56 protein-coding genes (1 of these 56 cut by a window edge) are annotated in these 55390 nt (G+C 70.4%); 25 read left to right on the forward strand and 31 right to left on the reverse strand.

All coding sequences use genetic code 11. The features are described 5' to 3' along the window. Positions 1 to 360: 360 nt before the first annotated feature. On the reverse strand, positions 361 to 1002 hold the full coding sequence (locus ACWD3I_RS17220) for a DNA-3-methyladenine glycosylase (RefSeq protein ID WP_365400672.1): 642 nt from the start codon (positions 1000 to 1002) through the stop codon (positions 361 to 363). 156 nt (positions 1003 to 1158) lie between these two features. Here ACWD3I_RS17220 and ACWD3I_RS17225 point away from each other — a divergent pair, with 156 nt between their 5' ends. From ACWD3I_RS17225 to ACWD3I_RS17235, 3 genes are all read left to right on the forward strand, one after another. Beyond that, on the forward strand, positions 1159 to 1941 hold the full coding sequence (locus tag ACWD3I_RS17225) for a sporulation protein (protein ID WP_046257773.1): 783 nt from the start codon (positions 1159 to 1161) through the stop codon (positions 1939 to 1941). 43 nt (positions 1942 to 1984) lie between these two features. Continuing rightward, positions 1985 to 2524, forward strand: a complete 540-nt coding sequence (locus tag ACWD3I_RS17230) for a YbhB/YbcL family Raf kinase inhibitor-like protein (protein ID WP_365400668.1) — start codon at positions 1985 to 1987, stop codon at positions 2522 to 2524. 157 nt (positions 2525 to 2681) lie between these two features. Further along, entirely contained in the window at positions 2682 to 3188 is a 507-nt protein-coding gene (locus tag ACWD3I_RS17235; RefSeq protein WP_365400665.1) for an HNH endonuclease, read from the forward strand. 141 nt (positions 3189 to 3329) lie between these two features. Here ACWD3I_RS17235 and ACWD3I_RS17240 read toward each other — a convergent pair whose 3' ends face one another. The 3 genes from ACWD3I_RS17240 to ACWD3I_RS17250 all read right to left on the reverse strand — a co-directional run bounded on the left by ACWD3I_RS17240 (position 3330) and on the right by ACWD3I_RS17250 (position 5744). Beyond that, the gene (locus ACWD3I_RS17240; protein WP_046257770.1) at positions 3330 to 4277 is read right to left on the reverse strand and encodes an SPFH domain-containing protein; all 948 of its coding nucleotides are present in this window, start codon (positions 4275 to 4277) and stop codon (positions 3330 to 3332) included. A 132-nt stretch (positions 4278 to 4409) separates the two neighbouring features. Next, complete coding sequence (locus ACWD3I_RS17245) at positions 4410 to 4844, reverse strand: NfeD family protein (protein WP_266894337.1); 435 nt, start codon at positions 4842 to 4844, stop codon at positions 4410 to 4412. A gap of 102 nt (positions 4845 to 4946) precedes the next feature. Further along, positions 4947 to 5744: an ABC transporter ATP-binding protein gene (locus ACWD3I_RS17250; protein WP_266894335.1), complete on the reverse strand. Its 798-nt coding sequence runs from the start codon at positions 5742 to 5744 to the stop codon at positions 4947 to 4949. A gap of 138 nt (positions 5745 to 5882) precedes the next feature. Between ACWD3I_RS17250 and ACWD3I_RS17255 the strand changes: the two genes are divergently transcribed. Then, entirely contained in the window at positions 5883 to 6671 is a 789-nt protein-coding gene (locus tag ACWD3I_RS17255) for a hypothetical protein (RefSeq protein WP_365400660.1), read from the forward strand. A gap of 125 nt (positions 6672 to 6796) precedes the next feature. Here ACWD3I_RS17255 and ACWD3I_RS17260 read toward each other — a convergent pair whose 3' ends face one another. From ACWD3I_RS17260 to ACWD3I_RS17275, 4 genes are all read right to left on the reverse strand, one after another. Beyond that, the gene (locus ACWD3I_RS17260; RefSeq protein ID WP_266894331.1) at positions 6797 to 7036 is read right to left on the reverse strand and encodes a chaplin; all 240 of its coding nucleotides are present in this window, start codon (positions 7034 to 7036) and stop codon (positions 6797 to 6799) included. Positions 7037 to 7228: 192 nt separating this feature from the next. Beyond that, positions 7229 to 7474 carry a chaplin ChpE gene (chpE, locus tag ACWD3I_RS17265; protein WP_307032609.1) on the reverse strand — a complete coding sequence of 82 codons (246 nt, stop codon included), beginning with the start codon at positions 7472 to 7474 and terminating at the stop codon, positions 7229 to 7231. Positions 7475 to 7631: 157 nt separating this feature from the next. After that, on the reverse strand, positions 7632 to 8273 hold the full coding sequence (locus tag ACWD3I_RS17270; protein WP_365400656.1) for a response regulator transcription factor: 642 nt from the start codon (positions 8271 to 8273) through the stop codon (positions 7632 to 7634). After that, the gene (locus ACWD3I_RS17275; protein WP_361487600.1) at positions 8266 to 9411 is read right to left on the reverse strand and encodes a GAF domain-containing sensor histidine kinase; all 1146 of its coding nucleotides are present in this window, start codon (positions 9409 to 9411) and stop codon (positions 8266 to 8268) included. The genes ACWD3I_RS17270 and ACWD3I_RS17275 overlap by 8 nt, the downstream gene beginning before the upstream one ends. A 188-nt stretch (positions 9412 to 9599) precedes the next feature. Between ACWD3I_RS17275 and ACWD3I_RS17280 the strand changes: the two genes are divergently transcribed. The 3 genes from ACWD3I_RS17280 (at position 9600) to ACWD3I_RS17290 (ending at position 12390) form a co-directional block, all read left to right on the forward strand. Beyond that, on the forward strand, positions 9600 to 10295 hold the full coding sequence (locus ACWD3I_RS17280; RefSeq protein WP_365400652.1) for an SDR family NAD(P)-dependent oxidoreductase: 696 nt from the start codon (positions 9600 to 9602) through the stop codon (positions 10293 to 10295). Beyond that, on the forward strand, positions 10292 to 11389 hold the full coding sequence (locus ACWD3I_RS17285; protein WP_365400649.1) for an S-adenosylmethionine:tRNA ribosyltransferase-isomerase: 1098 nt from the start codon (positions 10292 to 10294) through the stop codon (positions 11387 to 11389). Before ACWD3I_RS17280 ends, ACWD3I_RS17285 begins: the two co-directional genes overlap by 4 nt. A 269-nt stretch (positions 11390 to 11658) precedes the next feature. Further along, a complete protein-coding gene (locus ACWD3I_RS17290; RefSeq protein WP_365400646.1) occupies positions 11659 to 12390 on the forward strand; it encodes a transglycosylase SLT domain-containing protein in 732 nt (243 codons plus the stop codon). Positions 12391 to 12486: 96 nt separating this feature from the next. Here the strand turns inward: ACWD3I_RS17290 and ACWD3I_RS17295 are convergent, their stop codons facing one another. Next, complete coding sequence (locus tag ACWD3I_RS17295) at positions 12487 to 15033, reverse strand: ABC transporter ATP-binding protein/permease (protein WP_365400675.1); 2547 nt, start codon at positions 15031 to 15033, stop codon at positions 12487 to 12489. 237 nt (positions 15034 to 15270) lie between these two features. On the opposite strand from ACWD3I_RS17295, the gene ACWD3I_RS17300 reads away from it, so the two are divergent. Both ACWD3I_RS17300 and serB read left to right on the forward strand, forming a co-directional pair. Next, a complete protein-coding gene (locus tag ACWD3I_RS17300) occupies positions 15271 to 17772 on the forward strand; it encodes a streptophobe family protein (RefSeq protein ID WP_365400643.1) in 2502 nt (833 codons plus the stop codon). 278 nt (positions 17773 to 18050) lie between these two features. Beyond that, positions 18051 to 19262 carry a phosphoserine phosphatase SerB gene (serB, locus tag ACWD3I_RS17305; RefSeq protein WP_365400640.1) on the forward strand — a complete coding sequence of 404 codons (1212 nt, stop codon included), beginning with the start codon at positions 18051 to 18053 and terminating at the stop codon, positions 19260 to 19262. Positions 19263 to 19355: 93 nt separating this feature from the next. Here serB and ACWD3I_RS17310 read toward each other — a convergent pair whose 3' ends face one another. The 4 genes from ACWD3I_RS17310 to ACWD3I_RS17325 all read right to left on the reverse strand — a co-directional run bounded on the left by ACWD3I_RS17310 (position 19356) and on the right by ACWD3I_RS17325 (position 21789). Next, the gene (locus tag ACWD3I_RS17310) at positions 19356 to 19874 is read right to left on the reverse strand and encodes a SixA phosphatase family protein (RefSeq protein WP_365400637.1); all 519 of its coding nucleotides are present in this window, start codon (positions 19872 to 19874) and stop codon (positions 19356 to 19358) included. 100 nt (positions 19875 to 19974) lie between these two features. Next, the gene (locus tag ACWD3I_RS17315) at positions 19975 to 20181 is read right to left on the reverse strand and encodes a hypothetical protein (protein WP_365400634.1); all 207 of its coding nucleotides are present in this window, start codon (positions 20179 to 20181) and stop codon (positions 19975 to 19977) included. Positions 20182 to 20340: 159 nt separating this feature from the next. Then, positions 20341 to 20457, reverse strand: a complete 117-nt coding sequence (locus ACWD3I_RS17320) for an SGM_5486 family transporter-associated protein (protein WP_266829118.1) — start codon at positions 20455 to 20457, stop codon at positions 20341 to 20343. A gap of 48 nt (positions 20458 to 20505) precedes the next feature. After that, positions 20506 to 21789 carry a CynX/NimT family MFS transporter gene (locus ACWD3I_RS17325; RefSeq protein WP_365400630.1) on the reverse strand — a complete coding sequence of 428 codons (1284 nt, stop codon included), beginning with the start codon at positions 21787 to 21789 and terminating at the stop codon, positions 20506 to 20508. A gap of 70 nt (positions 21790 to 21859) precedes the next feature. Between ACWD3I_RS17325 and ACWD3I_RS17330 the strand changes: the two genes are divergently transcribed. Next, on the forward strand, positions 21860 to 22549 hold the full coding sequence (locus ACWD3I_RS17330; RefSeq protein WP_365400627.1) for a FadR/GntR family transcriptional regulator: 690 nt from the start codon (positions 21860 to 21862) through the stop codon (positions 22547 to 22549). On the opposite strand, the gene ACWD3I_RS17335 is transcribed toward ACWD3I_RS17330, so the two are convergent. The 3 genes from ACWD3I_RS17335 to fabG form a co-directional block, all read right to left on the reverse strand. Beyond that, positions 22530 to 22877, reverse strand: coding sequence for a hypothetical protein (locus tag ACWD3I_RS17335; protein WP_365400624.1), 348 nt, complete (start codon positions 22875 to 22877; stop codon positions 22530 to 22532). The two genes, ACWD3I_RS17330 and ACWD3I_RS17335, sit on opposite strands and share 20 nt — an antisense overlap. Before the next feature lie 187 nt (positions 22878 to 23064). After that, positions 23065 to 23841 (reverse strand): enoyl-ACP reductase FabI, encoded by a 777-nt coding sequence (gene fabI, locus ACWD3I_RS17340; protein WP_365400621.1) that lies wholly within the window; start codon positions 23839 to 23841, stop codon positions 23065 to 23067. 5 nt (positions 23842 to 23846) lie between these two features. Then, entirely contained in the window at positions 23847 to 24566 is a 720-nt protein-coding gene (fabG, locus tag ACWD3I_RS17345) for a 3-oxoacyl-[acyl-carrier-protein] reductase (protein WP_266894307.1), read from the reverse strand. Positions 24567 to 24808: 242 nt separating this feature from the next. Between fabG and ACWD3I_RS17350 the strand changes: the two genes are divergently transcribed. The 3 genes from ACWD3I_RS17350 to tyrS are packed head-to-tail and all read left to right on the forward strand — an operon-like array spanning position 24809 to position 29056. Continuing rightward, a complete protein-coding gene (locus ACWD3I_RS17350) occupies positions 24809 to 26332 on the forward strand; it encodes a TldD/PmbA family protein (protein ID WP_365400617.1) in 1524 nt (507 codons plus the stop codon). Further along, positions 26329 to 27732: a metallopeptidase TldD-related protein gene (locus ACWD3I_RS17355; RefSeq protein WP_365400614.1), complete on the forward strand. Its 1404-nt coding sequence runs from the start codon at positions 26329 to 26331 to the stop codon at positions 27730 to 27732. The genes ACWD3I_RS17350 and ACWD3I_RS17355 overlap by 4 nt, the downstream gene beginning before the upstream one ends. A 55-nt stretch (positions 27733 to 27787) precedes the next feature. Continuing rightward, positions 27788 to 29056, forward strand: coding sequence for a tyrosine--tRNA ligase (gene tyrS / locus ACWD3I_RS17360; protein WP_365400610.1), 1269 nt, complete (start codon positions 27788 to 27790; stop codon positions 29054 to 29056). A gap of 60 nt (positions 29057 to 29116) precedes the next feature. On the opposite strand, the gene ACWD3I_RS17365 is transcribed toward tyrS, so the two are convergent. Next, on the reverse strand, positions 29117 to 29395 hold the full coding sequence (locus ACWD3I_RS17365; protein ID WP_266894299.1) for a GlsB/YeaQ/YmgE family stress response membrane protein: 279 nt from the start codon (positions 29393 to 29395) through the stop codon (positions 29117 to 29119). 244 nt (positions 29396 to 29639) lie between these two features. Here ACWD3I_RS17365 and ACWD3I_RS17370 point away from each other — a divergent pair, with 244 nt between their 5' ends. Next, the gene (locus ACWD3I_RS17370) at positions 29640 to 30038 is read left to right on the forward strand and encodes a DUF3099 domain-containing protein (RefSeq protein ID WP_365400606.1); all 399 of its coding nucleotides are present in this window, start codon (positions 29640 to 29642) and stop codon (positions 30036 to 30038) included. A 214-nt stretch (positions 30039 to 30252) separates the two neighbouring features. Continuing rightward, positions 30253 to 30477 (forward strand): hypothetical protein, encoded by a 225-nt coding sequence (locus ACWD3I_RS17375; protein WP_266829096.1) that lies wholly within the window; start codon positions 30253 to 30255, stop codon positions 30475 to 30477. On the opposite strand, the gene moaA is transcribed toward ACWD3I_RS17375, so the two are convergent. From moaA to ACWD3I_RS17390, 3 genes are all read right to left on the reverse strand, one after another. Further along, positions 30474 to 31463: a GTP 3',8-cyclase MoaA gene (gene moaA / locus ACWD3I_RS17380; protein ID WP_365400603.1), complete on the reverse strand. Its 990-nt coding sequence runs from the start codon at positions 31461 to 31463 to the stop codon at positions 30474 to 30476. The two genes, ACWD3I_RS17375 and moaA, sit on opposite strands and share 4 nt — an antisense overlap. A gap of 179 nt (positions 31464 to 31642) precedes the next feature. Continuing rightward, positions 31643 to 33268 carry a solute symporter family protein gene (locus tag ACWD3I_RS17385; protein WP_365400600.1) on the reverse strand — a complete coding sequence of 542 codons (1626 nt, stop codon included), beginning with the start codon at positions 33266 to 33268 and terminating at the stop codon, positions 31643 to 31645. After that, the gene (locus ACWD3I_RS17390) at positions 33265 to 33621 is read right to left on the reverse strand and encodes a DUF485 domain-containing protein (RefSeq protein ID WP_351687418.1); all 357 of its coding nucleotides are present in this window, start codon (positions 33619 to 33621) and stop codon (positions 33265 to 33267) included. Before ACWD3I_RS17390 ends, ACWD3I_RS17385 begins: the two co-directional genes overlap by 4 nt. A gap of 327 nt (positions 33622 to 33948) precedes the next feature. Here ACWD3I_RS17390 and ACWD3I_RS17395 point away from each other — a divergent pair, with 327 nt between their 5' ends. The 5 genes from ACWD3I_RS17395 (at position 33949) to ACWD3I_RS17415 (ending at position 40123) form a co-directional block, all read left to right on the forward strand. Next, positions 33949 to 35478 (forward strand): S8 family peptidase, encoded by a 1530-nt coding sequence (locus tag ACWD3I_RS17395; protein WP_365400596.1) that lies wholly within the window; start codon positions 33949 to 33951, stop codon positions 35476 to 35478. Between the two features lie 53 nt (positions 35479 to 35531). Then, positions 35532 to 37043 carry a S8 family peptidase gene (locus ACWD3I_RS17400; RefSeq protein WP_365400593.1) on the forward strand — a complete coding sequence of 504 codons (1512 nt, stop codon included), beginning with the start codon at positions 35532 to 35534 and terminating at the stop codon, positions 37041 to 37043. Between the two features lie 84 nt (positions 37044 to 37127). Beyond that, entirely contained in the window at positions 37128 to 37667 is a 540-nt protein-coding gene (locus tag ACWD3I_RS17405; protein ID WP_365400590.1) for a hypothetical protein, read from the forward strand. A 52-nt stretch (positions 37668 to 37719) separates the two neighbouring features. Beyond that, positions 37720 to 39015, forward strand: a complete 1296-nt coding sequence (locus ACWD3I_RS17410) for a CoA transferase (RefSeq protein ID WP_365400587.1) — start codon at positions 37720 to 37722, stop codon at positions 39013 to 39015. A 100-nt stretch (positions 39016 to 39115) separates the two neighbouring features. Then, the gene (locus ACWD3I_RS17415; protein WP_365400584.1) at positions 39116 to 40123 is read left to right on the forward strand and encodes a CopD family protein; all 1008 of its coding nucleotides are present in this window, start codon (positions 39116 to 39118) and stop codon (positions 40121 to 40123) included. Positions 40124 to 40138: 15 nt separating this feature from the next. Here ACWD3I_RS17415 and ACWD3I_RS17420 read toward each other — a convergent pair whose 3' ends face one another. The 8 genes from ACWD3I_RS17420 to ACWD3I_RS17455 form a co-directional block, all read right to left on the reverse strand. Beyond that, a complete protein-coding gene (locus tag ACWD3I_RS17420) occupies positions 40139 to 41182 on the reverse strand; it encodes a zinc-dependent alcohol dehydrogenase family protein (protein WP_266894279.1) in 1044 nt (347 codons plus the stop codon). Between the two features lie 36 nt (positions 41183 to 41218). Further along, on the reverse strand, positions 41219 to 41878 hold the full coding sequence (locus tag ACWD3I_RS17425; RefSeq protein ID WP_365400581.1) for a lysoplasmalogenase: 660 nt from the start codon (positions 41876 to 41878) through the stop codon (positions 41219 to 41221). Then, positions 41875 to 42741 (reverse strand): sterol desaturase family protein, encoded by an 867-nt coding sequence (locus ACWD3I_RS17430; protein WP_365400578.1) that lies wholly within the window; start codon positions 42739 to 42741, stop codon positions 41875 to 41877. The genes ACWD3I_RS17425 and ACWD3I_RS17430 overlap by 4 nt, the downstream gene beginning before the upstream one ends. 113 nt (positions 42742 to 42854) lie before the next feature. Then, positions 42855 to 43565, reverse strand: coding sequence for a VIT1/CCC1 transporter family protein (locus ACWD3I_RS17435; protein ID WP_365400575.1), 711 nt, complete (start codon positions 43563 to 43565; stop codon positions 42855 to 42857). Positions 43566 to 43611: 46 nt separating this feature from the next. Next, positions 43612 to 44838, reverse strand: a complete 1227-nt coding sequence (locus ACWD3I_RS17440; RefSeq protein WP_365400572.1) for an amidohydrolase family protein — start codon at positions 44836 to 44838, stop codon at positions 43612 to 43614. Continuing rightward, entirely contained in the window at positions 44835 to 46121 is a 1287-nt protein-coding gene (locus ACWD3I_RS17445) for an amidohydrolase family protein (RefSeq protein ID WP_365400569.1), read from the reverse strand. The genes ACWD3I_RS17440 and ACWD3I_RS17445 overlap by 4 nt, the downstream gene beginning before the upstream one ends. 63 nt (positions 46122 to 46184) lie before the next feature. Continuing rightward, positions 46185 to 47069, reverse strand: a complete 885-nt coding sequence (locus tag ACWD3I_RS17450; RefSeq protein WP_365400566.1) for an SDR family NAD(P)-dependent oxidoreductase — start codon at positions 47067 to 47069, stop codon at positions 46185 to 46187. Next, the gene (locus tag ACWD3I_RS17455) at positions 47069 to 47866 is read right to left on the reverse strand and encodes an acetoacetate decarboxylase family protein (protein WP_365400563.1); all 798 of its coding nucleotides are present in this window, start codon (positions 47864 to 47866) and stop codon (positions 47069 to 47071) included. The genes ACWD3I_RS17450 and ACWD3I_RS17455 overlap by 1 nt, the downstream gene beginning before the upstream one ends. A 100-nt stretch (positions 47867 to 47966) precedes the next feature. Between ACWD3I_RS17455 and ACWD3I_RS17460 the strand changes: the two genes are divergently transcribed. The 5 genes from ACWD3I_RS17460 to ACWD3I_RS17480 all read left to right on the forward strand — a co-directional run bounded on the left by ACWD3I_RS17460 (position 47967) and on the right by ACWD3I_RS17480 (position 53634). Further along, on the forward strand, positions 47967 to 48572 hold the full coding sequence (locus ACWD3I_RS17460; RefSeq protein ID WP_365400560.1) for a TetR/AcrR family transcriptional regulator: 606 nt from the start codon (positions 47967 to 47969) through the stop codon (positions 48570 to 48572). 147 nt (positions 48573 to 48719) lie between these two features. Continuing rightward, complete coding sequence (locus ACWD3I_RS17465; protein WP_365400557.1) at positions 48720 to 51314, forward strand: MXAN_6230/SCO0854 family RING domain-containing protein; 2595 nt, start codon at positions 48720 to 48722, stop codon at positions 51312 to 51314. A gap of 180 nt (positions 51315 to 51494) precedes the next feature. Next, a complete protein-coding gene (locus ACWD3I_RS17470) occupies positions 51495 to 52481 on the forward strand; it encodes a DEDDh family exonuclease (RefSeq protein ID WP_365400554.1) in 987 nt (328 codons plus the stop codon). Between the two features lie 79 nt (positions 52482 to 52560). Next, a complete protein-coding gene (locus tag ACWD3I_RS17475; RefSeq protein ID WP_079083468.1) occupies positions 52561 to 52794 on the forward strand; it encodes a hypothetical protein in 234 nt (77 codons plus the stop codon). Between the two features lie 48 nt (positions 52795 to 52842). Next, a complete protein-coding gene (locus tag ACWD3I_RS17480; protein WP_365400551.1) occupies positions 52843 to 53634 on the forward strand; it encodes an SURF1 family cytochrome oxidase biogenesis protein in 792 nt (263 codons plus the stop codon). A gap of 22 nt (positions 53635 to 53656) precedes the next feature. On the opposite strand, the gene ACWD3I_RS17485 is transcribed toward ACWD3I_RS17480, so the two are convergent. The 3 genes from ACWD3I_RS17485 to ACWD3I_RS17495 all read right to left on the reverse strand — a co-directional run. Continuing rightward, positions 53657 to 54595 carry a hypothetical protein gene (locus tag ACWD3I_RS17485; RefSeq protein ID WP_365400548.1) on the reverse strand — a complete coding sequence of 313 codons (939 nt, stop codon included), beginning with the start codon at positions 54593 to 54595 and terminating at the stop codon, positions 53657 to 53659. Between the two features lie 72 nt (positions 54596 to 54667). After that, positions 54668 to 54856, reverse strand: a complete 189-nt coding sequence (locus ACWD3I_RS17490) for a YbdD/YjiX family protein (protein WP_365400545.1) — start codon at positions 54854 to 54856, stop codon at positions 54668 to 54670. Continuing rightward, positions 54853 to 55390, reverse strand: partial view of a carbon starvation CstA family protein gene (locus ACWD3I_RS17495; RefSeq protein WP_451084114.1) — the 3' end only. 1565 nt of this gene lie beyond the right edge of the window; 538 of the gene's 2103 nt are visible here — the last part of the coding sequence; its start codon lies beyond the right edge, outside the window; its stop codon occupies positions 54853 to 54855. The genes ACWD3I_RS17490 and ACWD3I_RS17495 overlap by 4 nt, the downstream gene beginning before the upstream one ends.

Here is a 55390-nt window from a genome sequence, read left to right on the forward strand (position 1 = left end):
AGTTCTCAAGGAACGGACGCTTCCTTTGTACTCACCCTCTCGGGCTTTCCTCCGGGCTTTTCCCTTCGGTCTTGCGTTTCCGACTCTATCAGACCCTTTCGGCGCCCGATTCCCTGTCAGTTGGGATTGTCTAAGGTTTTGGGCTTTCGCCTGTCGGCCTTTCGACATTCACTACGTTAGCCCATCCGCTCGGCAACTCATAATCGAGTTCCGCGAGTTCGAATTCAGGCATGCAGGCACGCCGAATTGACCCTCGCTGAGAGGAAGTCGTAGGTAGTGGTTTGGCCGCCTCCGGCTGCTGACGATCGCAGTACCCGGTTCAAGCGGCTCGGGCTACATTACGCACCCCGCAAGGGCGCGTCAACTTGAGCGACGCCTGGGCGTATGGGCCCGATAAGGGCTCACCGTCGGGTCGTTGGCGACCCAGAAGCGCCAGGGGTGGACGCCCCCGTCGCCGGACACCCCGGTGCGGGGACCGTTACGTACCTGGTCGGAGGCGATCGGGGTACCGGCAAGGACCCTCAGCGGTGTGTCGCCCGGGGCGCACGCGTCCGTGCCGTCCAGCGGGCGGGCCACATCCAGTGCCGTGGCCAGGCGCGCGGGGCCTTTGGCCAGTTCCTTGTCATTTCGGGCCGAGAGTCGACGTTTACGGGTGAGCTCGGCGCCCTCGACGATCTCACCGGCGCGGAGCAGGACCGCGCTCGCCTTGCCTTCCGGACCGCACACCAGGTTCATGCAGTGCCACATGCCGTAGGTGAAGTAGACGTACACATGCCCGGGCGGACCGAACATCACGCCATTGCGGGGCGTGCGGCCGCGATAGGCGTGGGAGCCGGGGTCGTTCTGACCGTCGTAGGCCTCTACCTCTGTAAGGCGGAGCGCGATCGGACCGTCCGGGGTGGTGCGTACGAGGACGCGGCCGAGGAGGTCGGGGGCGACTTCCAGTACGGGCCGGTCGAAGAACTCACGTAGGAGGGGCGTACGGTCGGGGGTCGCGATCATGCCGTCCGAGGGTAGTGCAGACGGGTGGCTGCAACGGGGTGGTCAGGGGGCGTTCGCCTTGCAAGGGTGAGGGCGCGGAACCGGCCACGGCCGGATCGCGTTTGTATGGATCAAGGATCCACGCACAAGAAGCAGGACGACGTAAGAGGGAGAGTCATGGCGTTCAAGAAGCTGCTCGCGAGCCTGGGGGCCGGCGGGGCTTCGGTCGAGACGGTGCTGACCGAGGGCAATGTCGTTCCGGGTGGTGTCGTCCAGGGCGAGGTGCGGATCCAGGGTGGGTCCGTGGACCAGCAGATCGAGGGGCTGTCGGTCGGGCTGCAGGCCAAGGTCGAGGTCGAGAGCGGCGACCAGGAGTACAAGCAGGACATCGAGTTCACCAAGCAGCGGCTCGGCGGTGCCTTCGAGCTGAAGGCGAACGCCGTGCACGCGGTGCAGTTCGGGCTCGAGATCCCGTGGGAGACGCCGATCACGACGATCGACGGTCAGCCGCTGCGCGGCATGCACATCGGTGTGACCACGGAGCTGGAGATCGCGCGTGCGGTGGACTCCGGTGACCTGGACCCGGTCAACGTGCACCCGCTGCCCGCGCAGAAGGCGATCCTCGACGCCTTCATCCAGCTGGGCTTCCGGTTCAAGAACGCGGACATGGAGCGCGGTCACATCCGGGGTACGCGGCAGAAGCTGCCGTTCTACCAGGAGATCGAGTTCTTCCCGCCGCAGCAGTACCGCGGTATCAACCAGGTCGAGCTGAGCTTCGTGGCCGATCAGAACGCGATGGACGTCGTGCTCGAGATGGACAAGAAGCCGGGGCTCTTCAGCGAGGGCAGCGACACCTTCCGTTCCTTCCAGGTGGGTCTGCACGACTACCAGGGCACCGACTGGGCGGCCTACCTCAACCAGTGGCTGTCCGAAGTCGGCAGCAAGCGCAACTGGTTCTAGGCTCGGTACTGCTGATTCCGTTGATCGATCAGGAGGTACCGAGGTGACCGAGCTGAAGCGGCGGCCTCTCCCCCATGACTTCCACCCGCCCGTCCCGTCGTTCACGGTGACGAGCGAGGACATCGAGGAAGGGGCGGCGCTCAAGGACGCTCAGGTGTACGCGGCCGGCAACACCTCGCCGCAACTGCGGTGGGAGGGGTTCCCACCGGAGACCAAGAGTTTCGCCGTGACCTGCTACGACCCCGACGCCCCGACAGGCAGTGGGTTCTGGCACTGGGTGCTGTTCGACATTCCGGCCTCGGTGACCGAGCTGCCGGTGGGTGCGGGCAGCGGCAAGTTCGAAGGGCTGCCCGAGGGTGCCGTACAGGCACGTAACGACTACGGCAGCAGGGACTTCGGTGGGGCCGCGCCGCCTCCTGGGGACGGATCGCATCGGTACGTCTTCACGGTGTACGCGGTCGATCAGGAGAAGCTCGGGCCGGATACCGACGCCTCTCCCGCCTACGTGGGCTTCAATCTGAGGTTCCACGCGATCGCGCGTGCACAGCTGATCGGGGAGTACGAGAACCCCGAACAGAGCTGAACAAGCCCAACGTTCATGGAACGTTTGCCCGCCCCTGGTCTTGGAAGTGATCAGGGGCGGGCACTTTTTATTTCGTTGTCCATCTCGGCGTGCCCGGCCAGAGTTGATCCCAGCCCGCCAAGGGGGTGGGCCGGTGCACACAGGAGGTGGGCTGGTAATGCGGGACACGCTGGTACTGAACGCGAGCTTCGAGCCGCTGTCGACGGTGACGTTGAACCGAGCCGTCGTTCTGGTGCTTCAGGACAAGGCCGTCGTCGAGCAGTCCCACCCCGAACTGCGTATGCGCGGAGCCGCGGTCGACATACCGGCGCCCCGGGTGATCAGACTCTGCAGGTACGTGAGAGTGCCGTTCCGAAGACAAGCACCGTGGTCCAGGCGGGGTGTGCTGATCAGGGACCGGCACCGGTGCGCGTACTGCGGGCGCAGGGCGACGACTGTGGACCACGTGGTGCCGCGGGCGCAGGGTGGTCAGGACTCTTGGCTGAACACGGTGGCTTCCTGCGCGGAGGACAACCACCATAAGGCTGACCGGACGCCGGAGCAGGCGGGTATGCCGTTGCTGCGGGCGCCGTTCGAGCCGAGTCCTGCGGATGCGATGTTGCTGTCGCTGGGGACCGAGGAGTTTCAGGCGCTGCCTGACTGGTTGGCCCGGGATGCCGCGTAGCGCCTAGTGGGGGGCCGGGATCTGTTTGATTGCGGCTGCGGGTTCGTTGTGGCTCGTCGCGCAGTTCCCCGCGTCCCTGAACGACCTGGGGCTCGCCCTCATGATGAAGGCGAGCCCCATTGACGTAGCCGAAACTTTGCGTCAGTCGATCGACGGCTTCTCTCGGCGTTCCGATCCGCCGTTGCCTTGGCCGCCGCCTCCTGAACCGCCGCCCAGGTTGCCGAAGTTGCCCATGGCGCCGGAAAGGCCCTTGAGGGCGTCGCCGATCTCGCTGGGGACGATCCAGAGCTTGTTGGCGTCGCCTTCGGCGATCTTGGGAAGCATCTGGAGGTACTGGTAGGAGAGGAGCTTCTGGTCGGGGTCGCCGGCGTGGATGGCCTCGAAGACCGTGCGGACGGCCTGGGCTTCACCCTCTGCGCGCAGGGCCGCGGCCTTGGCCTCGCCTTCCGCGCGGAGGATCTGGGACTGCTTCTCGCCCTCGGCGGTGAGGATGGCCGCCTGGCGCGTGCCTTCCGCCGTGAGGATCGCGGCGCGCTTGTCCCGGTCGGCGCGCATCTGCTTCTCCATCGAGTCCTGGATGGAGGTCGGGGGCTCGATGGCCTTCAGCTCCACGCGGTTGACCCGGATGCCCCACTTGCCCGTCGCCTCGTCGAGGACGCCGCGCAGGGCCGCGTTGATCTCCTCGCGGGAGGTCAGGGTGCGCTCGAGGTCCATGCCGCCGATGATGTTGCGGAGCGTGGTGACCGTCAGCTGCTCAATTGCCTGGATGTAGCTGGCGACTTCGTAGGTCGCGGCCCTCGCGTCGGTCACCTGGTAGTAGATGACCGTGTCGATGTTGACGACCAGGTTGTCCTGGGTGATCACCGGCTGCGGCGGGAACGGGACGACCTGTTCACGCAGGTCGATGCGGTTGCGGATGGTGTCGATGAACGGGACGACGATGTTGAGGCCCGCGTTGAGTGTCCGCGTGTAGCGGCCAAAGCGCTCGACGATCGCGGCGCTGGCCTGTGGGATGACTTGGATGGTCTTGATCAAGGCGATGAAGACCAACACCACCAGAATGATCAAAACGATGATGACCGGTTCCATCGTCGCTTCCCCGTACCTCTCTCCGCCTCGGCGCTTTCGGAAGATCTTATGGTTGTTGAAGATCTTGCTGGTCGAGTCTGACAGACCGTCGTGTGCCTCGTGGGGTGTTCGCGCCACTTGCATCGTGCGAGGTCACATGATGATCGCCGTGGCCCCCTCGATGTCCACGACGTCCACTTCCTGACCTACTTCGTAGGCGCGGTCGGTGTCGAGAGCGCGGGCTGACCAGACCTCTCCGGAGAGCTTGATCCGGCCGCCGCCGGTGCCGTCGACGCGCTCCAGCACCACGGCCTGTTTCCCCTTCAACGCCTCGATACCTGTGGCGAGTTGGGGCCGCTGTGCGCGATGCCTCGCCGCGACCGGTCGTACGACGGCGATGAGGGCCACCGAGACGACGGCGAAGACGAGGACCTGGACCACCATGTCGAAGCCGAGTCCGGCCATGATCGCGGCCGCGACGGCGCCCACGGCGAGCATTCCGAACTCCGGCATGGCCGTGACCACGAGCGGGATGCCGAGGCCTGCCGCGCCGATGAGCCACCACACCCATGCGTCGATGTCGTTCACGTGGTCATGGTAGTTCCGCAGGTCCCGCCGCGGACAGGGCGCAGTTCGGGTCTGCACGGGGTTCTTACCCGTGAACTCCCTTGCCGTGACGGTGAGAAGGGCTCAGGACATCGGCAGGCCCTGTGCCGTCCAGCGCTCGCCGACCTGCTCGACGACGAGCGGGAGGCCGAAGCAGAGGGAGAGGTTGCGGGAGGTGAGTTCGAGCTCCAGCGGCCCCGCGGCGAGGACCTGGCCCTGGCGGATCATGAGGACGTGGGTGAAGCCGGGGGCGATCTCCTCGACGTGATGGGTGACCATCAGCATCGAGGGGGCGATCGGGTCGCGGGCGAGGCGGCCGAGTCGGCGTACGAGGTCCTCGCGGCCGCCGAGGTCGAGACCGGCGGCGGGCTCGTCGAGGAGCAGCAGCTCGGGGTCGGTCATCAGGGCGCGGGCGATGAGGGTGCGCTTGCGCTCGCCCTCGGAGAGCGTGCCGAACTTGCGCTCCAGGTAGTCGCTCATGCCGAGACGGTCGAGGAAGGCGCGGGCGCGCTGCTCGTCGATCTCGTCGTAGTCCTCCTGCCAGGTGGCCGTCATGCCGTACGCGGCCGTCAGCACGGTCTCCAGGACGGTCTGGCGCTTGGGGAGCTTGTCGGCCATGGCGATGCCGGCCACGCCGATGCGCGGGCGGAGCTCGAAGACGTCGGTGCCGGGCTTGCCGAGGGTCTCGCCGAGGATCGTCGCGGTGCCCTTGCTGGGGTAGACGTAGCTGGAGGCGACGTTCAGGAGGGTGGTCTTGCCGGCGCCGTTGGGGCCGAGGATGACCCAGCGTTCGCCCTCCTTGACCGACCAGGAGACCTGGTCCACCAGAGCCCGGCCCTCACGGACCACGGATACGTCCTCAAGCTCCAGAACATCGCTCATGAGCGCGTTGTCTCCCCTTGCAGTCTGACCGGTCTCGGCGTCTCGGCTGTCGCGTGCGCGTTTGAGCGCAGCCCTCGACGAAATCTACGCCACCGGTCGGCCGGTCCATTCCATCGGTCCGGTCCTTAGGGTGGGGTCATGCTCTCGGAACCACGCTCTGGACGTCTTGCCGCTTGGGGAAATGGCCTTCTTGCCGGACTTGTCTCACCTGACGACGCCGTGCTCGCGATGGTGGGTGAGGACGCCGTGCACCGGGTGGAAGGGCTGCCGGGCGAGTCGGCGCCCGTCGGACTCACACTCGCGCTCGGGCGGTTGCGGGCGCTCGGGGTGACGGGGTTGCGCATCGCGCTGCCCGCGCCCGGGCATCCGCTCGGGCTGAGTGGGCCGCCGGAGTTCAATGCGCGGGCGTTGGAGGCCGAGGAGGCGGTGATCTGCCACGGGGCCGCGCTCGGGTTGGTGCCGGAGGTGTACGAGGCCGGGCCGTCCGGTGATGTGCATGTCGAGGTGATGTGGCAGGTGCTTCCGGTGCGGGAGGCGCCGCCCGCGGATGTGCCGTCCCTGGGCGAGGCCGAGCGGGAGCTGGCGGAGGCGTTGCGGGAGGCGACGGATGTGCTGACGCGGCTCGATGTGGCCGGGTCGGGGCCGGTGGCCGCGGCGGCGATCGATGCGTATCGGGCTCGGTCCGAGCGGGGGCGGGAGGTGCTTGCGCCGGGGTATCCGCCTCGGGCGGTGCGGGTGCTGGAGCTTGCGCAGCGGGTGGGGTTGTTGATCTCCGTGGCTTACGAGAACGGGCACGGGGGTGCGGTGAGCGCCGGCGAGATGGCGGCGCGCTCCGAGGCGTTGCGGCCTGTCGAGCGGACGGCTCGGCGGGCACAGGTCGCCGCGTACAACGCGTATGTGGAGGAGCGGGAGCGAGGCGTGCGGTAGCCGGTGCGGCGGGGTGGGTGCACGACTGATCGCGGGCTGCGCCGGGCAACCTGGGCGCACACACGACAAAGGACCCCGCGAATCGTCCTTGACTCGCGGGGCCCCTCGTCGGTCAGGACCCGACGTCAGTCGTTCACGCCCTGGTTGCCGAAGGCGGGGTTGAGCAGGCCGATGACGTCGACCGCGTTGCCGACGACGTTGACGGGGACGTGGACGGGAACCTGGACCAGGTTGCCCGAGGCGACGCCCGGCGACTTCACGGCCGTGCCGTCGGCACCCGCGTCGGCGACAGCGGCACCGGCAGCGGCACCCGTGGCGATACCGGCGACGGTGAGGGCCACGGCAGCCTTCTTGGCGATGTTCATGAGAAGCGTTCCTCCTGCGTATGCGTATCCGACCCGGCCGCGGGTCGTGCGCTGATCAACGCGGGAGCGTGCGGGAACGGTACGGAAAGTGCACCGCGACTGCCCGTTCGGATCATTGGGACGACAAACTGACCGGCCCCCCAGGAGTGAGTGCCTGGGAGGCCGGAGGTCACTGCCGCTCCGTGGCGGAGGTCAGCGGTTGATGCCCAGGTTGCCGAACGCCGGGTTCAGCACACCGATGACGTTCACGCTGTTGCCGACCGCGTTCACCGGAACGTGCACCGGGGCCTGGACGAGGTTGCCCGAGATGACGCCGGGCGAGCCCACGGCCTTGCCGTCGGCGTGCGAGCCGTCGGTGGCGGAGGCCATACCGGCACCGGCGGCGACCAGCCCGCCGGCCACCATCGTCACGGCCGCTACCTTCTTCAGGTTCTTCACTTCTGAGCCCCTCCTAGCGATTGCCGCGGCAGTCGCCGCAGCACGCACTGGAGAACGGTGGAGATCCACGAAGGATGCGCCATCCGGGGGACATTCCCACGACGGTATGAATCTCAGTCCGGAGCGGAACCCTCCGAATTGCCGTGCGCCCCCTGGATCAACCGGCCACTCCATGACGTACCGCCCACAGGGCGGCCTGTGTACGGTCCGCCAGGTCGAGTTTCATCAGGATGTTCGAGACATGGGTCTTGACGGTCTTCTCGGACAGGACGAGGGCGCGGGCGATCTCGCGGTTCGAGCGGCCGTCCGCTATCAGGCCGAGGACCTCGCGCTCGCGTTCCGTGAGCGAGCCGCCTCTTCCCTGACCGTTGTTGGCCTCCTCCTGGGAGAGCAGCGCGCCCGCGACCTCCGGCTGGAGCAGGATGTGTCCGGCGTGGACGGAGCGGATGGCGCCGGCGAGGGCGTCGGGGTCGATGTCCTTGTAGACGTACCCCGCGGCGCCCGCGCGCAGCGCCGGGACCACCGTGCGCTGTTCGGTGAAGCTGGTGACGATCAGCACGCGCGCGGGGTTGTTCAGTTCGCGGAGCTTGCGCAGCGCGTCGACGCCGTCCATGCCCGGCATCTTGACGTCCATGAGGACGACGTCGGGTTTGAGTTCCTCGGCGCGGGCGACTCCTTCGGCGCCGTCGGCGGCCTCGCCGACGACCTCGATGTCGTCCTGTACTTCGAGGAAGGTGCGCAGTCCGCGGCGGACCACCTGGTGGTCGTCGACGAGCAGCACCTTGATTGCGTCAGCCACCAGGGACCTCCATCTCGATCGTGGTGCCCTTGCCGGGCGCCGATTCCACGGTCAGCGCGCCGCCGACCCCGCCGGCCCGGTCCCGCATGGAAACCAGTCCGAGGTGACGGCCCGCGCGGCGGGTCTGCTGCGGGTCGAAGCCGCTGCCGTCGTCGGTGACCCGCAGCACGACTCCGCCGTCGCGCCGGGCCAGGGTCACGTCGACCTGTTCGGCTCCGGAGTGCCGCAGGGCGTTGTGCAGGGCTTCCTGGGCGACACGCAGGACGGCCTCCTCCTGGGAGGCGGGCAGGGCGCGGACGCCACAGCTGTCGAAGGTCACGTGCGCGGTGTGGGCGCGGTCGAGGACGTGGACCTGGGTGCGGAGGGTGGCGATGAGGCCGTCCTCGTCGAGGGCCGCGGGGCGGAGCTCGACGACGGCGGCGCGCAGTTCGTCGGCGGCCTCGGCGGCGAGCGCGGCGACCTGTTGCAGCTCGCCCTTGGCGCGTGAGGGGTCGCGGTCGACGAGGGCGGCGGCGGCCTGTGCGGTGAGGCGCAGGGAGAAGAGTTTCTGGGCGACCGCGTCGTGCAGTTCGTGCGCCAGGCGGGAGCGTTCCTCGGCGATGGTCAGTTCGCGGCTGCGCTCGTACAGCCGGGCGTTGGTCAGGGCGATCGCGGCGTGCTGGGCGAGGATGGAGAGCAGTTCCTCGTCCTCCGCGGTGAAGCCGCAGCTTCCGTCCGGTTTCGGGCAGTTCTTGTTGGCCAGGAAGAGGGCACCGATGACCTCGTCGCCGTCGCGGATGGGCAGGCCCAGGAAGTCGGACATGTCGGGGTGGGCCGAGGGCCAGCCCTCGAAGCGGGGGTCCTTGCGCACGTCGGCGAGGCGTTCGACCTTCGCCTCCTGCAGCATCGCGGCGAGGATGCCGTGCTGGCGCGGGAGCGGGCCGATGGCCTTCCACTGCTGGTCGCTGACGCCGTCGACCACGAACTGGGCGAAGCCTCCGTGGTCGTCCGGGACACCGAGCGCCGCGTACTGCGCGTCGAGCAGCTCGCGGGCCGAGGCGACGATCGTCTTGAGGACGTCGCGCACCTCGAGATGCCTGCTCATGGCCAGCAGCGCGGAGCTCACCGCCGCGAGGCCGGACCTGGGTCCTTGACTCATGTCCTCACGGTACCGGCGGGGTGTGACAGTCCGTATCGGACCTGTGGCGGCGGTCGCCTAGGGCGGTGGGCCTAGGGCAAAGGGCCCCGCCGTCTCGCGACCCGCGTCCGACGCGGCTGGGGCGGTCCGGTTCCTACGTTGGGATCACGCCGATCGGAAGGCGTCGAGAACGACGAGGGGACGTGGTCATGTCGGTAGCGATCATCACGGGGGCCTCGAAGGGGCTGGGGCGGGCGCTCGCCGAGGCGCTGGCCGCGCGCGGCTGGGATCTGGTGCTCGACGCCAGAGGCGCGGGGGCCCTTCGGGAGGTGGCCGAGGGGCTGGAGAAGTACGGCGCGCGCGTGACGGCACTGCCGGGGGATGTCACGGACGCCGGGCACCGGGCCGGGCTGGTGGCGGCCGCGTGCCGGTTCGGCGGGGTCGATCTGGTGGTGAGCAATGCCAGCGCGCTGGGCGCCGAGCCGCTGGTCCGGCTGGACGGGTTGCCCCTGGAGGGGCTGCGGCGGGCGCTGGAAGTGAACGTCGTGGCCGCGCTGGGCCTGGTCCAGGAGGCGCTGCCGCTGCTGCGGGCGTCGGGGGTCGGGTCGGTGATCGCGGTCAGCTCGGACGCGGCCGCGGAGGCCTACGAGACCTGGGGTGGCTACGGGGCGTCGAAGGCGGCCCTGGACCACCTCGTGGCGGTGCTGGGCGAGGAGGAGCCCGGGCTGCGGGTCTGGGCGGTCGACCCCGGGGACATGGCCACGGAGCTGTACGCGGCGGCCGTACCGGACGACGACGACCCGCGGCCCGACCCGGCCGACGTGGTCCCCGGCTTCCTGCGGCTGCTGGACGAGCGGCCGGCGAGCGGCCGGTACACCGCGCCCGCGTTGGTGGAGGAGCGATGACGACGGCCCTGCGCGTCCCGGCGGAGCTGTCCGCCCGGATTCCGGTCGAGCAGCGTGGGCCGGGGCTGGACCGGGACGCCGTACGGCTGCTGGTGTCGCGCGGTACCGAGGTGTCGCACCGTGCCTTCGCGGAGCTGCCGCGGCTGCTGCGGGCCGGGGACCTGCTCGTCGTCAACACGTCGCCGACGCTGGCCGCGGCCGTGGGCGGACGGGTCGGGCACGCACGCGTGGTGGTGCACTTCTCCACGCGCGGGGACGACGGACGGTGGGCGGTCGAGCTGCGGGATCCCGACGAGCGGGGCACCACGCGTGCGCGTGCGGGCGGCCCCGCGGGTACGGAGGTGCGGTTGCCCGGAGGTGTGCGGCTGCGGCTGGAGGAGCCGCTGAGCGCGGCGAGCGGGCGGCTGTGGTGGGCGCGGATGTCGGGGACCGGGGGCGGAGCCCGGATCGTCGGGCTGTTGCGGGAGTACGGGCGGCCGATCCGTTACTCCTACACCGAGCGCGACCAGCCCCTCTCCGTCTATCAGACGGTGTTCGCGCTGCCCTCCCCCGACGGGACCGGCAGTGCGGAGATGCCGAGTGCCGCCCGGCCCTTCACGGCGCGGCTGGTGGCGGAGCTGGTGAGTCGGGGGGTGCAGTTCGCGCCGGTCACGCTGCATACCGGGGTGGCGTCGGCGGAGGCGCACGAGGCGCCGTACCCGGAGCGGTTCGCGGTGCCGGAGGCGTCGGCGCGGCTGATCAACGCCGTGAGGGCGGGGGACGGCCGGGTGATCGCCGTCGGGACGACCGCCGTACGGGCCGTGGAGTCGGCGGCCGGCGCCGACGGGGCCGTACGCGCGCGTGAAGGGTGGACGGATCTCGTGGTGACCCCGGAGCGCGGGGTGCGCGTGGTGGACGGGCTGCTGACCGGGCTGCACGAGCCGGAGGCCTCGCATCTGCTGATGCTGGAGGCGGTGGCCGGGCGGGCGGCGATCGACCGCGCCTACTCGGAGGCGCTGCGCGGGCTGTACCTGTGGCACGAGTTCGGGGACGTGCATCTCCTCCTCCCGGAGGAGGGTCCTCACACAGAGCATTGCTGCCGCAACTACTGGTGACACTGTTACGCCTCCGATGTGAGCCCGCACATAGGGCGCACATCACGTACGAAGGTGAATAGGAGATAAACCGGTCCCCGGTGAGCGGGGAAGACGTTCCTGTCTGTCCTGTTTTGCCCTTCCCCGGTCAACTACCTGGGATCGTACGTCACACCTTTGCCACATAATTTTGCGGCCGCTAAGAATGGCAGCCGTCGCTCACCGCCGCGGGTTCCGCCCGCGGCTTTTGCACGAAGAGCGACCTCCGCGCTATTCGAAGAGGTCCCCGCATGTCCAAGAAGAGCCACAGTCGCGCGCTGACCAAGCGCCACAAGGTCGCCATCGCCGGTATCGCCACGCTCGGCGCCGCCGCCCTCGCGTTCTCCGCGGTTCCCAGCAACGCGGAGACGACCACGAGCGAGGCCGCCTCGGCCAAGGTCGCGTACAGCTCCGAGCAGCTCAAGGGTCTCCAGTCGGACGTGACCGAGCAGCTCGCCGACACCAGCCTGCAGACCCAGGCCGCCGAGGCCGCGGCCGCGAAGAAGGCCGCCGCCAAGGCCGCCTCCGAGGCCGCCGCGAAGAAGAAGGCGGCCGCCGAGGCCGCGGCCAAGAAGAAGGCCGAGCAGGAGCGCAAGGCGAAGGAGGCCGCGAGCCGGTCCGCCAAGCGCGTCACGGTCAAGGCCGCCGCGACGAAGACCTACGCCAACAACCTCGACGGCTGGATCAAGGAGTCCCTGGACATCATGAAGTCCAAGGGCATCCCGGGTACCTACAACGGTCTGTACCGCAACATCATCCGCGAGTCCTCGGGCAACCCGAACGCGATCAACAACTGGGACGTCAACGCCGTCAACGGCACCCCGTCGATCGGTCTGCTGCAGATCATCAAGCCGACCTTCGACGCGTACCACGTCTCCGGCACCCCCTTCAGCCAGTACGACCCGGTCGCCAACATCGTCGCCAGCGCCAACTACGCCGCCGACAAGTACGGCTCGATCGACAACGTCAACGGCGCGTACTGAGGCCGCGCGGACCTCTCGTACGCCTGCGTCAGGCGCAGCACGCCGAAGGGCGGCACCCCCACCGGGGTGCCGCCCTTCACCGTCGTACGGACACGACTACTTGCGCATGACCTCGGGCTCGTGGCGGCGCAGGAAGCGGGCCACGAAGAAGCCGCAGATCACGCCGAGGACGATCAGGGCGAGCATGTCCATGCCCCAGGCGCCGACGGTGTGCTCCCACAGCGGGTCGTTGCTCTCGCCCTTGGCGGGCGGGCTGATCTTGTTGAAGTCGAGCGTGGCACCCGCGGCGGCGACCGCCCAGCGCGACGGCATCAGGTACGAGAGCTCGTTGACGCCGACCGAGCCGGACAGCGGGAACAGGCAGCCGGTGAAGACGACCTGGACGATCGCGAACATGACCAGGAGCGGCATGGTCTTCTCGGCGGTCTTCACCAGGGCCGAGATGATCAGACCGAACATCATCGCGGTGAAGCCCAGCGCCATGATCGGAATGCACAGTTCCAGGAGAATCTGGCTGCGCAGGATCAGGCCCTCGTCGGGGAGGGTGCGGCTGGAGAAGCCGATGACGCCGACCATCAGGCCCTGCAGCACCGTGACCACGCCGAGCACGAACACCTTGGACATCAGGTACGCGGAACGGGACAGGCCGGTGGCGCGCTCCCGCTCGTAGATGACCCGTTCCTTGATCAGCTCACGGACGGAGTTGGCGGCGCCGGCGAAGCAGGCGCCCACCGCGAGGATCAGCAGGACGGTGAGGGCCGTGCCGTTGGCGACGGGCTGACCCGTGTTCGGGTTGATCTCCGTGTTGACCAGGAGGTCCTTGCCCTGGTCGATGAGCAGGCTGACCGAGCCGAGGACGAGCGGCAGGATGATCGTCAGGGCCAGGAAGCCCTTGTCGGAGGCGATCACCGAGGTGTAGCGGCGTACGAGAGTGCTGAACTGGGACAGCCAGCCCTGTGGCTTCGGCGGCCTCATCGCCTGCATCGGCGGCATCTGTACGGACTGCGGCGCAATCGCGTCGATGTCCGCGGCGTACATCTGGTAGTGCTGCGAGCCCTTCCAGCGTCCCGCCCAGTCGTAGTCGCGGTAGTTCTCGAAGGCGGAGAAGACGTCGGCCCAGGTGTCGTAGCCGAAGAAGTTCAGCGCCTCCTCGGGCGGGCCGAAGTAGGCGACCGCACCGCCGGGAGCCATCACGAGGAGCTTGTCGCAGATCGCCAGCTCGGCCACCGAGTGGGTGACGACGAGGACCGTACGGCCGTCGTCGGCGAGGCCGCGCAGCAGCTGCATGACATCGCGGTCCATGCCCGGGTCGAGGCCCGACGTGGGCTCGTCCAGGAAGATCAGCGACGGCTTGGTGAGCAGCTCCAGGGCCACGGAGACACGCTTGCGCTGGCCACCGGAGAGGGAGGTGACCTTCTTCTCCTTGTGGATGTCCAGCTTCAGCTCGCGCAGTACCTCGTCGATACGGGCGTCGCGCTCGGCGCCGGTGGTGTCGGCGGGGAAGCGGAGCTTGGCCGCGTACTTGAGGGCCTTCTTGACGGTCAGTTCCTTGTGCAGGATGTCGTCCTGCGGGACCAGACCGATGCGCTGGCGCAGCTCGGCGAACTGCTTGTAGAGGTTCCGGTTGTCGTAGAGGACGTCGCCCTGGTTGGCGGGCCGGTAGCCCGTCAGCGCCTTGAGCAGTGTCGACTTGCCGGAACCGGACGGTCCGATGACCGCGATCAGCGACTTCTCCGGGACGCCGAAGGAGACGTCCTTGAGGATCTGCTTGCCGCCGTCGACCGTGACGGTCAGATGGCGGGCCGAGAAGGAGACCTCACCGGTGTCGACGAACTCCTCGAGGCGGTCGCCCACGATCCGGAACGTCGAGTGGCCGACACCGACGATGTCCGTCGGGCCGAGCAGGATCGAGCCGCCCTTGGCGATCGGCTGACCGTTGACGTAGGTGCCGTTGTGCGAGCCGAGGTCGCGGATCTCCATGCGCCCGTCGGGCGTCGAGTGGAACTCGGCGTGATGACGGGAGACCTGCAGGTCGGAGACGACCAGTTCGTTCTCCAGGGCACGACCGATCCGCATCACGCGGCCGATCGAGAACTGGTGGAACGTGGTCGGGCTGCGGTCGCCGTAGACCGGCGGCGCCCCCGCGCCGACGCCGGGACCCTGCTGCTGCGGAACCTTCCCGGCAGAGGGCTGCTGCTGCGGCTGCTGCCAGCCGGCCTGCGGGGCCTGCTGGTGCTGCGGTGTCTGCTGGGCCCAGCCCGGGTTCGCGGCCGGAGCGGCCTGAGCTCCCTGTCCGCCCTGAGCTCCCTGGGCGGCGTACGGCTGCTGCTGAGGCTGCGCGGCCGGGGCCGCGGTGCCGGAGAGGCTCACCCGCGGGCCGTCGGTCGCGTTGCCCAGGTGCACCGCCGAGCCGGGGCCGAGCTCCAGCTGGTGGATCCGCTGGCCCTGCACGAAGGTGCCGTTGGTGGAGCCGTGGTCCTCGATGACCCAACTACGGCCGCTCCAGCTGATCGTGGCGTGCCTCCAGGACACCCTGGCGTCGTCGAGCACTATGTCACCCTGCGGATCGCGTCCGAGGGTGTAGGGCCTGGACGCGTCTAGCGTCCAGGTACGTCCATTCAATTCCAGTACGAGTTCCGGCACTCCATGCCCCATGAGTAGTCCCCCGAGTTACCCCCAACACAGGGAGTCTAGGGATGTCGAACATCGTCGGGAACTATTTCAGGCTCTGCCCCCTGACCGAAAGTCGGGCCTTGTGAAGACCACGCGCACACGCTTCGACCGGTTCCGTTGACGGGGTTGAAACCGACCCGGAGAGTGGTAATCCACGCGAGGGGGACATGCGCGGCGATCGCCGCACCGCGGATCGGGGGGTCTGCCATGAGTGCGTCCATGGGTCTCGACACCACCAAGCACGGCTCGAAGTTGCCGTGGGGAGACATCCTGCTGTCCGCGATCGCCGCCGTGAGCTGGGCGTTGATCGGGATGGCGGGCGTCGCCGCGCTCGGCCTGCATCTACTGGAGGCCGACTCGGCGGCATCGCTGGGCCCGATGACCGCGGCGGTAGTGGCACTTGGGGCGGGTGGTTCGGTGACACCGTCCGGCGATGTGTCCGCTTTCGGGCTGACGGGCGCGGAGGCGGCGACGGCCATCGAGATCACGCCATTGGGTGTCGGCCTGGTCGGTGCGCTCCTTTTGTCCTGGTTCTTCCTGCGGTCCTTACGGGCGGCCGGAGTTGTCCTCGCACCGGCCGAACTCCTCGCGCGCGCGAGTGCGGTCGTCGCGCTCTTCGTGGCCACGCTGGGCGGGCTGGCCTGGGCGGGTCACGACGTCATCACGATCGACGGCAGTGCGCTCGGCCTCGACGACCTGCCCGGCGGCGGCGGAGGGGGCGGGGGTCTGGAGATCCCGGGACTCGGCGACGTCGGGGACATCGGCGGACTGCTCCCGGACCAGATCGGCGACCTGGTCGACGCGAAGGCGGCGGTCGGCTTCACGGTGGACACGGTGCCGACGCTGTTCGGGGGCCTGGTCTGGTCGGCCGGCGTCCTGCTCATCGCGCTCCTGGCCTCGCGCCGCACACCGTTGCCCCGCGGCTGGGAGGCGGGGCATCGCGTCGTACGCCCGGCGGTGTCCGCCCTCGTGACCGTTCTGCTGGTCGCCGTGGCGGCGGGGCTCGCCGCGGCGGCGTACGCCTCGATCGGCGACGAACACCCGAAGCGGATCGCGGGCGCGGCGCTGCTGGGCACGCCCAACGGCACCTGGCTGGGCATCCCGATCGGCCTGTTCGTGCCGTGGGACGGCCGGGCGACGGGTCCGCTGGCCACCTTCCTCCCGGATCCCCTGGACGACCTCCTGAGCTCCGAGCGCGACCAGTCCGTGTCGCTGTCGCGGCTGGCGGAGCTGGACGGACGGGTGTGGCTGCTGGGGGTCGCGGCGGCGATGATGCTGCTGCTGGCGGGGGTGCTGACGGCGGTGCGGACGCCGGTGGGGGTACCTGTCCCGGGATCGGCGCAGGCCGGGGGCGGTGTCGGGGGTCCGACGGGTGTACGGGGTCCAGGGGCCGTCGCGGGGAGTGCGCAGGTACGGGATCCGGGTGCCCTCGGTTTCGCCGGGCGCTGTGCGTTGCGGCTGGGGATCGTGACGGCGGTGGCGTTGCCGTTGCTCGCCTGGATGACGGAGGTGTCCGTGAACGCCTCGCTGTCGGTGCTGGGCTTCGACGCGTTCGGCGCCGGCATCGAACTGCACGGGCAGCTCGGTATGGCGCTGCTCCTCGGTGCCCTGTGGGGGGCGGGTGCGGGCGCCGTCGGGGCGCTGCTCGCCCGTGCGACCGGGGCGGCGGGGAACCGGGCGGCACCGCTGGCGCTGAGTGGCGTGGGCGGGGTTGCGGGGAACGGGACGCCGGACGCTGGGCGGCCCCCGTATGCGGGCGGGGCCGGGGCGTATCCAGGGGCGCCCGGGCGGTACCCGGGCGAGTCCGGGTCGACACCGCACGTGGGGCCTCCGCGGGGGGCACCGTATGCCGGGGCGTCGGGAGCGACGTCGTATCCAGGGACGTCGGGGGCGGGTCCGTACCCGGGTGATTCCCGGGGTGCGTCGCGCGGGGGCGAGGCCGGGGCGACGCCCGCGGGTGGCGAGTCCGGGCCGTATGCGCCGGGTGCGCCGTACCGGCCGCCGAACCCCGCGACCAACCCGTATCTGCAGGTGCCGGACGAGCTGCGGGAACCGGAGGATGCGCGACCGTCCGACGCGCGGCCGCCCCGGGGCGCCCCGCCCGGACGCGGGCGGCCACCGGGCGGGGTTCCGCCGGGGCGCGGGGCACAGTCCGCGGAGGGTGGCAGGCGGCCGGGGACGCCTCCCCCCGGGCAGGGCTACTCCCCCTCGGGAGCGCCGCCGGGGCAGGGGCCTCCGCCCAGTGAGGGCGCCTGGCGACCGGGGCAGGACCCGCAGCCGACCGAGGGCGCCTGGCGGCCCGGGACACGCCCTCCGGGGCAGGGTCGCACTCCCTCGGGAGCTCCTGCCGGACCAGAGGGCCGGCCGGGCGAGGGCGCCTGGCGGCCCGGGACGCCTCCCCCGGGGCAAGGTCGACCGTCCTCGAGCCCACCGCCGGGGCGCGGGGTGCGGCCCGGTGAGGGCGCCTGGCGGGGCGAGGCGGATCCGTCTGCCGGGGGCGCGCGGCCGGCCGGTGAGGACGAGTCGCCGCCCGCCGGTGACGATGTGTACGGCGCTCCCACTGTGGTGGGCCCGATCGAGCCGCCACCCCGGTCGCCGCGCAAGCCGCCCCGGCGTATGCCCTCAAGGCGCGAGCCGTCCGCGCCCGACGACGGTCCGCCGCCACCGCCGCCTCCTCCCCCGCCGGGGAGGCCCAAGGGGCGGAGGTGATCCGGGCGTGGTGATGCGGGCGGGGGAGGTCGGCGAAGGCGTTTCGGGGGCACGGCAGTGGGGGCGAGGCGTCCGCTGCCCCACGGCCTCCGCCGCCCTCGGTCCCCGGCACGCCGACCACTTGGCCGGTAACGGTCGGTCCGGTCTCCCGACATGTGCCCATAGAGCCGTTGCCACCACGTAAGACCCCCGCCACTTGAGCGACGCTCAGTGTTCCCTGTCCGTCAGGCGGACCTCAGGGGCGGAAGGCACTGGGTGCCGGATACGGTGGGTACACCATGAGCGCTTCGCAGACCTCCGACGTCCCCACTCTTCTCGTCAAGATCTTCGGCAAGGACAGGCCGGGCATCACAGCCGGACTCTTCGACACTCTCGCCGCCTACTCCGTCGACGTGGTCGACATCGAGCAGGTCGTCACCCGTGGCCGCATGGTGTTGTGCGCGCTCGTGACCGAGCCGCCGCGCGGGTTGGAGGGCGACCTGCGCAGGACCGTCCACAGCTGGGCGGAGTCGATGAAGATGCAGGCCGAGATCATCTCCGGCCTGGGCGACAACCGGCCCCGTGGCCTCGGCCGTTCCCTCGTCACCGTGCTCGGACATCCGCTCACCGCGGAGGCGACCGCCGCGACCGCCGCCCGGATCACCAAGGCCGGCGGCAACATCGACCGAATCTTCCGGCTGGCCAAGTACCCGGTGACCGCGGTCGAGTTCGCGGTGTCCGGTGTGGAGACCGAGCCCCTGCGGACCGCCCTGGTGACCGACGCCGCCGCGCTCGGCGTGGACGTCGCCGTCGTCGCGGCCGGGCTGCACCGGCGCGCACAGCGGCTCGTCGTGATGGACGTCGACTCGACGCTCATCCAGGACGAGGTCATCGAGCTCTTCGCCGCGCACGCCGGCTGTGAGGACAAGGTCGCCGAGGTGACGGCGGCCGCGATGCGCGGGGAGCTGGACTTCGAGCAGTCGCTGCACGCGCGTGTGGCCCTCCTCGAAGGGCTCGACGCCTCGGTCGTGGACAAGGTGCGCACCGAGGTGCGGCTGACCCCCGGCGCCCGCACCCTCATCCGTACGCTGAAGCGCCTCGGCTACCAAGTCGGTGTCGTCTCGGGCGGGTTCACCCAGGTCACCGACGACCTCAAGGAGCGCCTCGGGCTGGACTTCGCCCAGGCCAACACCCTGGAGATCGTCGACGGGAAGCTGACCGGCCGGGTCACGGGCGAGATCGTGGACCGGGCGGGCAAGGCGCGGCTGCTGCGCCGGTTCGCCGCCGAGGCGGGGGTGCCGCTGGCGCAGACCGTGGCCATCGGCGACGGCGCCAACGACCTGGACATGCTCAACGCGGCCGGCCTCGGGGTCGCCTTCAACGCCAAGCCGGTGGTCCGGGAGGCGGCGCACACCGCGGTGAACGTGCCGTTCCTGGACACCGTCCTGTATCTGCTGGGCGTGACCCGCGAAGAGGTCGAGGCGGCGGACACGCACGACGACATCGACTGAGCCGTCGCGTACGGCAGCCGTCGTACGGCGTGCGAAGGGCCCGGCACCGTGGTGGTGCCGGGCCCTTCGCACAGGGTTCTCACATCGGTCGGATCATTCGGACGGTGCCCAGTAGTCCAGGAGCGTGGCCACGCCCGGCTCCAGCGTCTTCCAGGGGCCGGTGAACGACAGGACGGCGAAGGCGGCCGCCGGGAAGCCGCGGCGGGCCATCCGCTCGCCGGCGTCCCCCTCGGCCGAGCCGGCCAGGATGTCGGCGAGGCCCTGCACGCCCGGGTTGTGGCCGATCAGGACGATGTTCTGCGCGTCGTCGGGGGTCTCGTTGAGCACGGCGATCAGCTCGCCGGGCGAGGCCTCGTAGACCCGCTCCTCGTAGACGGTTTTCGGCCGGTGCGCGAACTCGTGCACGGCGAGCTTCCAGGTCTCGCGGGTCCGGGTCGCGGTGGAGCACAAGGCCAGGTCGAAGGGGATTTCGGTGTCGGCCAGCCTGCGTCCGGCTTCTGCGGCATCCTTGCGGCCCCGGTCGGCGAGCGGCCGCTCGTGGTCGGTCACCTGTGGCCAGTCGGCTTTCGCATGCCGGAAGAGGACGATCCTGCGGGATTCTGCGACGCTCATGAGACCCAGCTTCGCATGAAATAGGCCATAAGGCGCAGGGAGTTGACATGCGGCTCCACCGGTGTACGGAGGTGGTCGAGGACCGGTCCCGCCGGGGTGCTCAGCGCGTGACCAGCTGCTGTACGCGCTCGAAGAGCTGGGTGATCAGGGGATCGTCCGCGGCGGCGTGCGCGTCGGACGGGTTCAGGATCACCGCGAGCAGCGTGATGAAGGCGAGCGTCGGCAGGGCGAGGGCCCACCAGGGCAGCCGGATGTCGACGCGGCCCCGGGTCGCCGGGTGGGGCGGGGTGTGCGTAGGGGCCGACATGGTTGCCTCCGCGTCTTCGAGTGGGCCGGTGGTCCGCTGTGCCGCGGTCACATCTCGAAGTTACGGAATCCCGGGCCCTCAACCCATCCGGTGATCCACCCAGTTGACCCTGAGACTCGCCCCCTAGGGGATGGTGGGGCTAGCCCCACCCCTGCCGGTTCAGGGTGAGGCGATCGACGCGATGACGGCGATGATCACGAAGATGGCGAGGAACGCGCCGAAGACGAGCAGCATCTTCTTCTGGCCGTTCTGCGGGTTCGGGTCGAGCACTGGCATGCGGCCAGTCTCGCACCTGCGGCCGGCATCGGATCCGCCGGGGTGGCGTCAGCGGGCCGCCTCTTCCTCGACCGTCCTGTCGCGTCCCGCGAGGACGCCCACGGCCATCTGCGGGACCATCAGGGCGGCCATGAGGGCGATCGGCAGGCCCCAGCCGCCGCTGTGCTGGTAGAGCACGCCGACCAGCAGCGGGCCCGGGATGGAGATCAGATAGCCGGTGCTCTGCGCGAACGCGGACAGCTGCGCGACGCCCGCGCCGGTCCTGGCCCGCATCCCGACCATCGTCAGGGCCAGCGGGAAGGCGCAGTTGGAGACGCCGAGCAGCAGGGCCCAGACCCAGGCTCCGGAGGCGGGCGCGAAGTAGAGGCCGGCGTATCCGGCGAGACCGCAGACGCCGAGCACGAGGACGATCGGGCCCTGGTGCGGCAGCCGGGTGGCCACGCGCGGGATGACGAAGGCGAGCGGTACGCCCATCACCATCGTGACGGCGAGCAGCAGCCCGGCCGTGCTCGCGGGCACGCCCGCGTCCCGGAAGATCTGCGCCATCCAGCCCATGGTGATGTAGGCGGCGGTGGCCTGGAGCCCGAAGAAGACGGCGAGCGCCCAGGCGGTACGGCTGCGGGTGATGCGCAGCGCGGGCTGCTCCTCGCGCGCGCGTGCCTCCGCGGCGGGCGCCGTCCCCCGCTGTCGTATCGACGGGATCCACGGCAGTACGGCCGCGGCGGCCAGCCCCGCCCAGACCGCGAGCCCGGTCTGCCAGCTGCCGCCCAGACTGTCGGTCACCGGCACGGTCACGGCAGCCGCGGTCGCCGTACCCAGGGCGAGGGCCATCGAGTAGAGGCCGGTCATGGAGCCGACGCGGTCCGGGAACCAGCGCTTGACGATGACGGGCATCAGGACGTTGCTGACCGCGATGCCCATGAGGGCGAGAGCGCTGGCGGCCAGGAAGCCGGCCGTGCTGCCCGTGTACGGCCGTATGAGCAGGCCTGCCGTGATGGCGACCATGCCGGCGCACACCACCGCTCCCGGTCCGAAGCGGCGGGCCAGGCGTGGGGCCATGACGCCGAAGAAGGCGAAGCAGAGCGGGGGCACGGAGGTCAGCAGCCCGGCCATGCTCCCGCTCATGCCCAGTCCGTCGCGGACCTCCTCCAGGAGGGCGCCGAGGCTGGTGATGGCGGGGCGCAGGTTGACGGCGGCCAGGACGATGCCGAGCACGAGCAGCCGTGTCGGCCACGCGCGCGTGGCGGTCGCCGGGGGCTCGCTCGCCGCCGAGCTGATGATATGCGGGGACGTCATCGTCCGGGTTTCCTCACGTGCCATGCCGCCCATCATAGAATCATGGGATGATTGGTTGTCCATCCCCCGGCTGCCCCGGGTCGGCGATCCCATGCGAAGGTGTGCCATGCCTCTGAGCCACCCCCGTCGATCGGCACTGTCCGAGCAAGTCATCGCGGCGCTGCGGCAGCAGATCACGTCGGGCGAGTGGCCGGTCGGCTCGCGCATCCCGACGGAGCCGGAGCTCGTCGAGCAGCTCGGGGTGGCCCGCAACACGGTCCGTGAGGCCGTCCGCGCGCTCGCGCACAACGGTCTGCTGGACATCCGCCAGGGCTCCGGCACCTATGTCGTGGCGACCAGCGAGCTGGCCGGCGTGATGCACCGCCGGTTCGCCGACGCCGATCCCCGGCACATCGCCGAGCTGCGCTCCACGCTGGAGTCGTCCGCGGCGCGGCTGGCCGCCGAGCGGCGTTCGGAGAAGGACCTCAAGCAGCTCGACGCGCTTCTCGTACGGCGTGAGGAGGCGTGGGAGTCGGGTGACGCGGAGGCCTTCGTGACGGCGGACTCGTCCTTCCACCTGGCGGTGGTGGCGGCTTCCCGCAACGACGTGATGTCGGCGATGTACGCGGACCTCGGCGAGGTGCTGCGGGACTGGCTGCGCGAGGACGTCGGCGAGGAGCTGACGCCGGAGACGTACATGGACCACGCGCGGCTGGTCGACGCGATCCGCGCGGGCGACGCGGAGACGGCGGCGGCGGAGGCGGCGGGTTATCCGTTCCTGTGCCGGCCGGGCCGGTTCACCGCTTCTGGTGGCTGACCCACACCGAGCGGACTTCCTTCCAGCAGCGGCCGTCCAGACGTACGGTCTGCGCGGGTCCGGCCTCGACCGGGGCACCGTCGCTGTCGACGTCCCACCAGCGGTCGCACTCGATGTGCAGCCGGACGCGGTCGACGTCGGGATACGGGTTGTGGCAGTACGCGGTCACCCGGGAGCCGGTGACCTTGCTGTAGCAGGCGGCGCCGAACAAGTCCGGCTGCTCGGCCTTCGGTGCCGCCACGCGTGCGTGCGGTGACGCCTCGTGCGGCAGGGTCAGCAGGAGAGCTACGGCGACGGTCGCTGGGGCCATGTTGCGGGACAGACGCACAAGGGAGACCTCCTCGGCCGTGCTGGGGAGGAAAGCGTGGTGAACGCGTAATCCAGAGTGCCCAGTTGTGCGCCCTGCCCGCCCGGCCGGATGGGCCGAACGGGTTACCCCACGCGGACGCGCCGAGGGGCCGCACCCTTGGCAAAGGGTGCGGCCCCTCCATGTCGGCCGATGCTCAGCGGCAGCGTCACGCACCGATGGCGTGCAACCCGCCGTCCACGTGGACGATCTCGCCGGTGGTCTTCGGGAACCAGTCGCTCAGCAGGGCGACCACGCCCTTGCCGGCCGGCTCCGGGTCCTCCAGCTTCCACTCCAGCGGGGAGCGGCTGTCCCACACCGACGCCAGTTCCGCGAAGCCGGGGATCGACTTCGCGGCCATGGAGCCGATCGGACCGGCCGAGATCAGGTTGCAGCGGATGTTGTGCTTGCCCAGGTCACGGGCCATGTAGCGGTTGGTGGCCTCCAGGGCGGCCTTGGCCGGGCCCATCCAGTCGTACTGCGGCCAGGCGAACTGCGCGTCGAAGGTGAGGCCGACGACGGCACCGCCCTCGGTCATCAGCGGCAGCAGCGCCATGGTCAGCGACTTCAGGGAGAAGGCGGAGACGTGCATGGCGGTGGCCACGGACTCGAACGGCGTGTTCAGGAAGTTGCCGCCGAGCGCGTCCTGGGGCGCGAAGCCGATGGAGTGCACGACACCGTCGAGCCGGTCGCCCAGGTGCTCACGGACCTGGCTCTCCAGGCGGGCGAGGTGCTCGTCGTTGGAGACGTCGAGCTCCAGGACCTTGACCTTCTCGGGCCGGGGCAGCTTCTTGGCGATGCGCTCGGTGAGGGTGGGACGCGGCCACGCGGTGAGGATGATCTCCGCGCCCTGCTCCTGGGCCAGCTTGGCGGTGTGGAAGGCGATGGAGGACTCCATCAGCACACCGGTGATGAGGATCTTCTTGCCCTCGAGGATTCCAGCCATGGTGTTCAGTGACCCATTCCCAGTCCGCCGTCAACCGGGATGACGGCTCCAGTGATGTACGAGGCGTCGTCCGAGGCCAGGAACCGCACCGTTGCGGCGATCTCCTCGGGCTGCGCGTAACGACCGAGCGGCACCTGCTTCACGATGTTCTCGCGCTGCTCGTCGGTGAGCACCTTGGTCATGTCGGTGTCGACGAAGCCGGGCGCGACGACGTTGAAGGTGATGTTGCGCGAGCCCAGCTCACGGGCGAGGGAGCGCGCGAAGCCGACCAGGCCGGCCTTGGAGGCGGCGTAGTTGGCCTGGCCGGGGCCGCCCATCAGTCCGACGACCGACGAGATCAGGACGACACGGCCCTTCTTGGCGCGCAGCATCGCGCGGTTGGCGCGCTTGACGACGCGGAAGGTGCCGGTGAGGTTGGTGTCGAGGACGGACGTGAAGTCCTCCTCGGACATGCGCATCAGGAGCTGGTCCTTGGTGATGCCGGCGTTGGCGACCAGGATCTCGACGGGCCCGTGCGCGTCCTCGATCTCCTTGTAGGCCTGCTCCACCTGCTCGGTGTCGGTGATGTCGCACTTGACGGCGAGGCAGCCCAGTTCCGCCAGGGCGGCCGGTGGCTCACCCGAGCGGTACGTGATCGCGACCTTGTCGCCGGCTTCGGCGAAAGCTCGGGCGATGGCGAGGCCGATGCCCCGGTTGCCTCCGGTGACGAGAACCGAGCGGCTCAACGGATCACCCTTTCGATAGCGGTCTGAACTCACCCGCCCGGCATCTCGATGGCAGGCGGCTTCCTTCGAAACCTATCGGTCTGCCCCGGCGTGCGGACATTCGGGCACCGACAGTGGCTCAGGGGCCGCACTGTCGGGTCCCTACAGAAGACGGCGGACCACGCACGGAAACGTATGGTCCCCGGACCTGCGCACACGACATGATCGGAGTCCACAGGTCACGAGAGCAGGGAGATACCTCGGTGCCTCATACCATCGACGAAGCCTTCACAGCGCTTCCCCTACGCGCCCTGGCCGACGCCGCGCTGGCACGCGCGCGTGCGCTGGGCGCCGAGCACGCGGACTTCCGGTTCGAGCGGGTGCGCAGCGCGTCCTGGCGGCTGCGGGACGCCAAGCCCGCCGGGTCGTCGGACACCACCGACCTCGGGTACGCGGTCAGGGTCGTGCACGGCGGCACGTGGGGTTTCGCGTCGGGCGTGGATCTGAGCATGGACGCGGCGGCGCGGGTCGCCTCGCAGGCCGTGGCGATGGCGAAACTGGCCGCCCAGGTGATCAAGGCGGCGGGTTCGGACGAGCGGGTGGAGCTCGCCGCCGAGCCGGTGCACTCCGAGAAGACATGGATCTCGTCGTACGAGATCGATCCGTTCACCGTGCCCGACGAGGACAAGGCCGGGCTCCTCGCGGACTGGAGCGCGCGGCTGCTGGCGGCGAACGGGGTCAACCACGTCGACGCGTCACTGCTGACCGTCCACGAGAACAAGTTCTACGCCGACACCGCCGGGACCGTGACCACCCAGCAGCGGGTGCGGCTGCACCCGTCGCTGACCGCGGTGTCGGTCGACGAGTCGAGCGGCGAGTTCGACTCCATGCGGTCCATCGCGCCGCCGGTGGGACGCGGCTGGGAGTACCTCACGGGCACCGGCTGGGACTGGGAGAGCGAGCTCGAGCAGATCCCGGAGCTGCTCGCCGAGAAGATGCGGGCGCCCAGTGTCGAGTCGGGGGTGTACGACCTGGTCGTCGACCCGTCCAACCTGTGGCTGACGATCCACGAGTCCATCGGCCACGCCACGGAGCTGGACCGCGCCCTCGGCTACGAGGCGGCCTACGCCGGCACCTCCTTCGCCACCTTCGACCAGCTCGGCAAGTTGCGGTACGGCTCCGACCTGATGAACGTGACGGGTGACCGCACCGCCGAGCACGGCCTGGCGACCATCGGCTACGACGACGAGGGCGTGGCGGGCCAGTCCTGGGACCTGGTGAAGGACGGCACGCTCGTCGGCTACCAGCTGGACCGGCGGATCGCGAAGCTGACCGGCTTCGAGCGGTCCAACGGGTGCGCGTTCGCCGACTCCCCCGGGCATGTGCCCGTGCAGCGCATGGCCAACGTCTCGCTCCAGCCGGACCCGGCCGGGATGTCGACGGAGGATCTGATCGGCGGGGTCGACCGGGGCATCTACGTCGTCGGTGACCGGTCCTGGTCGATCGACATGCAACGTTACAACTTCCAGTTCACCGGCCAGCGGTTCTTCAAGATCGAGAACGGTCGGATCGCCGGCCAGCTGCGGGACGTCGCCTACCAGGCGACCACCACCGACTTCTGGGGTTCGATGGCCGCGGTGGGCGGTCCGCAGACATACGTTCTCGGGGGCGCCTTCAACTGCGGCAAGGCCCAGCCGGGGCAGGTCGCGGCGGTGTCGCACGGCTGCCCGTCGGCCCTCTTCAAGGGAGTCAACATCCTCAACACCACGCAGGAGGCCGGTCGATGAGCGCGCAGTCCAAGAAGGCGCAGAAGCCGCACGAGATCGTCGAGCGCGCCCTGGAGCTGTCCACGGCCGACGGCTGTGTCGTGATCGCCGACGAGCAGTCCACGGCGAACCTGCGCTGGGCCGGCAACGCGCTCACCACCAACGGCGTCACACGCACGCGTACCCTCACCGTGATCGCGACGGTCGACGGCAAGGAGGGCACCGCATCCGGAGTCGTCTCACGGGCCGCGGTGACCGTGGACGAGCTGGAGTCCCTGGTCCGGGCCGCCGAGGCCGCCGCGCGCGGTGCGGCGCCCGCCGAGGACGCGCAGCCGCTGGTGACGGGCGTACCGGCGTCCCCCGACTTCACGGACGGGCCCGCCGAGACCTCCTCCGCGGTGTTCGCCGACTTCGCACCGGCGCTCGGCGAGTCCTTCGCACGCGCGCGGGCGGGCGGGCGCGAGCTGTACGGCTTCGCCAACCACGAGCTGGTCTCCAGCTACCTCGGTACGTCGACGGGGCTGCGCCTGCGGCACGACCAGCCCAACGGGACGCTGGAGCTGAACGCCAAGTCGCCGGACCGTACGCGCTCGGCGTGGGCCGGCCGCTCCACCCGGGACTTCAAGGACGTCGACCCGGCCTCGCTGGACGCCGAACTCGCCGTACGGCTCGGCTGGGCCGAGCGGAAGCACGACCTGCCCGCCGGGCGGTACGAGACGCTGCTGCCGCCGACCGCCGTGGCGGACCTGCTGATCTACCAGATGTGGTCGGCGTCCGGCCGGGACGCGTCCGAGGGCCGGACCGTGTTCTCCAAGCCCGGCGGTGGCACCCGGCTCGGCGACCGGCTGACCGAGCTGCCGCTGACACTGCGCAGCGACCCGAACGAGCCGGGCCTGGAGTCCTCGCCCTTCGTGCTCACCCACTCCTCCGGCGGCGACTCGTCGGTGTTCGACAACGGGCTGCCGCTGACGGCCACCGAGTGGATGCGGGAGGGCGAGCTGAGCAGCCTGCTGACCAGCCGGCACAGCGCCGGGCTGACCGGGCTGCCGGTGGCGCCGGGCATCGACAACCTGATCCTGGACGGCGGCGAGGACCGCTCCCTGGAGGAGATGGTCGCGAACACCGCGCGCGGACTGCTGCTGACCTGCCTCTGGTACATCCGCGAGGTCGACCCGGCCACGCTGCTGCTGACCGGTCTGACCCGCGACGGCGTCTACCTCGTCGAGAACGGCGAGGTCACCGGAGAGGTCACCAACTTCCGGTTCAACGAGTCTCCGGTGGACCTGCTGGGCCGGGCCACGGAGGCCGGGCGCACGGAAAAGACGCTGCCGAGGGAGTGGAGCGACTGGTTCACTAGGGCTGCGATGCCGGCCCTGAGGGTGCCGGACTTCAATATGAGCTCTGTCAGTCGGGGCGTATAACCTCGTAGCTGGTTGTCACCCGACCGCCGAAGTCATCCAAGGAGATACGAGAACCGTGACGGACATCGTCGACGAGCTGAAGTGGCGCGGGCTGATCGCCCTCTCCACTGACGAGGACGCATTGCGCAAGGCGTTCGCGGACGGCCCTGTCACGTTCTATTGCGGGTTCGACCCGACCGCACCCAGCCTGCACCTCGGCAACCTCGTGCAGATCCTGACGATGCGCCGGATCCAGCAGGCGGGCAACCGTCCGCTGGGCCTGGTGGGCGGTGCGACGGGTCTGATCGGCGACCCCAAGCCGACCGCGGAGCGGACGCTGAACTCGCCGGACATCGTGGCCCAGTGGGTCGAGCGGCTCCGGGCGCAGATCACCCCGCTGCTCGACTTCGAGGGCCCGAACGCCGCGATCATGGTCAACAACCTGGACTGGACCCAGGGGCTGTCGGCCATCGAGTTCCTGCGGGACGTCGGCAAGTACTTCCGGGTCAACAAGATGATCGCGAAGGAGGCCGTCGCCCGGCGGCTCAACTCCGACGCGGGCATCGGCTACACCGAGTTCAGCTACCAGATCCTCCAGGGCATGGACTTCCTGGAGCTGTTCCGCAGGCACGGCTGCACGCTGCAGACCGGCGGCAGCGACCAGTGGGGCAACCTCACCTCGGGCACCGACCTGATCCACCGGGTCGAGCCCGACGCCGTGGTGCACGCGCTGGCCACGCCGCTGATCACCAAGGCCGACGGCACCAAGTTCGGCAAGACGGAGTCCGGCACGGTCTGGCTCGACCCGGAGATGACCACGCCGTACGCCTTCTACCAGTTCTGGCTGAACGCGGACGACCGGGACGTCTCCAAGTTCCTGCGCATCTTCAGCTTCCGGTCCCATGAGGAGATCGAGGAGCTGGAGAAGCAGACCGAGGAGCGTCCGCAGGCCCGTGCCGCGCAGCGCGCACTGGCGGAGGAGCTGACGACGCTGGTGCACGGCGCCGACCAGACGGCTGCCGTGGTCGCCGCGAGCCGTGCGCTGTTCGGTCAGGGCGAGCTGGCGGACCTGGACGAGAAGACGCTCACGGCGGCCCTCTCCGAGGTGCCGCACATCCAGGTCGCCGAGCTCGGTCTCGTCGTGGACCTGCTCGCCGAGGTCGGCCTCGTGGCCAGCAAGTCCGCCGCGCGCCGGACCGTGAAGGAGGGCGGGGCGTACGTGAACAACGCGAAGGTCGCCGCCGAGGACGCGGTTCCCGCCAAGGAGGACCTGCTGCACGGTCGCTGGCTGGTGCTGCGCCGGGGCAAGAAGAACCTGGCGGCGGTCGAGGTCACGGGCGCCTGAGCACACGGCGAGAGGGGCGGTCTCCCGTGCGGGAGGCCGCCCCTCTCGGCGTAGGTGCTCTCAGGTCCGCTGTTTCCTCTTGCCCAGCGTCGCCATGTACAGCATGTCGCCGACGCCCACGATGATGATCGCGGCGACGAGCTGGAAGGCGTGGCGGCTCCAGTCGATGCCGGAGGTCTCGTCGACGCCTGCGGCGCGCGCGATCGCGTTGCCCGCGATGGCGCCCAGCATGCCGAAGATGGTCGTCAACCACAGAGGGCTGTGCTGCTTGCCCGGGAGGATCGCCTTCGCGATCAGGCCCAGCACGAATCCCACGATGATCGCCCACAACCAGCCCATGGCTGCCTCCTAGTACGGCTCGACGTGAGCATTACGCCCAGTGTCGGCGCATGCGCGGTACGGCGCATGTCGAGTAAGCCGTACGCGCTACGGCGCAGGTCGTTCGCCCGGGCGGGAGGTGCCCCGGTCTCGTAGGCGGCGCAGGCGCGGCGTAACGTAGGACGTGTCCGGGCCCGGTTCCTCTGCCGGGGGCGGAGTGGGTACGGGCCGGGGAGAGTCCGATGCGGGCGGATGGTGGAATGTGATGCGGAAGCAGCATGCGGCAGGCAACGCCCAGGTTTTCCGGATCACCGGGGCCCGTCAGGGGCTTCATGACGATGTGCGCGGCCGGCAGCGGCGGTATGTGATCTCGATGGTTGTGCGTACGGCGTCGGTGATCCTCGCGGTCTCGCTCTGGAACGTCGAACGGCACGTCGCCATCGTCGCGTTGGTACTGGGGGCTCTTCTTCCCTACGTCGCGGTGGTGATCGCCAACGCGGGGCGCGAGAACGCGCCGTCCTTGCCGTCGACGTTCGTGACCGCGCCCACGCCGCCGATGATCACGCCTCCGAGCGCTCGGAGGGGCTCCGCGGAACCGTTCCCGGAAGACGCCGTGGGCGATTCGGAGGCGGGTCTGCGGGGGGAATCACGCGAGCGGACGTGACCTTGGCGGAGGGTCCGAATCCGGAAGTCACCTCCGTACCAAGCTCAAGAAAAGCTCAGATCAATCATGTTGTTCCAGTGCCGGGCGACGGGTTACCCGTGACATACTTCCTACGCGCTCCGCATCCCCCGTCGGAGCGACAGACCGACGCCGGGCAGCTCCCCCCGTGGCTGCTCGGCGTCGCCTTGTTCACGGCACTTTGTGAGACGAAACAGTGAGTGAAGAGACCACCCCGATCTGCTCCGCGAAGGGCTGCCGCCTGGACGCCGTGTGGGTGCTCGCGTGGAACAACCCGAAGATCCACACGCCGGAGCGCCGGAAGACGTGGCTGGCGTGTGAGGAGCACCGGGAGCACCTGTCCCAGTTCCTCGGTGTGCGGGGGTTCCTGAAGGACGTCGTCCTGCTGAAGGAGTGGGAAGCGCAGGGCCAGGTTCCCTAGCCGCCGATTGCGGACATCGGCCGGTCCGGCTGCACGAACGCCGGGTCGTCCAGGCCCGCGCCCGCCTTCTTGCCCCACATCGCCACCTTCCAGATGCGGGCTATCTCCTCGTCCGGGGCTCCCGAGCGCAGGGCCGCGCGCAGGTCCGTCTCCTCCGTCGCGAACAGACAGGTGCGGACCTGGCCGTCGGCCGTCAGGCGGGTGCGGTCGCAGGCTGAGCAGAACGGGCGGGTGACCGAGGCGATGACACCCACGACGTGCGGGCCGCCGTCCACCAGCCAGCGTTCCGCCGGGGCCGAGCCGCGCTTTTCGGAGCCCTCTTCCGTCAGGTCGAAGCGGGTGCGCAGGGAGGTGAGGATGTCGCCCGCGGTGATCATGCCGTCGCGCTTCCAGCCGTGCTGGGCGTCCAGGGGCATCTGCTCGATGAAGCGCAGCTCGTAGTCGTGCTCGACCGCCCAGGCCAGCAGGTCGGGGGCCTCGTCGTCGTTCAGGCCCGGCATCAGGACCGAGTTGACCTTGACCGGGGTCAGGCCCGCCGCACGGGCCGCGTACAGGCCCTCGATGACGTCCTTGTGGCGGTCCCGGCGGGTGAGGGTCTTGAAGACGTCCGGGCGCAGGGTGTCCAGGGAGACGTTGACCCGGTCCAGGCCCGCCGCCTCGAGGGCGGTCGCGGTGCGCTTGAGGCCGATGCCGTTGGTCGTCAGCGACATCTGGGGGCGGGGCTCCAGAGCTGCGACGCGCTCCACTATGCCCACCAGGCCCGGGCGCAGCAGCGGCTCGCCGCCCGTGAAGCGGACCTCCTCGATACCCAGCGAGGTGACCGCGATGTCGATCAGGCGGACGATCTCGTCGTCCGTGAGCAGATCGGGCTTGGCCAGCCACTGCAGGCCCTCCTCGGGCATGCAGTACGTACAGCGCAGATTGCACCGGTCGGTCAGCGAGACTCTCAGGTCGGTGGCCTGCCGGCCGTAGGTGTCGATGAGCACGTGGGCCCCCTCCCTCGTCTGCGAAGCACTGTCGGAGCACTCGAGGAGCACTCGTTTCCCGTCACCTGCGAGCCTACGTGACCCGACTGACATCGACAGTGCCCGATCCCACGAGGTAAGACGCGGCCGCGTCGTAGAGACCTACGACGCGGCCGGTCACAGAGCGCTGCCCGACGGACTCAGTGGGCGCCGGTGCCGGTCAGGGACCGGACCTCCAGCTCCGCGTACTTGCCGGCGTCGGGCTCCTCCTTGGACAGGACGGTGCCGAGCCAACCCATCGCGAAGCCGAACGGGATGGAGATGATGCCCGGGTTCTTCAGCGGGAAGTAGGCGAAGTCGACGTCCGGGAACATCGCCTTCGGGTCGCCGGAGACGACGGGCGAGAACAGCACCAGGCCGACGGCGACGATCAGACCGCCGTAGATCGACCACAGTGCGCCCTGGGTGGTGAACTTCTTCCAGAACAGGCTGTAGAGGATCGTCGGCAGGTTGGCGGACGCGGCGACCGCGAAGGCCAGCGCGACCAGGCCGGCCACGTTGAGGTCGCGGGCGAGGGCGCCCAGGCCGATGGCCGCGGCACCGATGAAGACGGTCGCCACGCGGGCCGCGCGGACCTCTTCCTTGCCGGACGCCTGGCCCTTGCGGATGACGTTGGCGTAGATGTCGTGCGCGAAGGAGGACGACGAGGCGAGGGTCAGACCTGCCACCACCGCCAGGATCGTCGCGAAGGCCACCGCAGAGATCGTCGCCAGCAGGATCGCGCCCCACGTCGAGTCGACGCCGCCCAGGTGCAGGGCGAGCAGCGGGGCCGCCGTGTTGCCGGACGGGTTGGATTCGATGATCTCCTTCTGGTCGATCAGCGCGGCGGCGCCGAAGCCGAGCGCGATCGTCATCAGGTAGAAGCCGCCGATGATGCCGATGGCCCAGTTCACGGACTTACGGGCGGCCTTGGCGTTGGGCACCGTGTAGAAGCGGATCAGGATGTGCGGCAGACCCGCCGTGCCGAGCACCAGGGCGATGCCCAGGGAGATGAAGTCCAGCTTGGAGGTGCCGGTCGCGCCGTACTGGAGGCCGGGCTCCAGGAAGGCGGAGCCCTTGCCGCTCTTCTCGGCGGCCGTGCCGAGCAGGTCGGAGATGTTGAAGTTGAACTTCAGCAGCACCAGGAACGTGATCAGGATCGTGCCGCTGATCAGGAGGACGGCCTTGACCATCTGGACCCAGGTGGTGCCCTTCATGCCGCCGATGGAGACGTACACGATCATCAGGACGCCGACGAGGGCGACGATGGCGATCTTGCCCGCGTCGGAGGTGATGCCGAGCAGCAGCGAGACCAGGACACCCGCGCCGGCCATCTGGGCCAGCAGGTAGAAGATCGAGACGACGATCGTGGAGGTGCCGGCCGCGGTGCGGACCGGCCGCTGGCGCATGCGGTACGCCAGTACGTCACCCATGGTGTAGCGGCCGGAGTTCCTGAGCGGCTCGGCGACCAGGAGCAGCGCCACCAGCCAGGCGACCAGGAAGCCGATGGAGTACAGGAAGCCGTCGTAGCCGAAGAGGGCGATGGCGCCGGCGATGCCGAGGAACGACGCGGCCGACATGTAGTCGCCGGAGACCGCGAGACCGTTCTGGAAGGCGCTGAACTGGCGTCCGCCGGCGTAGAAGTCGGCGGCGTCCTTGGTCTGGCGGCCCGCCCAGACCGTGATGACCAGGGTCGCGACGACGAACACCGCGAAGAGGCTGATGATCAGTGGTCGGTGCTCGCCGGCCTCTCCGGCCGCGAGGACACTCTGCTGCGCGATGCTCATGCGTCGCCCTCCATACGGGACTTGATCGCCTCGGCCTTGGGGTCGAGCTTCGCGGCGGCGTGCCGGGAGTACCACCAGGCGATGAGGAACGTAGTGACGAACTGGGCGATGCCGAGGACGAAGGCGACGTTGATGTTGCCGAACAGCTTGGTGCCCATGAAGTCGCCGGCGAAGTTCGACAGCAGGACGTACAGCAGGTACCAGGCGATGAAGCCGACGGTCAGGGGAAAGGCGAAGGAGCGGTAGGAGTGGCGTAGTTCACCGAACTCCGCACTCTCCTGCACCGCGGTGAACTCCTCGGTGCTGGGGAGTTTGTGTTGCTCTTTCGAGGGGGGCGGTGCGTCGGTAGCCACGGAGTCTCCTCGCGTTGCGGGTGCTGTTGCCACGGTGGACGTGGACGGGTCCGGGTTCGGGGACGGGTTCGGTACGACGGACATGTGACGGCTCTGTTCCTCGCGGTGACCAGGGGGCTCGATCGTGCTCGTGCTCCCTGCCCAACGTCACGGCGGCACGCGAGGAGCGGTTCAACTGCCCGGGCTTCTTTCCGAAGTCACCTCGGGTAGGTCATTGCTGGCCAGCGACTTCGCGGGATAGCTTCGCCACTGCACCACCCGTCATGTACCTGCCCGAGCACCACCTGTGTTCGGGCGGTTCTCGTTTCCGGATGATGTGGAGACCCCATGCCTCATCTGCGTTCCAGACGTCGGCTCGCTCTGGCCGTGCCCGTCGTTCTCTCGCTGACCGCCTCGCTCGGCTTCCTGCCCGCGGCCGCCTCGGCCGCCCCGTACGCGGAGCCGACCGTGCAGGCCGCGGACGCGCCCAACCTGTCGTACGTGGTCAACACCAAGGTGGACCGCAAGACGATCTCGTCGGTGAAGAAGGCCGTCGTCGCCAAGGGCGGCACGATCGTCATCACGTACGAGAAGATCGGCGTGATCGTCGTCCACTCGGCCAACCCCGACTTCGGCGCACAGATACGCGCGGTGCGCGGCGTGCAGTCGGCGGGTGCGACGCGCACCTCGGCGCTCACTCCCGCGAGCACCACGGACGAGGGCGCGGCCCAGATCCTGACGAAGGAGCAGGCCGAGAAGATCGAGAGCGCCTCCGCGGCCGACGCGGAGAGCGAGCCCCTCGAGGCCGACCAGTGGGACCTGCGGGCGATCGGCGCCGACAAGGCCGCGCAGATCAACCCGGGCAGCAAGAAGGTCACCGTCGCCGTCATCGACACCGGCGTCGACGACACCCACCCGGACATCGCGCCGAACTTCTCGGCCTCGCAGTCGGCCAACTGCGACGGCGGCGTCCCGGACACCACCGAGGGCGCCTGGCGCCCGTACACCGTGGACGACTACCACGGCACGCACGTGGCCGGTGAGATCGCCGCCGCCCGCAACGGCATCGGTGTGGCCGGTGTCGCGCCCGGCGTGAAGGTCTCGGCCATCAACGTGACCGACCCGAGCAACGGCCTCTTCTACCCGGAGAGCGTCGTCTGCGCGTTCGTGTTCGCCGCCGACCACGGTGTCGAGGTCACGAACAACAGCTACTACGTGGACCCGTGGCTGTACAACTGCCTCGACGACCCCGACCAGCGGGCCATCGTCGACGCGGTCAACCGGGCATCGCTGTACGCCCAGAAGAAGGGCACGCTCAACCTGGCCTCGGCGGGCAACTCCAACGACGACCTCGACTCGGACGCCCTGGTCGACGAGAGCAGCCCCGACGACTCCACGCCGGTGACGCGCACCATCGACCCGCACGAGTGCTTCGACGTGCCGACCCAGCTGCCGGGTGTCGTGACGGTCAGCGCCACGGGCGTGCAGAACCTGAAGTCGTACTACTCCTCGTACGGTTACGGCGTCGTCGACATCGCGGCCCCGGGCGGTGACCGGCTCTACCAGATCCCGGACACGCCGTCGAAGAACGGCCGCATCCTGTCGACCATGCCGAACAACTCGTACGGCTTCCTGCAGGGCACCTCGATGGCCTCCCCGCACGCCGCGGGCGTCGCCGCGCTGCTGAAGTCGACGCACCCGAAGGCGTCCCCGGCGCAGCTGCAGGCGCTGCTGAAGGCGCAGGCGAACAACCCGGGCTGCCCGGCCTCCTACGACCAGGACGGCGACGGCACGCAGGACGCGACCTGCGTGGGGGGCAAGCGGGTGAACGGGTTCTACGGCTACGGCATCGTCAACGCGCTGCGCGCGGTCAAGTAGCCCGCAGACCACCCGCACGGTCCCGCTCGTACCGCGAACGAACTGGAGACAGCATGACAGCGCCTGACCCGCGCTTCCGCCGTGCGCTGGCCATCCCGCTGGGGATGGCCATGGCGACGGCACTCGCGTTCCTGCCGAACGTCTCGGCATCCGCGGCGGAGGAGTCCCCCGCAGCCGACGCGACCTCGCTCAGCTATGTCGTCAACGTCAGCCCCGGACACGGGCCTTCGAAGCATGTGAAGAAGGCGATCTCCGAGGCCGGCGGCACGATCGTCACGTCGTACGACCGGATAGGCGTGATCGTCGTCCACTCGGCGAACCCCGACTTCGCCAAGGTCGTGCGCAAGGTGCGCGGGGTGGAGTCGGCCGGCAACACCCGTAACGCGCCGCTGCCCGCGCAGTCGACGACCGACGTGGGTACGCCGAGGGTGCTCAGCGCCGCGGAGGTCGCGGACGCCGAGGCGGTCGCCGGACAGGACCCGCTCGAGCCCCTGCAGTGGGACCTGCCCGCCATCAAGGCGGACAAGGCGCACGAGAAGTCGCTCGGCAGCAGCAAGGTGACCGTCGCCGTCATCGACACCGGTGTCGACGACACGCACCCGGACATCGCGCCGAACTTCGACCGTGCCGCGTCGGTCAACTGTGTGACGGGCAAGCCGGACACGACCGACGGGGCGTGGCGGCCGGGCACGGGGGAAAGCCCGCACGGCACGCATGTGGCCGGTGAGATCGCGGCCGCCAAGAACGGCGTCGGCATGACGGGTGTCGCGCCCGGCGTGAAGGTGTCCGGCATCAAGGTGTCCACGACGGCCGGCTACTTCTACACGGAGGCCGTGGTCTGCGGCTTCGTGTGGGCGGCCGAGCACGGCGTCGATGTGACGAACAACAGCTATTACACCGACCCGTGGTACTTCAACTGCAAGAACGACCCGGACCAGAAGGCGCTCGTCGACGCCGTCTCCCGGGCCTCGCGGTACGCGGAGAAGAAGGGCGCCGTGAACGTCGCGGCGGCCGGCAACGAGAACTACGACCTCGCGGCCGACGAGATCACCGACCCGGTCTCCCCCAACGACGCCACGCCCTCGGACCGGGTGATCGACCCGTCCGAGTGCCTCGACATCCCGACCCAGCTGCCGGGTGTCGTGACGGTCGCGGCGACCGGGGCGAAGGGCATCAAGTCGTCCTTCTCCAACCATGGTCTGGGCGTCATCGACATCGCCGCACCCGGCGGCGACTCGACCCGCTTCCAGACCCCGGCCCCGCCGGCCACCAGCGGTCTGATCCTGGGCACGCTGCCGGGCGGCGGCTGGGGCTACATGGCCGGTACGTCGATGGCCTCGCCGCATGTCGCCGGCGTGGCCGCGCTCATCAAGTCGACGCACCCGAAGGCCTCCCCGGCCCTGGTGAAGGCCCTGCTGTACGCGGAGGCCGACGCCACGCCGTGCACCGACCCGTACGACATCGACGGCGACGGGAAGGTCGACGCGGTGTGTGAGGGGCCGAAGAACTACAACGGCTTCTACGGGTGGGGTACCGCGGACGCGTTGGACGCGGTGACGAAGTGACGCGGTGACGCTCACGCGCGCGTGATGTGAAGGGCCGGACGGGTACCGTCCGGCCCTTTCCCGTGGTGCGGCAAGATCTCCCGCATGTACACGTACGAAGATCCCTCGACCTGGACTCCCGAACGGGTCCGGCCCAAGGGGCAGTTGCTGGTCCGTTTCGTTCTGACGGTTCTGTACACGCCCGTGCAGATCGTGCTGTGGATCGTGGCTCTCGCGGTCTTCCTGGCCGTCGGCCTCGTCACGGAGATCATCACCGTGTTCAGCACCTCGTACGAGCAGGGTCTCTTCAAGTCCATGGACCGGGTGCTCGACCCGTTGTCGAAGTGGCCCGCCTGGTGCGTGAGCTGGCCGGAGCTGCGGCACGAGGGCGACAGCGCGTACTACAGAGCTCGCGTCGAGAAGAAGGTCGGCCGCTGGACCGCGAGGGCTTCCGGCCCGCGCAAGCCCGGCAAGCCGCGGCCTCCGGTCGAGTGCGCGATTCCGCTGCGCGACTACCGGGGTGTGGGCGGCTGGTACGTCGCCCAGGTCGCCGGTGCGCAGGGGTGGGAACTGCGTCCGACGGATGTGCGCAAGGAGGTGCGTCTTTGGTGGTCGGCCGCCTCAAGGGCTGACGGCATGGGTTGATGACACGGGTTGATCGCATAGGTTGATTGGATCAATACTGCATAGTGAAGTCATGACTGGAGTCATGTCCAAGGGCGCTCTTCAAGCGCGGCTTCCCGTACGGGGGCTGGCTCGGGCCTGCGTCGAGGCGTGTGCGCGGGCCGCCGCCGAGTTGGGGGCACGGCGTGCCGGGCTCGGCGAGGTGCCCGCTGTGCGGGTGGACGACGGGGCCGTCGCCACGGCGTTCGTCAGCGAGCGGCATCTATTGATCAATGGCCGGGCGCCGGTCAGCTTCGCGCCCCTGTCCAGGTTCTGGCGCACGGCCGACGGCTGGGTGAGGACACATGCCAACTATCCGCACCACCGGGAGCGGCTGCTCGAGGTGATGGGTCCGCAGGACACCCTCGATGCGGCCTTCGCCGAGCGTTCCGCCCTGGAGATCGAGGAGGCCGTGTACGCGGCCGGGGGCCTCGCCGTCGCGCTGCGGACACCGCAGGAATGGGCGGCGCACCCTCAGGCCGTGGCGGTGGCCGCGCGGCCGTTGGTCGAGCGCGGCCGGCTCGACTCCGCACGCGCCCGTGCGTTCACGCCGCTCGACGGGGCTCCCCTGCTGCCCGCCGCAGGACTGCGGGTCCTGGATCTGACCCGGGTGATCGCGGGCCCGGTCGCCACCCGCACCCTCGCCCTGCTCGGCGCGGACGTACTGCGCCTGGACGCGCCCCAGCTGCCCGAACTCCCCGACCAGCATGCCGACACGGGCTTCGGGAAGCGGTCGGCGACGCTGGACCTGGCGGCCGACCGGCGGACCTTCGAGGAGCTGCTCGCGGCGGCGGACGTGGTCGTCACCGGGTACCGCCCGGGCGCGCTGGACCGGTTCGGGCTGTCGCCGCAGGCGCTGGCGGAGCGGCGGCCGGGCATCGTCGTGGCGCAGTTGTCGGCCTGGGGCGCGTACGGGCCCTGGCGTGAGCGGCGCGGGTTCGACAGTCTCGTGCAGGTGGCAACCGGGATCGCGGCGCTGGAGGGATCGGTGGAGCGACCGGGGGCACTGCCCGCACAGGCCCTCGACCATGGCACGGGGTACCTGCTGGCGGCGGAGGTGCTGCGGGCGTTGGCCGAGCAGTCGGACGAGGGTGGCAGCCGGTTCGTACGGCTGGCGCTGGCGCGGACGGCGGAGTGGCTGATGAACGGCATCCCGGCCGATTCCCCGGGGGATGCTTCGTACGACGGGCCTGATGCCTGGCTCGCCGACACGGACAGTGGCATCGGGCGACTGCGGTACGCCCTGCCGCCGGTCTCCTTCGCGGGCGGGCCGACGGACTGGGCGCGGCCACCGGGGCCGTGGGGGGCGGATCCCGCGCGGTGGGCGTGAGCCGCGGTCGGCCGGAAAACGTACTCCTGGGCGGAATGCCGTACCACCAGTTGTTTTCCTGGACTTGCCCGGTTCTGCGACAGCTGGTGAAGATCATGAGGTGACCTTGACAAGACCCACGGCCGGGGCTTCCGACGCGACCGGGCCGTCGCCGCGCTCCGGCACCGCCAAGGCCGTCGCCGTCCTCGTACTGGTGACGCTCGGCGCACTGATCCCGCTGCTGGGCCCGTCCGCCGCGCTGCACGGCACGGGGGAGGCCGCGGCGCCCGGCGTCGTCGGCATCGCGCTGCTGCGGGCGGTGCTGTTCGCGGCGCTGTGCGTCCCGGTGGGCGAGCTCTTCGTGAAGCGGCTGGCCCGTTCCGTGCCCGGCGCTCCCCCGGCCGCGCCGCGCAGCTGGGCCCCGTACGCGGCTGCCGCCGGTTTCGTCGCCGCGCTGGGGCTCGCCTCGGTGGTGGCGACCGGCAACCTCGTGCCGCACAGCCTCGCCGAGATCGACATCGGCGGCCTGTACGAGTCCCGGGACGGCAAGCTCGCACTCCTCGAGGTCAACGCGTTCCTCGCGGCGGGCCTGTGCTCCCGCTCGGCCCGCCCCGCCACCCAGGTCTGGCCGTCGGCCGCGGTCGTCGTGGCAGAAGCTCTGCGCGCGCATCCCACGACCGAGCAGAGCCCGTTGGTCGGGTCGGGGCTGACCCTGGTCCATCTGACCTGTGCGGCACTGTGGGTGGGCGGGCTGCTGTACGCGCTGCGGACGCTGCGCCGGTGGGGGCCGACGGAAGCGGGCGCGGCTCTGCTGGGCCTCTACGCGCGCGTGGCCGTCGTCCTGCTCGCCGCGATCACCGCCACCGGGGTGTGCAGCATGCTGCGCCGGATGCCGCCGGGCACGGTCCTGCACCAGCTGACGGCGACCTCGTACGGGCGGGTGCTGCTCGCCAAGGTGCTGCTCGTGGCCGTGGTCGCCGCGCTCGCCCTGTGGGCGCGGTTCCGGCTGCGCCGGGCGCCCGACCCGCTGACCGCCTGCTCCCCCGCGCGGGCGGAGGTCGTCGCGCTGGGCGTGGTGGTCGTGGTGTCGGGGCTGCTGACGGCGCTGCCGGTGCCGATCCGCTGGTGAGCCGCCTGGGAAGGGTCAGTTGGCGACGAGCACCTTGAGGGCCGTCCGCTCGTCCATCGCCTTGTAGCCGGCCGGGACGTCCTCCAGGCCAAGGGTCAGGTCGAAGACGGGCGACGGGTCGATGGTGCCGTCCAGGACGTCGGACAACAGCTCCGGGATGTACGCGCGGACCGGGGCGACACCGCCGCGCAGCGCGATGTTCCGGTCGAACATGACGCCGAGGTCGATCCCGGTGCCGCTGCCGTGCGGGACGCCCACCCAGCCGATGGTGCCGCCGTCGCGGGTGATGTCGACCGCGGTGCGCATGGACTGCTCGGTGCCGACGGCCTCGACGACGGCGTGCGCGCCCTGCCCCCGGGTGAGTTCACGGACGGCCTCGACCGCCGCGTCCCCGCGCTCGGCGACCACGTCGGTGGCGCCGAACCGGCGGGCGATGTCGGTACGGGCCTGGTGGCGCCCGAGCGCGATGATCCGTTCGGCGCCCAGCCGTTTGGCGGCGAGCACCGCGCACAGGCCGACGGCCCCGTCGCCGACGACGGCGACCGTGGCACCCGCGCGGGCTCCGGCGCCGAGGGCGGCGTGGTGGCCGGTGCCCATGACGTCGGACAGGCTCAGCAGGGCGGTCAGCAGACGGTCGTCGGAGGCCGCGTCCTTGGGCAGCTGGACGAGGGTGCCGTCGGCGAAGGGCACACGCACGGCCTCGCCCTGGCCGCCGTCGTAGCCGACGGAGCCCCAGAAGCCGCCGTGCTCGCAGGAGGTGTTCAGGCCCTCGCGGCAGTAGTCGCAGACGCCGTCGGACCACATGAAGGGCGCGACGACGAGGTCGCCGCGGCGGACGGTGCCCACCTCGGAGCCGGTCTCCTCGACGACGCCGAGGAACTCGTGCCCGATGCGCTGCCCCGGCTGCCGCGTGGCCGTGCCGCGGTACGCCCACAGGTCGCTGCCGCAGATGCAGGAGCGCAGGACGCGGACCACGGCGTCGGTGGGCAGTTGCACCACGGGGTCGGGCACGTCCTCCACGCGCATGTCGAAGGGGGCGTGGATGGTGGTGGCGCGCATGGCGAGGATCCTTCTCGTCTCTGGTGGTACGTGCGCTCAGGGGGTGGTCGAGCGCACTTCACCGTACGCCGACTCCCGCGGCCGTCGCTCGCCGAGTACGCCGGTGACCAGCAGTGACTGCGCGGCGATATAGGTGAGCATGATCCACAGGTCCGGCCGGGGCGGCTGGGGCCACTCCGCGACGCCGGTCGCGATGAGACTGTCGGAGAGCACGAAGAGCGCGCCGCCGAGCCCGGCGAGGAGTCCGAGCCTGGTGGCGGCCGCGTACGCCATGGCGGTGAGCAGCAGGCTGTACCCCGCGACGGGGAAGCGCAGGTCGGCGGGCAGGTCGGGCCGGAGCAGGGCGACGCTGACGACGAGGACGACGGCGTAGGCGGGGGCGAGGACGGCACTGCGCGCGCGTGCCCCGCCGTACGACCTGAAGAGCGCGAGGTAGCAGACGTGCCCGGCGGCGAAGCAGCCCATCCCGGCGAGGAAGGCGGGCTCGGCGTCGAAGAGGAGCAGGGTGTCGCCGCCCCAGCCGCACAGCAGTGCGGCGATCAGGAGCCGGGGTGCGCCGCGGGACGCCGCGTACGCGGCGAGCAGCGGCATCAGGAGGGGCTTGGCGACGGTGTGCCCGACGTCCCAGCCGACGGCCAGGGAGGCGAGGTCGACGACGGCCGCGAGGGCGAAGGCTCCGGCGAGCAGGCGTCTCACGCGGCCACGGTCTCCTCGGCCGGTTCCGCCACCGGCGCCGGCTTCCACCCCGGCCCCCGGAACACCCGCCCCGCGCGCTCGCGCCAACTGCGCGCCGCCTTGATGTCCTTGACGATCGACACGTACTCATGAGTGGCGACCTTGATCGGGTTGAATGTGTCGATGTTCTTGGTCAACCCGTAGACAGGCCGTTCGGTCTCGGCGACGAACGACCCGAAGAGCCGGTCCCAGACGATGAGGATGCCGCCGAAGTTGCGGTCCAGATAGCCGCCCTGGGAGGCGTGGTGGACCCGGTGGTGGGCGGGCGTGTTGAACACGAACTCGAACCATCGGGGCATCTTGTCGATGCGCTCCGTGTGGATCCAGAACTGGTACACGAGGTTCACCGAGGAGCAGAAGGCCAGGGCCGCGGGGTGCACACCGGCGGCGATCAGGGGCACGTAGAACGGCCACACGGTGAGCGTGGTCCACGGCTGGCGCAGTGCGGTGGTGAGGTTGAACTTCTCGCTGGAGTGATGGACCACGTGACAGGCCCACAGGATGCGGATGACGTGGTGGCCGCGGTGCGACCAGTAGTAGAAGAAGTCCTGCGCGAGCAGCATCAGCGGGACGGTCCACCACAGCACGGGAACGCGCAGGGGCGTGAGTTCGTGGACCGCCGTGTAGATCGCGACGATCGGGATCTTCCAGAGGAAGTCGAAGGCGAGGCTTCCCAGCCCCATGCCGACGCTGGTCGCGGCATCCCTCGTCTCGTATCCGGCGGCATCCTCATCCGGATGGATACGAACGCTGATCACCTCGACCACGGTGAGCAGCACGAAGGCGGGTATCGACCACAGCACGACATCGGGCAGGTTCGGCATGCTGGCACCGTAGAACCGCTGGTCTGCCACGGCTAGACGTTGTTACTGACAAGTATTACCGGGAGTACGCGCTTACTTGTTGGTGATCTCCACCAAAGCCACCACCAGCAGTTTCAGACTCCGGCCGCCCCCAGCAGCGTCCCCGCCGCATACGTCACCCCCATCGCCAACGCCCCTCCCAACACGTTCCGCAGCGCCGCGCGGACCGGGTCGGCGGCGCCGAGGCGGGCACTGCTCCAGCCGGTGAGGACGAGGGCTGCGAGGGAGGAGACGACAGTGACGGCCAGACGCCGGTCGGTGGGCGGGAGGACGATGGCGAGGAGCGGGAGCAGAGCGCCGACCGTGAAGGACAGGAAGCTCGCCCATGCGGCATGCCAGGGGTTGGTGAGCTGGTCGGGGTCGATGCCGAGCTCCACGCGCGCGTGGGCTCTCAGGGCGTCCCGTTCCGTGAGCTGGACGGCCGCCTCACGGGCCACGTCCCGGGACAGGCCCCGGTCCTGGAGGAGTTCGGTGAGCTCCTCCAGTTCGGCCTCGGGCTGCTCGCGCAGCTCCCGCTTCTCGACGGCGAGGGCGGCCTTCTCCGAGTCCCGTTGGGTGGAGACGGAGACGTACTCCCCGGCCGCCATCGACATCGACCCCGCGAGGAGCCCCGCGAGGCCCGCCGTCAGAAGGGCCGAGCGGTCGTCCGTGGCGCCGGCGACGCCGACGACGAGGCCCGCGGTGGACACGATGCCGTCGTTGGCTCCCAGGACGGCCGCCCGCAGCCAGTTCAGCCGCGCGGCGAGCGCCCCGCCGTGGGCCTCGTCATGCGTGGGTTCGGTCACAGACGGGAGGATCGCACCCCGGGTGCCCTCCGGTCCGCACCGACGCTCACCAGACCCGTACCGACGCCCCCTTCGCGAACACCGGGCTCGTCGCGTCCGCCGGTGGCTCGGTGAGCGGCTCGGCGATCTCCTCGACCGTCGGGCCGACCCTCGCCGCGATGGGGTCGAGGAGGTCCAGGTCGAAGCCGTACACACGCGCGGCGTTGCCGCCGACCATCGCGGCGACCTCCTCGCGGGGCACGCGCGCGTACGCGAACCTCAGGCCTTCTCGCGAGTACGGATACGTCCCCTCGTCGTGCGGGTAGTCGCTCCCCCACATGATCTTGTCGATGCCGATCCGGTCGCGCAGCGGCACCTCGTGCGGGCGCATGAAGCTGGCGCCGACGAAGCAGTTGTCGCGCCAGACCTCGGAGGGCGCGTCGCCCATGTGGGCGGCCAGGCCCGCGCCGAACTTGGACTCCGCCGTGGACGCCCTCGTCGCGGCGGCGACCAGGCGCCCGTGGTAGTAGTCCAGCATCTCCAGCACACCCGGGATCCACCCCGACCCCTGCTCGGTGAGCACGAGCCTCAGCTCCGGGTGACGGCGGAAGGCACCGCCGAACACCAGGTGCCACAGCGCCCGGTGCGAGAACCAGGTCGTCTCGACCATGAAGACCGCGCGCGCCGCCGGTTCGTCGCCGAGCGGCGGGGAGGCCGAGCCCGCGTGGTGGTTGACGGGGACGCCGAGTTCCGCGCAGACGGCCCAGATGGGGTCGTACGTCGACGAGTAGAGCTCCGGGAGCCCACTGCCCGGCGGTGTGCCCGGCAGCAGCAGGCCGCCCTTGAGGCCCGCCTCGACGGACCTGCGGATCTCCTTCACCGCCTCCTCGACGTCGTTGAGGAGGATCTGGAAGACCCCCGCCCGCCGCCCCGGTGCCGCCGCGCAGAAGTCCGCCAGCCAGCGGTTGTGGGCGCGCAGACCGGCCCAGCGCCGCTCGAACTCCCCGGCGTCCGGTGCGGGCGCCATGAGCGAGCCGGACGGGAAGAACGGCGGGATGGTGTTGGGGAACACCACCTCCGCGACGATCCCGTCCTCCTCCAGCTCCGCGAGCCGCCGCTCGGAGTTCCAGTTCTTGTCGGCGGTGTCGGCGAGCAGGTCCTCGTAGGGATTGACGTACGTCACCGCCCACGCGTCGAACTCGTCGTGGTACCGCCGCTCCAGATAGGGCTTGTAGTCCAGCAGGTCGGCGCCCGCGTGGCAGTCGGCGGAGATGACCGTGTAGCGATCGGTCATGGCGTCACCCCCAGGGTCGGGAAGTCATGGTCCGTCAGCCAGTGCCGGCCGACCTCGCGCGAGCGCGCCCAGGACGCCTCCACGGCCGTCTGGTCGGCGGACTGGCCGAGTTCGGCGGGGGTGGGGCCGATACGGCGGGCGAGCGGGGTCAGCTTCGCCACGTCGAAGCCGAAGACCTCCGCCGCGGCCAGTCCCAGCATGCGGCGGGTCTCCGCGACCGGGATGTCATGAAACGTGCGCTTGAGCCACGCGCGTGTGTCGGGCCAGGTGCCCTCGGGGTGCGGGAAGTCGCTGCCCCAGAGGATGTTGTCGACGCCGATCTCGTAGCGCTGGGCCAGTTCGCGGCGTTTGGTGTTGGTCGCGCAGATGAAGACCTGCCGGTCGAGGTACTCGTGGGGCGGACGCCTCACCTCCTGGAAGGGCGAGAGCTTCTTGCCGCCGTGCGCGCCGAGGTAGAGGCGGTCCATGAACCACAGCAGGTTCGGCAGCCACCAGCAACCCGACTCGGCGACACCGAACCTCAGCCCCGGGTGGCGTTCGAAGACGCCCGACCAGAGCAGGAACCACAGCGGCCGTGCGGGCCACCAGGTGACCTCGGAGACGAAGATCCCGAGGTGGTCGCCGTACTCGTGGCGCGGCGCGGCGCCGGAGTGGGTCATCACCGGCATCCCGCATTCGGCGGCCGCCGCCCACACCGGGTCGTAACGGTGGTCGTGGTAGGGCTCCTTGTCGACCCACATGGACGGGATCATCAGCGCGCCGAGCCCGGACTCCTTGGCCCGGTACACCTCGGCGACGACCCGCTCGGTCGGGGCCGTGACCGGCAACAGGGCCACTCCGCAGTGCCGTTCGGGGTGCTCGGAGACGAAGTCGGCCAGCCAGCGGTTGTGCGCCCGCGCGCCCGCCATGCCGAGCTCCGGGTCGTGATCGCCGGAGAGCCCGAGCCCCACCCCGAAGGGCGCGGCGGTCTGGCTGTCGACCGCGTCGGCGTCCGGGAAGACGACCTCGGCGGCCACCCCGTCACCGTCGAGCTCCTTCAGCCGCTGAGCGGTCTCCCAACCCCCGCGCAAGCCCTCCTCGTTGTCCTGGAACCACTTGTTGGCGAACGCCTCGTTGCGGATGCCGAGCCGGGTCATCTCCTCGCGGCGCCGGTCGCGCCCGGCGAGGAAGTCGTCGAACTCCCGGTGGAAACGGGAGTCCAGGTAGGGCCGGTACTCCTCGGTGGGCAGTCCGGCGTGGCAGTCGGAGGAGATGATCAGGTACGGGTCGTCCTGGTGGGTCATCGAAGCCTCCTAATCCAGGATTCGGTCATCGAAGTTCCCTGGTCCGATCGGTCATCGAAGCCCCTAGTCCAAGATGAAGTTCTCTAGGTACGACGGGTTCGCGCGGTCCAGCATCGACTGCGCCCGCGCCCTGATCTGGGCGTCACTGTGCTCGCTCGGCGGCAGCATCCAGAAGCGGTCCGCGCGGATGCCGTCGACCACGGTCTCGGCGACCTCCTCGACCGGTGTGAACCTCACCTCGCGGCCCGCCTCCTCCATCGCGGCCTCCCACTGGTCGAGGCTGCGGTAGGGCGTCCTGCGCGGCCGCTCCTTGGCGTACCGCTCGGGCCGGTTGCGGTGCGACTCCCACAGTCCCGTGCGGAGCATGTGCGGGCCGGGGAAGAGGACGGAGGCGCCCACGCGTGCGTGCTCCGCCTTCAGGTGGGCGTACAGGGACTCGGTCATCGTCACGACGGCCGCCTTGGTGACGGCGTACACGGAGGCGGTGGGCAGCGGGGCGATACCGCCGTCTCCGGAGGACGTGTTGACGACATGACCGGGTTGACCCGACTTGATCATGTGCGGCACGAACGCCTGGATGCCATGGAAGACACCCCAGACATTGACGGAGAACGCCCACTTCCAGTCGTTCGGCTCGTGCTCCCACATCCGGCCCTCGGCGCCCGAACCGACCCCGGCGTTGTTGCACAGCACATGGACGGCCCCGTACGTCTCATGGGCGAAGTCCGCCAGCTCCAGGACCTGTTCACGCTCACCGACGTCGACCACCCGCGCGTGCACGTCCGCGCCGTCCGCGCGAAGCCCCGCCACGGCCTTCTCCAGGGCGCCCTCCTCGACGTCCGCGAGAACGACCTTGAGCCCTTCCGCGGCGAACCGCCGGACCATCGCGAGGCCGATGCCGCTCGCCGCGCCGGTGACCACGGCGACCTGTCCTGCCCTCAGGTCCATCACGCACTCCCCTCGGGGGGTGCGTCGAGGACCTGCGCCGGATCGTCGTAGCGCTGATGGATGTACGGCAGCAGCGCCTGCGCGTCGACCCGCTCGACCACCTTGCCCCGCTGGTCGCTGGTCTTCTCGCCGATGGTGATCTCCACGAGGCGGCGCACCGGGAGGTCGGCGACCGGGTCGTACATCGACTCGCGCAGGACGACGTCGCCGGTGATCCGCTCCAGCTTGCGGACCTTCTCGTTGCGCAGACAGCGCACGAGTACCGGGTCGGCGTCGAAGCCCGAACCGTCCACGGCGGGCAGGAACTTGAAGTAGAAGTCGGTCTTCCGGACCGGTTCGGGCAGCGGCAGCTCGCCGGCGACCGCGCCGCGCACCTCGGCGAAGGCGATGCCGTGGCGGGCGAGGAACGCGCGGACGATCAAGCCGTCGCGCTCGACGACCACCTCGCCGAGCTTCTTGGGTTCGCCGAAGACCTCGCGGCCGCCGACGAGGGCCCGTTCGTGGGTCATCGGCATGACGAGGGGATAGCAGCCCTCGACGCCGTCATGGGCCGCGGCGACCGCGAACGAGCCCGCGCCGAGCGGATATCCGGGCAGGTCGACCTTGCTGATGTTGACCCGGACCAGCGGCCGGTCCGTGGGTTTCAGGGGTGGTGGCAGGACCGCCGCGACCGCGTCCGGGTCGGTCTCCCAGATCGCCACCACACCGGTGGACCAGATGTCCGGGAGCCTGGAGCTCGCGGTGCGCGCGGCGGCGATCTCCGCCTCGGTCCGTGCGCCGTACCGTACGCGTGCCATGTCGTACCGCCCTTCTTCTGATGGGCCGTCACCTGTAACACAGTTACAGCACCCGCCCTGCGGGGTAAATACGCGTGCACGAGCCGGACTTGGGGGCAGCATGGCGAGAGCGTCGCTCACCCGGGACGAGGTCCTGGACACCGCCGCGAATCTGGTCAAGCAGCACGGCCCCGAGGCGCTGACGATGCGCAAGCTCGCCGCCGAGCTGGGCACCGCCGTGACCTCGATCTACTGGCATGTCGGCAACCGGGAGTCCTTGCTGGACGCGCTCGTCCAGCGGACCGTGGCCGACCTGGGCGAGTTCCGGCCGGTCGGGCGCACCCCGGCCGAGCGGATCGTCTCGGTGGCCCGCATCCTGCGCCGACGACTGCGCGCCCATCCCCACCTGATCGCGATGGTGCACGAACGCGGCCTGACCGAGCGGATGTTCCTGCCCGCGCGGCAGGCGCTGGTGCGCGAGGTGCACGCGGCCGGACTGCGCGGCCCCCGGGCGGCGGAGGCGGTACGGGCGGTGCAGTTCCAGGTCGTGGGCTTCGTCCTCGTGGAACGCAACCGGGAGCGCGCGCCCGTGCAGCAGCCCGCGCAGGAGACGACCGCGTACGACGACCCGGATATGGCCCGTGCCTTCGCGCGGCCGGTGAACGAGGAGCGGCTGTTCGTCACGTCCGTGCGGGCGCTGACGCGCTCACTGCTCGAAAACAAATAAGTGGCGCCGTACAGACGTGCTCTCCTACATTCGTGATCGCGGGGGCGGCTCCGCAAGCGTGCTTCCTTCTCCCTTCCGACGCTGACAGCGCGCTCACTCTCCGCCCCTCGCCTTCTTCCTCTCTTCCTTCCCGCCGGGGGCCTCCGCTTGTCCGTACTGTCGTCCGTGCTGCTCCGCCGCCTTCGTACCGTCTACGTCGACCAGGCCGGGCCACGGCCGGGCGACCCGTCGACGACGCCAGGGCTCGTCGCGCTCGAAGCCGAGCTGCTGGACCGGGGATTCGCACCCACGGCGGAGCTGCACGCGGCGCTCGCCTGGCTGGGGCCCACCGGGCTCGGGGACGCGGGCAGGCAGCTGATCCGGCACATCGACGCCGAACTGGGCGCGGACCGCACCCATATGCCGATGTTCCGCAGCTTCCCGGCCTCGGTGCCGGACGACACGTTCCAGCTGTACGTCGACCGGATCTTCACCCTGGTGCTCCAGTGGCCCGCCCAGCCGTGTGTGCTGTGCGGCACGGTCGGCAGCGTGCACCCGGTGTCGCCGTGCGCGCATCTGGTGTGCCGGGAGTGCTGGGACGGCACGGACTACGCGGGTTGCCCGATCTGTCATCGCCGTATCGACCGGGCCGACCCCTTCCTGAAGCCGGAGCAGCCGCGCCACGAGCGCGAACTCGCGGTCGGACCGCTGAAGTTGCTCACGCTCGGCACGGACGCGAAGGCGGACGCGGTCAAGGCCCTGCTGAAACTGCTGGCCCGTCGCACCCCGCTGCCGCCGCAGGACCGGGACGACGTGAAGATCCTGCTGTCGCACGCACCGGCCGACCTCGGCTGGTTCCCGGCGGACATCCCGGTGCGCCGGACCAAGGCGCTGGTCCTCGGCATGCTGCTGCTCGACCGGCACACGCGTGTGAGGGCGGCCGAGCTCCTGGCCACGCAGCTGACGACCGCGACGGACGTGCTGCGGCTGCTGTGCGTGTGGTCCGGCGGCGAGGCCGATCTGCTCGCCCCGCCCCGTATGCGCTCCCTGCCGCGCGCACTGCGCCGGCAACTGCTCGGCATGCTCGACGGCCTGGCGATGCCGTCGCTGGTCGAGGACGTGCTGCGGCACCCGGGTGCCTGGAAGCGCGCGGCCGAGATCCTGCACCCCTACGAGCAGCACGCCCGCCATCCCAGGGCCGCGCTCGCGTTCGCCGTCCTGCGCGCCACCGACACCTCCGAGGGCGCGCTCGGCGAGGCGCTGCTGCGGACCGCCGCCGAACACCCGGACGCGGTGCGGGTCGACGGGGTCCGCGTCAAGCCCGCCACCTGGACGGCACGCGTCGAACAGGCGCTGCACGAGAAGGACATGACGGCCGCCCTGGAACTGCTCACCCAGCGGCCGGGCGAACTGCTGCGCAGGCTCGACCATCTGCTGCGGCTGCGCGAACTCGACGCGCTGCCGGAGGGGTTCGGGGACGTCCTGCGCCGTGTGCTGCCCAAGGCGGGCCCGGGTCCGCTGCTGGCCGCGCTCGGCCGGATGCGGATCCGTCATCTGCCGGGCGGGCGGCGGGTGTTCTTCCCGCGCGGGCAGGTCACCCACTCCTTCACGATCGACGACACGCGCGTGCCGCTGTCGTCGGAGGTGACGGACGAGGTGTGCGCGCTGCTGGAGGCCGAGGCGCTGCGCCGCCTGGCCGACGGGCCTCGGCTCGACCTGGCCGTGCTGGACTCGGCGCTCACCGGTCTCGCGGTGCCGGCCGCCGAGAGCGCCGCCGCGAAGGCGCTCGTGACGGTGCCGCGCGGCAGCACGCAGCCGCTGCCCGCGGGGGAGGTCCTGCGGCTCTTCCTGCACTGGATGGAGCCCGCCGGCACCCGGGTGGACCTGGACCTGTCGGTGGCGCTGTACGACGAGGACTGGAAGTTCGCGGGTCTGTGCGACTACACCAACCTCGTGTACGAGGGCCGTTCGGCGGTCCACTCCGGTGATCTGGTCTCGGGGCCCGCCCCGGACGGGGCGACCGAGTACGTCGACCTGGACCTCGGCGCGCTCGCCGACCGTGGGGTGCGGTTCGCGCTGCCCGTCGTCTTCAGCTTCAACGACGTCCCGTTCGAGGCGCTCCTGGACGCCTTCGCCGGCTTCATGGCGCTGCCGTCCGCCGCGCTGGAGGACCGTGACGCGTCCTACGACCCGCGCACGGTCCGTCAGCGGTACGACCTGGTGGGCGACTCGCGCATCCACGTCCCGATGCTGGTCGACCTGGACCGCCGCACGTTCCTGTGGACCGACCTGCATCTGCCGGCCGCCGAGGGCTTCCACAGCCTGTATGCGCACGGGGCCGACCTGGGGCGGGTCGCCGAGGACCTGCATCAGTACTTCTCCTGCGGCCGTACGACCTTGTGGGACCTGGCCGTGTGGCGGGCGACCGCGCGGGGCGACGAGGTCGCGGTGGTACGGCGCGCGCCGCATCCGCGCGCGGTGGACGAGCTCTGGCACTACCGGCGGCACCTCGGGGAACCGGACACGGAGTTCGCGGCACGCGTACGCGCCCTGGAGCCGCCGGAGAGACGGCAGCCGTCCGAGGACGCCGACGCCCTCGCGGGTGAAGCGGCCGCGAGGAAGCAGGTGTTCCTCGCACTGGTCCACGGCGGAGTGGCCCCCGAGGGCGCGGCCGGGTCGGTGTACCGGCTGCTGCCGGGGCCCGTCGACGGCTGCGGTCTGGAGGCGCTGACGGCGGGGGACCTGGTGGCGGCGCTGGGGTGAGGGGGCGGGCCCGGTGAACAACTGCCGGGCTTCAGTGCGCGGTTGGTGCCCCGTACGCGCGCGTGCGTGCGGTTCCTCACGCCTTTGTGCGAACACGCGGCACCGCCCGCCGCCGCACAGGCACCCCTCTCGGCCGGGTGCGCGCGGCGCTGTCAGTGGGGGCCCGTATCCTCAGGGACCATGCTCGAAGACCAGTCGACCGCAGCGTCCTCCCCCACAACGTGGCCGGCCGCGTATCCGCAGGGGTACGCGGTCGTCGACGTGGAGACCACCGGCCTCGCCCGGGACGACCGGATAATCTCCGCGGCCGTCTACCGGCTGGACGCGCGCGGCGAGGTCGAGGACCACTGGTACACACTGGTCAACCCGGAGCGCGACCCCGGCCCGGTGTGGATCCACGGTCTGACGAGCGATGTGCTCGAGGGCGCGCCCCTCTTCCAGGACATCGTCGAGGATTTCTCGACCCGGCTGGACGGCCGGGTGCTCGTCGCGCACAACGCGGTCTTCGACTGGCAGATGATCGCGCGGGAGTACGCACGCGCGGAGCGCGAGGCGCCGGTGCGACAGCGGCTGTGCACCATCGCCCTGTCCAAGGAGCTCGCCCTGCCGCTGCCCAACCACAAGCTGGAGTCGCTGGCCGCCCACTTCGGCGTCGTACAGCAGCGCGCGCACCACGCGCTCGACGACGCGCGCGTGCTCGCGGAGGCGTTCCGGCCGAGCCTGCGGGCGGCGGCCGAGAGTGGCGTACGGCTGCCGCTGCACGAGTGCCGGCCACTGACCGAGTGGACGGACCGGGCCGTGCCCCGGCAGCAGCAGTCGAGCTACGGCAGCTATCGGCCGACCAGTTGGCGCCCAGCCCGCAAAAGGCCCGCATGCCCCTATCCCAACCCGGGGCGCTACGAAGAGGGCAAACCGCTCAAGCAGGGCATGCGGATCGCCTTCTCCGGCGACACCTCGACCGAGCGCGACCTCCTGGAGGACCGCGCGATCGAGGCGGGGCTGCACATCGCCACCAGCATCTCCCGGCTGACCAGCCTGCTCGTCACCAACGACCCGGACTCGGGCACGTCGAAGGTGGTCAAGGCCCGGCAGTTCGGCACCCCGGTCGTCGATGAGGCGGCCTTCGGGCAACTCCTGGGCAACGTGGCACCGGCGTCGCAGGGATGACCGTGCGGACGGGTGATTGCGCCGCGACTCGCCCGCCTCCGCCTGGCCCGCGCCGTACCGACGGCTCACCCTGTGGCGCATGGCGACTTGCGAAGTATGCGGAAACAACTACGGCATGACCTTCGAGGTGCACGCGCAGGGAGCGGTGCACGTCTTCGACTGCTTCTCCTGCGCGATCCACCGCATGGCCCCGATCTGCGAGCACTGCCGTGTGCAGATCATCGGCCAGGGCGTCGAGGTCGAGGGCCACTGGTTCTGCGGCGCCCACTGCGCCCGCGCGGAGGGAAAGGTGGGCATCGTCGACCGCGTCTGACCACACCCCTGTGCGAACACCCCATGACCCGAGTTGTACGGTCATGGGGTGTACCGCTTCCTGTTGTCCCGGCAGTGGGTGATCCTCACGCTGGTCGCCCTCGTTCTCATCCCCACGATGATCCGGCTGGGCATCTGGCAGATGCATCGCTACGAGGAGCGCAGCGCCCGTAATCAGCTGGTCTCCGACGCGCTGTCCGCGGACCCGGTGCCGGTGGAGAGGATGACGGCCGCCGGGCACACGGTCACCAGCAAGGAGCGGTACCGGTCGGTGACCGCGACGGGTCGCTTCGACACCGATGACGAGCTCGTCGTCCGCCGCCGTACCAACTCCGACGACGAGGTCGGCTACCACGTCCTGACCCCGTTCGTCCTGAACGACGGCAAGGTGCTGCTGGTCAACCGCGGCTGGGTCCCCACCGGTGCCACCCAGACCGCCTTCCCGAAGGTCCCGGCACCCCCCGCGGGCGAGGTCACCGTCACCGGGCGGCTGATGCCCGACGAGACGACCGAGGCGAGCGGCATCAAGAACCTCAAGGGTCTGCCGGACCGCCAGATCATGCTGATCAACAGCGAGCAGGAGGCCCAGCGCCTCGGCAAGCAGGTCCTCGGCGGCTACATCGCCCTGACCACGCCCGAACCCAAGGGCGACACCCCGGAGCTGCTCGGCAGGCCGGGCAAGGAGAACGCCCCGCTGAACTACGCGTACGCCTACCAGTGGTGGCTGTTCGCCGCGGGCGTCCCGATCGGCTGGATCGTCCTGGTCCGGCGCGAGCTGCGGGACCGCCGGGAGGCGGCGGCGAAGGAAACGGCGACGGAGGCGGAGCCGGCGGCGGTCTGAGACCGCAGACGCCCGCCCCTCCTCACACCCCCTGCCGGTCGCGCCAATAGAGAAACGTGCGCTCCGGCGCCGGCAGCAGCTCCCACGGATGCGTCGTCATATGGCGGCCGATACGCCGGAAGACGGGTGCGGCCTCGTTCGGACGGTGGGTGCGGACCAGGGCGAAGGCGAGGAGGTTGAGGTCGGCGACGGCCTCGGCATGCGGCGTCGCGGCCGTGCGGAACCAGCCGGCCAGAGCCGTCTCGATCTCCTCGCCGGCCCAGGACTCGTTCCAGTGGGCGTCGGCCCCGAGCCCCGTCCGCCCCCGCAGTTGCCGGTGCGCGACCAGTTCGACGCGGGCCGCCACCGGAAGCAGGGCCAGGGGTGATCCGTGCGGTGCGCGGGAGGCCGCGTGCCGGGCGAAGTCCGTCATGGCGGTGACCGTGCCGGGGCCGCGCGGGGACAGATGGCGCAGCAGCCGGTGGTAGGCACCCCGGTGCCAGGGGGCGCGGCCGACGGCCTCGGTCCACACGGGCACGGCGTCCCGGACCGGGACGGCGAGCGCGTACATCACGTCCAGCAGGGCCAGCCACGGGGTCGGGTCCTCGGGGCAGGCGTCGGCGGCACGCAGGCACGCCTGTTCCGCCTCCCGGGCGGCGGCCCACCCCTCGGAAGCGGCCCGCGCGGACCGTACGCAGGCCCGCAGCACCAGGGCGTCCCCGTCACCGGGCCGGTCGGCGGTCCACCGCTCGCAGACCGCGGGCGGCAGATCCCCCGCCAGTACGGACATCCGGTGCCACCGGCGGTCCCAGTCGCGGCCCGTGTCGCGCAGCAGTTCGGCGACCGGCTGCCACAGGGGGCGGGTGCGGCCGGCGCCCAGGCCGTGCAGCTGAGGGGTGGGGCGCAGCTCCGTCAGGGTCGTGTGCAGCGCGTCGTCGTCGAGTGCGGGGCGGACCAGCAGGGCGGGGCGGCGTCTGAACATCTCGGTCCCGGAGGTGAGTCGTCGGGGACCGCGGGACGGTGCGTCCGCCCCGCGGTCCCCTGTCGGTGGAGGTCAGCAGCAGCGGCCCTGCGGGTGGGCCTCCTGGTGCCGGGTGCGCAGCACCTGGTAGTCGCGCCGGGTCGGTACGGGCGCGAGCGGGTGGTGGCGGAGGTGGCGTTCGCAGTAGCGGTCGTACTCCGTCTCCCCGGTCAGCTCCCTCAGGTACCAGTGGACGGCCCGCGCCCATCGCCGGACGCTCACGACCGCACCCCGGCCAGCGGCGCCTCACCGGCCTGCTCGGGCACCTCGATGCGGGACTCGACGTACGGCGACTCGGTCGTCGCCAGGGTGCCCGGGGCGCGGACGGCCCGTACGCACACCACCGCCGCGTTGACGATCACGACCGCGACGAGCAGCAGGAACAGGGCGATCAGTACGCCGTCGACGGTGGAGTTGGTGACCACGGTCCGCATGTCGTCGAGGGACTTGGCGGGCGGCAGCACCTGCCCGGCGTCGATGCCGTCGGCGTACTTGGCGCGCTGGGCGAAGAAGCCGACGCGCGGGTCGTCGGAGAAGATCTTCTGCCAGCCGGCGGTGAAGGTGATCGCGACCACCCAGGCCAGCGGGACCCCGGTGACCCAGGCCCAGCGCAGCCGCCCGGACTTCACCAGGACCGTGGTGCACACCGTCAGGGCCACGGCCGCCAGCAACTGGTTCGCGATGCCGAAGAGCGGGAAGAGCTGGTTGATCCCGCCGAGCGGGTCGGTGGCGCCGGAGTAGAGGAAGTAGCCCCAG

The organism is Streptomyces sp. NPDC002817, assembly GCF_053592055.1.

Coding starts and splice junctions, on each gene's coding strand:
- ACWD3I_RS17220 (WP_365400672.1), bottom strand. CDS start 1,002: ATGATCGCGACCCCCGACCGTACGCCCCTCCTACGTGAGTTCTTCGAC.
- ACWD3I_RS17225 (WP_046257773.1), top strand. CDS start 1,159: ATGGCGTTCAAGAAGCTGCTCGCGAGCCTGGGGGCCGGCGGGGCTTCG.
- ACWD3I_RS17235 (WP_365400665.1), top strand. CDS start 2,682: ATGCGGGACACGCTGGTACTGAACGCGAGCTTCGAGCCGCTGTCGACG.
- ACWD3I_RS17240 (WP_046257770.1), bottom strand. CDS start 4,277: ATGGAACCGGTCATCATCGTTTTGATCATTCTGGTGGTGTTGGTCTTC.
- ACWD3I_RS17250 (WP_266894335.1), bottom strand. CDS start 5,744: ATGAGCGATGTTCTGGAGCTTGAGGACGTATCCGTGGTCCGTGAGGGC.
- ACWD3I_RS17255 (WP_365400660.1), top strand. CDS start 5,883: ATGCTCTCGGAACCACGCTCTGGACGTCTTGCCGCTTGGGGAAATGGC.
- ACWD3I_RS17260 (WP_266894331.1), bottom strand. CDS start 7,036: ATGAACATCGCCAAGAAGGCTGCCGTGGCCCTCACCGTCGCCGGTATC.
- ACWD3I_RS17275 (WP_361487600.1), bottom strand. CDS start 9,411: ATGAGTCAAGGACCCAGGTCCGGCCTCGCGGCGGTGAGCTCCGCGCTG.
- ACWD3I_RS17280 (WP_365400652.1), top strand. CDS start 9,600: ATGTCGGTAGCGATCATCACGGGGGCCTCGAAGGGGCTGGGGCGGGCG.
- ACWD3I_RS17285 (WP_365400649.1), top strand. CDS start 10,292: ATGACGACGGCCCTGCGCGTCCCGGCGGAGCTGTCCGCCCGGATTCCG.
- ACWD3I_RS17290 (WP_365400646.1), top strand. CDS start 11,659: ATGTCCAAGAAGAGCCACAGTCGCGCGCTGACCAAGCGCCACAAGGTC.
- ACWD3I_RS17300 (WP_365400643.1), top strand. CDS start 15,271: ATGAGTGCGTCCATGGGTCTCGACACCACCAAGCACGGCTCGAAGTTG.
- serB (WP_365400640.1), top strand. CDS start 18,051: ATGAGCGCTTCGCAGACCTCCGACGTCCCCACTCTTCTCGTCAAGATC.
- ACWD3I_RS17310 (WP_365400637.1), bottom strand. CDS start 19,874: ATGAGCGTCGCAGAATCCCGCAGGATCGTCCTCTTCCGGCATGCGAAA.
- ACWD3I_RS17315 (WP_365400634.1), bottom strand. CDS start 20,181: ATGTCGGCCCCTACGCACACCCCGCCCCACCCGGCGACCCGGGGCCGC.
- ACWD3I_RS17320 (WP_266829118.1), bottom strand. CDS start 20,457: ATGCCAGTGCTCGACCCGAACCCGCAGAACGGCCAGAAGAAGATGCTG.
- ACWD3I_RS17325 (WP_365400630.1), bottom strand. CDS start 21,789: ATGATGGGCGGCATGGCACGTGAGGAAACCCGGACGATGACGTCCCCG.
- ACWD3I_RS17330 (WP_365400627.1), top strand. CDS start 21,860: ATGCCTCTGAGCCACCCCCGTCGATCGGCACTGTCCGAGCAAGTCATC.
- fabI (WP_365400621.1), bottom strand. CDS start 23,841: ATGGCTGGAATCCTCGAGGGCAAGAAGATCCTCATCACCGGTGTGCTG.
- ACWD3I_RS17355 (WP_365400614.1), top strand. CDS start 26,329: ATGAGCGCGCAGTCCAAGAAGGCGCAGAAGCCGCACGAGATCGTCGAG.
- ACWD3I_RS17365 (WP_266894299.1), bottom strand. CDS start 29,395: ATGGGCTGGTTGTGGGCGATCATCGTGGGATTCGTGCTGGGCCTGATC.
- ACWD3I_RS17370 (WP_365400606.1), top strand. CDS start 29,640: ATGCGGAAGCAGCATGCGGCAGGCAACGCCCAGGTTTTCCGGATCACC.
- ACWD3I_RS17385 (WP_365400600.1), bottom strand. CDS start 33,268: ATGAGCATCGCGCAGCAGAGTGTCCTCGCGGCCGGAGAGGCCGGCGAG.
- ACWD3I_RS17395 (WP_365400596.1), top strand. CDS start 33,949: ATGCCTCATCTGCGTTCCAGACGTCGGCTCGCTCTGGCCGTGCCCGTC.
- ACWD3I_RS17400 (WP_365400593.1), top strand. CDS start 35,532: ATGACAGCGCCTGACCCGCGCTTCCGCCGTGCGCTGGCCATCCCGCTG.
- ACWD3I_RS17405 (WP_365400590.1), top strand. CDS start 37,128: ATGTACACGTACGAAGATCCCTCGACCTGGACTCCCGAACGGGTCCGG.
- ACWD3I_RS17410 (WP_365400587.1), top strand. CDS start 37,720: ATGACTGGAGTCATGTCCAAGGGCGCTCTTCAAGCGCGGCTTCCCGTA.
- ACWD3I_RS17420 (WP_266894279.1), bottom strand. CDS start 41,182: ATGCGCGCCACCACCATCCACGCCCCCTTCGACATGCGCGTGGAGGAC.
- ACWD3I_RS17430 (WP_365400578.1), bottom strand. CDS start 42,741: ATGCCGAACCTGCCCGATGTCGTGCTGTGGTCGATACCCGCCTTCGTG.
- ACWD3I_RS17440 (WP_365400572.1), bottom strand. CDS start 44,838: ATGACCGATCGCTACACGGTCATCTCCGCCGACTGCCACGCGGGCGCC.
- ACWD3I_RS17445 (WP_365400569.1), bottom strand. CDS start 46,121: ATGACCCACCAGGACGACCCGTACCTGATCATCTCCTCCGACTGCCAC.
- ACWD3I_RS17450 (WP_365400566.1), bottom strand. CDS start 47,069: ATGGACCTGAGGGCAGGACAGGTCGCCGTGGTCACCGGCGCGGCGAGC.
- ACWD3I_RS17455 (WP_365400563.1), bottom strand. CDS start 47,866: ATGGCACGCGTACGGTACGGCGCACGGACCGAGGCGGAGATCGCCGCC.
- ACWD3I_RS17460 (WP_365400560.1), top strand. CDS start 47,967: ATGGCGAGAGCGTCGCTCACCCGGGACGAGGTCCTGGACACCGCCGCG.
- ACWD3I_RS17470 (WP_365400554.1), top strand. CDS start 51,495: ATGCTCGAAGACCAGTCGACCGCAGCGTCCTCCCCCACAACGTGGCCG.
- ACWD3I_RS17475 (WP_079083468.1), top strand. CDS start 52,561: ATGGCGACTTGCGAAGTATGCGGAAACAACTACGGCATGACCTTCGAG.
- ACWD3I_RS17485 (WP_365400548.1), bottom strand. CDS start 54,595: ATGTTCAGACGCCGCCCCGCCCTGCTGGTCCGCCCCGCACTCGACGAC.